Genomic DNA, 56,827 nt, shown 5'->3' on the forward strand with positions numbered 1-56,827 from the left:
CCGCAGTGAAAGCCCACTCGGCTCGTTTCCGCAGACGCGCTGCTGCCCGGTCCCCGGCCCTGCGGAATCTGGCCGGTGAGGACATGGTGTGTTCGTCGGTCACAGCGTCTGCGGCTTCCCGTCTCCACGAGCTGCGTCCGCGTCGACGGGGGTTCGGGTTGCCATCGTCAACATCGCAGCTCCTGGGGTCCTCGCCTTCCGGCGCAGTGCATCTGTCGGCGTCAGAGAACCACACCTGCCCGGATTCGACCTACGGGGTCACAAACCCCCTCTCCCGGCACTTCACGCGTCCGTGAGGCCCGCCCGGCGCGGTGTTGCGGCACGATGATGTGCACGATCTCTCGGCGATTCGGAGGAAGCAATGAGCAAGGATTTTTACACTGCGTCAGAGCTAGCGGATCTGGGCTACGCGTCCGAGCGTCTGACGTCGGTGTTCGGCGAACCCGATTCCATCGACGGGGAGTTCAGTTGGGAGGCCGACACCGTTGTTGCCGTCGAGCGGGACGTACTCGCTCCCGCTGCTCGGATCATGTTCGATGCCTTCGCTCCGGAGTGGAACACACGGGTCCAGATGAACGGATCGAACCTCGCTCTCGGATGGCCGCAGATGGAGCAGATGCTCGCCCGGGTGACGATGCGGGAATCCTGACCTCTCGTCGAGCGCGAAGGCCCAGAACGTCAATCAGTGGACCGGTTCGAGCAAGCTCGGGTCGTTGTTCCTCGGACTATTGACCGCAGTCGAGACTTCGTAGGGTTCGAGATGCGGCTCCGGAACGGAATTGATCATGGCCTGGACCTCGCCTTTGTCGGTGAGGTTCGGATCGAGCCAGTGTTCCCAGAACGATTCGGGCAGGATCAGCGGGGATCTGTCGTGTATGTGTCCCGTGGAATCCGTAGCTGGCCGAGTCAAGACTGTACAGGTCCATACCCACTTGTTCGGATCGTCTTCGGGCAGTTCAGGATCGGGCCACAACTCGTAGAGTCCAGCCATCGCGATCACGTCGCCGTCTCCGTGAAGAAAGTACGGAACCTTCTTTCCCTCTTCGCTTTTCATCCATTCGTAGTATCCGTTCGCGGGAACGATGGCGCGCCGTTTGGATGCACTACTTCTGAATGATGGCTTCTCCGTGACGGTTTCACTGCGGGCGTTGATCAACTTGGACGCCATCTTCCGGTCTTTCGCCCAGGCAGGGAGCAAACCCCAATTGACCGTCCGGAGCTGGCGCTGGGGCTCGGAGTCGGGTTCCTCGCGTGGGGTTCGTTCGAGGATCACCCGGACAGGCTGTGTGGGGGCGACGTTGTAGGACGGGGGCAGCTCGTCGCCGACTGTTTGCATGGTGTCGAAAAACGACTGCAATTCCTTACCTGAGCTTCGATTGGCATAGCGCCCACACACCGGCTGACCTCCTCATATTCGACTACTGCCTCTATTGAACTACGTAGGGCCGACATCCGTGCTGGTCTTCCGATGGTGACCGGTGCTAGCGATTTCGGAGGCGTATTCCGCTATCCGATGAGCCGTCACCTTCCTTTCGCATCGCGACAGCTGCGAGGGCGGACAGCTCCGCCATCGGTTCCTCGAGTGCATCAATCCACTCTTGGCCACCGGTAATCACCGTCTGTACCGATTCCCAATGCCGCCTGTCGGCAAGAATCTGCAACACCTCAGCTCTTCCGTGCGGCGACAAATCCTCAACGTCGAGCATTCCGACGTTGCCCTCGTTGAGGGCAACGACAACCTCGTGAGTCTCGAGGTCCGAGATCATCGGAATCAGCGCCTCCAGAGCGAGATCAAAAACCGACGAACTGGCAGTCCAGCGCGCTCCCGACGAGAAGAAAATCGTCCCAGCCATCACGGCCTCTTTCCGATAGTGGACGCGGCAATTGATCGGTACGTCACTTTCCCAATTGAACAGCGTGGGTCCGACTTCCGCTTCAAACGGCGTGTGATGATCTCGGTGAGTACGTCAGCAGCATGGAGAGGGGTTCTGCGATCACCAGTCCTCGGCCGGCATCTGCTGATGTTGCATTAGCGATCGCAGCGGCCACAGTCCTCGGCACCACCGTCGGGGTCCTCCTCGCCGACGTGATGGCCGGCGTCGCAGTCGGAGCCGGTACGGCGGTCATCTTTCGCTTCGTGCTGCGGACGATCATCACCAGAAAATGAGCTGCTGCGCTGGTCAGCTGCGCGGAATAACTCTGCGACGGTCTTCGTTGTAGAGGCTGTCGGTGTTCGGTTCTTTGCCCCGGGTACCACCCCAGAAATGCCGCTTCGAGCGGCCACTTGCCGAGAGGCGCAAGACGGGCACCGGCCCTGTGAAGCCGCTGGACACCTTCAGGTTCCGGCGGCTTCGTCATATCTACCAGGGCTTCAGTAACACTGTGTGCCCCCGAACTCGCACGGAGTCACCTCGGAGAGAGCTATCCGCCATTCCCACGGCAGTGGAAGCCACCAGGTCCAACCACCTGCGATCATCTGAAAGCCTCCTCGAACACGTTCTTGATCCAGATCAGTGACGACCGCACTGGCTTTCCCGTGGCGGGACTCATCTGTCCACTGTGCGCGGGTTTGTCCTGCTTCGCGGCTGTTTCCGGGAGGTTGAGACACTGTCGATATGACTCGAACGCCTGCCCCGGACGAGGGCTGGAGTCCGCCGCCTGACGAGGGTCAGGCCGGAATGGTTCTTTTGCCGAATGGTTGGTGGGGGTTTCGGTACAAGGCTGGGGTGAGGCCACTCATCGTGGAGAAACCGGAAGAGCGCGACGCACCGCCGGACACGTCCGCCGGGTTCGGCCATCGGGATCACTGATCCTAGAAGTCTATAAATAGCCTTTCACCTGGTAAGACGACACGTCCCCTCACTCCTCGAAGGATCGGCCGGCCGGGCGCCTCCTCGCCCTCAGAATCAGGGGACACCCCGTTGAGTTCAACGCCCGATTTCGGACACGATGCGCAGGTCATCGAGCCGCTCGGTGACTAACCCGGCCGTGGCGCTCGTTCGTTCGTGAGCGATGCACTGCGCTCGGACTTCGACGAAAGCTGAGGAATGCGCCCCATCGCCCCGCGATCACACGTCCGAACTATCGCTGCTCTTCTGGCCGCTTGTGCGGCCGGCACCGCTGCGGTCGTTGCCCTCGCCCCGGCAGCGAGTGCGTCGCCGATCATCTACCCGGCCGCGTTGACCGACAGCTTCTACGCCTCGCCCGGCGATCTGGCCGATCACCGACCTGGTGATGTGCTCGCTGCACGGCCTGTGTCGGCGCCGGCAGGCTTTCTCAACACCGATGCGGTGCAGCTGAAGTTCCGGTCGACGAATTCCGAGGGTCACCCGATTGCTGCGGTGACCACGGTGCTTTCACCTCGCGGCGCCGCGCCGGGTCGGCCGTTGTTGTCGTATCAGCACATCATCAATGCTCTGGGGCTCGGCTGTGCGCCGTCGACCGCGATGTACACCGACGATCCGAAGCTGGCGATCCGCGAAGCCCCTGGCCTGAACCTCGCCATCGCGAAGGGATGGTCGGTAGCCGTCCCCGACCATCTCGGCCCGTCCAGCGCCTACGGGGCGGCCAAGCTCGGCGGACAGATCACCCTCGACGGCATCCGCGCCGCGCAACGATTCGACGTGCTCGGTCTCGGCGCGAGCCCCGTTGGGATGGCCGGCTACTCCGGCGGCGGAATGGCGACGGCGATGGCCGCGGCGATCGCCCCGGTCTACGCTCCGGAACTCGAGCTCGCGGGCAGCGCCTACGGCGGTGCTCCGATGAGCATCGACAAGATGGCCAAGGCTCTGGGCCAGCAAAAACACCCGGCATTCGGGCTGGCTATGGCCGCGGCGCTCGGTCTCGAACGTGAATACCCGGACCGTATGCCGATCACGAGTCAGCTCAACGCTGCCGGGCAGCAGCTGCGTGATCAGATCGCGAATGCCTGCACCAACGAGATCATGTTGTACGGCACCGGCCGATCCCTTGCCGATGTCGCGGATCCTGATGTCGGCATGGCGCTGCTCGACAGCACGAGCATTCAGGCCGTGTTCGCCGACAACAGCGTCGAAGACGTTTCTTCGGTGCCCAATGCCCCTGTGTACGAGTGGCATTCCGGAACCGACGTCCTGATCCCGGTCGAGGCGATCGACTCGACAATGGCGCGGTACTGCGAAGCCGGGGTGGCGGTCACCTCCGATGTTGTCTCCGCACCCGACCACCTCTCGGCGGCGGTGATCGGCCTACCCGGCGCACTCGAGTTCCTCGACGACCGCTTCGCCGGCATCGCTCCCACCACGAACTGCTGACACCCCACACGCCATCTCCGATACCCCACCACAGAGAGCAGAGCGCATCATGAGCATCGCAACACGATCCTCACCCTCGACGATCACGGCATGTGCCCTCACTGCCGGGCACCGCGTTCAGTTCGTTCAACCGGCAGACCTGTGGTGGACCGTCCGTGCGGTATCCGACGACCACCAATTCGTCATCCTCACCAGGCCGAACCCCGAAGGCGAGGGCGTCGTCTACACAGTCATCGACAACAACCGCGGTGTTCGAGGACCAGCCAGCATCTGGGGGAACGGCTACGAAACCGACGATCAGATTGCCCGATCGCTCAGCGACCTCGTCGATGGAAGATCGGAAGTCAGCCGCCGTCCATCGCGATGGGAACAGACGCGCATCGCCGCGGTACTGCTGCCCGTGAGTCCGTCGAGCGTCGATGGCGAGCAGCGATGACGATGACGTCGCCATATCTGAGCTGCAATGGATGTGGAATCACCACCGAGGAGAACGGAAACGGTTGCGCTGACATCGAATCCGTTCTCGAACGAGGTTGGACGTATGCCAGGGACGAAAGCTACTGCCCGATCTGCGCTGATGTGCGGTCACAGACCTGGCCGGGCACCGATGGAAGCGCCGAACCCATGATTCCGAAGGCAACTCGGCGAGTGCGCGAAACAACGATCAGGGCAGGAGTGGCCGGCATCGCGGGCGGGTTCGCACTCGCGACCATCTTTCTCGCCTTCACCCCTTACCTTGCTGGTGTCGCCTGCGGTGTGTGTCTGGCCGTGGTGTCCGCTGTCGCGTTGGCCATCCTCTGCGCGCCGGAGATCCGGCGCGAGGCCAAGACCCGGCGTATGCGCGATTGACCGATTCCGTGGCGTTAACTTGCTGACGAGTCGTCAGTTGAACACCTCCTGATGCCCCGGCGACGTCGCCGGGGCATCGCCGTATCCGGACTCTCGTATCTTTGTTCAAAACCGGAACACGTGCAGGTCAGCGGACCGCAGAGCGCCGCACGCACGCCCCGGACTCGTGCGCGTCGCTCCCGCTGCCTGACCGGGAGTTCGTGGCACAGTGGCATCGACGGCCATTTCACAAGGGGGAGCACTACATGTCAGATGTCTACTACCACCAGGTGATGCACCCGCTGGTCAGCGGCTACTTCGAGACGCTGACGGAAGTCCGCGAGGTGCTCGAAGAGAACAGACTCGAACTGAAGGACGTCTCACCAGAACACCGAGAGTGGAGGCTCGTCGAGAGCTACCTCGATGAGGGCGGCCTCGCCGCCAGGTTCCACAGGCTTCGTTACGTCCACGAGGACGAAGACGGTCCGGCCGAGCGATGGGCCTTTAGTTTGGCGACCAAGGATGCGCTCTTCAATGGTGTTCTCATCCGAGACCTGGAAACCGGTGATTGGGACGAGAATTCGCCGCTAGTGATGACCAATCGGAACACGCCCACGTACGGGGCAAGCCCGGATCTGATTCAACTCGCCGAGCGAGTCGTGGAAAACACGCGTGGCAGTGTCAACGATCACTCCGAGAGGATGAAACAAAATCGCGCCGAAGCACGTGCCCGCATCGCTGCCCAAGAGGCGGCGGAACAAGCCGAGGCGGACGCCATCGCTCGTGCGAATGCACCGCGCAGCCTGTGGCAGCGCCTGACCGCACCCCTGTTCGGGAACCGCTGACCCTCTGATCGACAGCACACTCTCTGCCCGCACGGTGCGCCGTGCGGGCAGTTTCTATTGTGCGGCGCTTACCGCATCGGAGGTAACCCATAACCACAGGTCCAATCCTGTTTTACCGTCGCCCGTAGTGGCGTGAATCTTCACACAACAGAGCCACTGTCCGTCGCTGAGGCGTGCCCACGCATAGAGGTCACCGGGCATGGTGCCCTCCAACCGGAGTCCGCCCGCGAGCACTCGTAGTGGCAGCCGGTCGGGTCGCTGCGCGTTCTTGGCCAGCGGCAGCGCACGGTTCATCTCCACCACGACCGACTTGGGCTCGGCGAGCTGGTGCAGCGTGGGGGTCAGTGGCCAGGGTTCACGCCAGCCGGTGAAATCGGGAGCGGTCATAGTGCGTGTGGAAGCGGTAGCGGTGCGGACTGTTCGGGCGCGTGAGGGTTCCATCCCACGACGCCATCTGTGGCGCTCAGATCAAATCTGGCGGACCTTGGGCGCACTCCCCTGCCACTTACTTCGACATCGACGGAAATGCCTGTGATGCGGCCGTAGCCCTGCCCGATTCCGGTATAGCCGGCCACATGCGAGTCGATGCGGATGTCTGCTCCATCCCACCGCCCTTCGGTGACTACAAGGCACGCGCCCTTGCTGCGCGCACGAGCAACCACAGCGCGTGCTCGGGTCGGCGGAACGACCGCGCCGGCAAGGCCGAGGACAACGAGATCCATCCCGTCCAGCAAGATTGCCGCCACGTCGATCGCGGCTGCACCCGGGGAGGGAATCAAGGCACATCGGGCCAGGTCCGACCCCATTTCCGTTGCAGCAAGCAAACCCAGTTTCGGTAGGCCGATGATCGCAGCATGCTTGCCGCTGCCAGTCACCGAGGCGAGCAGACTCAGCAGGACCGATGACACTCCGTCGACGGCCACGACCGACCCGCGTGCGAGTCCGCGTCTGGGGAGAAGTGTGGCGATCGCCGACGGGACTTCGAGGACACTGGTCGCCGATTCGGTGATCGTTTCTGGGCGCGTCTCGAATCGCGCCTCGGCCCGTTCCGTGGGTACGGCGGGGGCGGCGGAGCCGTCGGTTCGGGCGGGAATCGAGGCCATGCGTCGACGTAGTGCCTCGATGCGGCCAGCGGGAGACAGTTCCGCGAGCGTGTCCGGGTCGGTGGTCACAGGTGCTGACCTCCTCCGTCATAGCCTTATCGCACCACCATAGTCGAACATACTTTCGAAATCGAGTGGGGTGAGCTGCACAAAGACCGATGCTGAGGTGTTACAGAAAGTGGTTGCCGCATCATTTCGGCGAGGCATATCGTATGAGTGCGGAGGGGCGAGTATCGAAGGGGTATCTCTGCCCGCAACGCATAATGGCCCGCCAACCGGCTGTGTACTCGCCGGGGGTGGGCCACTTGCGCTTCAAGGGCTGGAACGCCCTCATACGTTCCAAGTTCGTTGCCTCGCTAACCTTTTCCCTCAGTTCACTCGACTAGATTCAGATGCGCTGTGACTAGGTCGTCGACTCTGGTCGGAAGGTCCAGGTCTTCTCGCAGGACTGCGACAGCGTTGGCCGCTCCCGAGAAGCCTGCGCAGAGATTCCAGGCGAGACGGTGGCCATGCGAGGTGTCTTTGATCGCGCCGGAGGTGATCGCCACTTCGACGAGGTCGCTGGTGTTGTCGATCCAGCGTCGGTACGACGTGTTCGCGCCTTCGACGGACGGGTCGAGGGTGAGCTTCATTCCGGCGCGGACCGTCCGGTCTTCGTCGACCTGACGGGCGAGGGTCGCGAAGATGGATCGCAGTTGTGTCACGACCGGTTCGCCAGTTTCCGCCGCGGAGGAAAAGGCTTGTGCGACTACGGTGTCCCAGTCCTCGATGAGTTGGTGGGCGATGGATCCTTTGGACGCGAAGTGGAAATAGAGTGCGCCTTTGGTGATGCGAGAGTTGGCAATGATCGTGTTGATACTGGCTGCGGCGTAGCCCTCGGTGTCGAATGTCGCGGCCGACGCGTCCAAGATCGCGCGCCGGGTGGCGATGGCGCGCGGCTGTCGCTGGCGTTGCAGGCTGCCGGCGGGTCGGCCGATGTGTGGGCGAATAGCATTGTTCATGGTCGCGGGTCCTGTCTGTGACTGTCGGCCCTGGCGGTGTTTGCCCACCGTCAGGGCATCTTCGGGTTGCAGGTTCCGGTGCGCTCGGTCACCACATTTCGCAGCTCACGAAGCGATTTCGGGGAGCGCGTACCTGCCACGGTAGGGGTCGTTGTTGAGTTCGTCAGCGACCGCGGCGTAGTCGGTGGCGTATTCGCCGATCTCGACGAGCACCTCCCAGGGGGCGAGGAGCAGCATCGAGCGGTCGATTTCTCGCGCGGGAAGGACCTTGACGACGTCACCGACGAGCACCAGATGGGCATCGCCACTGTCGTTTCCGAGCCCGAACGCGGTTTCCACAATCTCGGCGGTGATGACGGTCATTTTCGGAGCCTCTCGGTTGACGTTGACCTAACAATACAATGCCTCATTGCATTGTGCAATTCAGGTCAGCGTCATTGGTGGCGATCAGGAGTCGACTCTTTGCGCCGAATAGCGCGACGGGTGAATAGTTTCCACGAAGGTCGGCCGGTCCAGCTGAAACCGAGCCGACGATTTGTGGAATGAATTCAGTGCCCGGCGAGTTCGAGAAGAATCCTCCGGGCAGCTTCTGCGTCGCCGCGCGCTCGATGGGCTGCGCCGAGGCGGGTGTAGCGGTTGACGCCTTCCGCTTCGGCTCGGCGCTTCATGATGCAATCCCAACGGCTGGCATCGGCCAAGTGCTCGGCGGGTACGTCGTGGCGGCGACTGTCGTCGAGGATGCGTGCGCGATCGAAGTCTGCGTTGTACGCAAGCACCATTCGCCCAGCGGTGACCGCGATCAAGGCGTCGAGAACCATCGGCCAACGGGGTGCGTCGACGAGGTCGTCGAGGGTGAGCCCGTGGACGGAGTAGGCATCGGGATGGATCTCGATTCCGCCGGGGTCGACGAGAGTGTCCAGCAGAACGGCGCCGGTCAAGGCGTCGATGACGCTGACCTCGATTACTGCGGAATCGAGGTCAGCGGTTTCGGTGTCGAGAATGCAGGCCGCGCCGGGAGCAAGCATGTGTCGGGCCCACTCGCGGACGTCGACCTCGGCCCATCTCATCGTCGTCTCCGTTCGGTCCAACTCCTCACACGAACGCGCTGAACGTGCCGTCGAGGTACACCACTACTGCCATGCCGAGCAGGACCAGCCCGAACAGCGGCGCGAGCAGTCTCTGAGCAAGGCTGGCGGTTCGTCCGTCGTACAGAGTCGCAGCGACGGCCGATGCAATAACCAGGACCAATCCGAAACTTGCCACTGCCCAGGTGAGATTCCGGGTACTGGCGGCGAGGGCGATTGCGCCCACCAGCGCCAAGGCCACGATCAGGGCGCCGCATACCCTCCAGGATGTTCGGCGGACTCGGCTGACGTGGTCGGGGTCGTCGAGGTTGGCAATCGTGTGGAGGCTTTCGCTCATTGTTCTCTCCTTGCATGGGCGACATCGCGTGGATGCCGCCGAGATTGTGTTGATAATGCCGGGACACTCCGACATCTCGATAGGCGTCGTGGCCAGACCAGAAACTTGCCGGAGGGGTCTGGCCGGCGAACCGTTGACCACCAGGAAGCGGGGACGTGCCATCTCCGCACGTCAAACGCTGTTTCCCCGCATTGCGCAGCAAGCCAATCAGAGGGTGGTGATCCAATGTTCGACCGCGGTCTGGGCTGCCACGTCGATGTCGGAAAGATTAACGGCGACAGCCGCTTCGACACCGTCGAAGTGCTTCCATTCGCCACCTTCGACATCGGGGCGAATGTTCGTGATGGAGCAGATTTCGACGGTGACCTCGTCTCCTTCGCGGGCAGTAAGACGCAGGTAGGGGCAATATCCGGGAAAATTGTTGGAAAGGTAGATGCGTTCTCGCGCGGCGTCGACGGACAGGTCGAGGTCGTCGGGGAAGTCGTTTGCAGCATTTGCAGCAGCGATGAATGCGCGCTCGAACTGTTCGGGGATCGTAAGTATCGCCATTGGAACACCTTTCGTGGAGGCCAAGTCCGTTCAGGCTTGTCACTATACAAGGCTTCTTTGCATAGTTACAAGCCGGTCCGAACTGGACTCTCACTCAATGGTCTGTGCGCCTGCGCTTTTCAGCACAAATTCCGTCGCGGATCCTGACACGTCGCCGCAGTTCTGCTGACACTCCAAAGAGTCAGGATCGCGAAGATTTCGCCGAAAGGAATCCGTACAGCAGTAAGCCGCCAACCACGATCAGCAAAGTCGCCACCGTAGTCGGAACCCACGCCGCCGCTCGATTGAGTCCGTCGCCGATCAGTACACCACCCGCGACGACCCCGGCGATCGCTGCGGGTACCGCGACAACCTCACCTGGCACCGACGCCCCCAGTCCGCGGAGCTGGGTGTTCGCGGCGCGAAAACCGTAGTGCGCCGCTATCGCGACGGCCGCGATGATCACAAGCGCCAGAAGGATCACGATTCTGAACATTTCAGTGTGACGAGCCGATTGCCACAGCGAAATGGCCAACACCGGGGTGGCGAGGACACCGCACCCGATGCAAACCATCAGCGCCGCGGGATCATCGTCGTGACGCTCCCGCGCCCATGCCGATGCCCCGATGAACACCAGGCCGATCGAGAGCGCGAGCGCAAGGACCACGAACGTCCACGGAACCCACGACCACCCGGGGTAGTAGGACACGGCAACTTCGGAAGATGTTGTCGGAAACATATTTTGCGTACCTCTCGTAGGTGAATGGTGTGTGCTCGCTGGAGCTGACGTTAGCGAATATCTCGCCGAATTACTTCGCCATATGCACGGCCGTTTTTCGCTATGATGCGCGGCTCTCGTTGGCCGACAGGGCAGGTGGGAGCCCGCGATTGCACGGCAGCGATCTCCGGCGTTCCTTAGTTCAGGTGGCCGGCGGACACGATGCCGGCCAAACGCTGCTGCTGTTCGCCGATCCCTTTGGTTCCCGCCAGCGGAGTCCGAGCGTGGGGCCAGACCTGGCGGGCCAGTTCGACATAGGCACGCCCACCGAAAAGTACGACGTCAGGGTGATCGAGGAGGCCCTGCTCGCCTGCCTGCTGTCGCAGCGTCGTGGCGGTGACTGCGCCGGGCTGCCCCAAACGCAGGTCATAGGGCGCGATTTCGCGGTGAAGAGGCAGAAGTCCGTGACGTGCGGACAAGATTCGGATTGAATCAGGGCCGGTCAGAGCGGCGGCGGCACGCAGGCCCAGCCGGTGATAGGTACTGAGGTAGAGCTGTCCGGCAGGTGAGGGGACAGCGGCCTTAGTGGAGCCACACGGGACCACAACGAGAGACTTCGTATTGGATGTTTCTGTGCCCGAGGCGATTCCAGCGTCATTTGCTGCCCCTACCGTGAGGTCGTGGGCGAGGTGTTCGGCGACGGTCCAACGCAACCAGTGCCATCCTGGCAGCTCCGCAAGCGGACCGTAGCAACCGGCGGCGAACGCAGCGGTCTCGAACGGTGCCGTCCACGGCTTGATGTCGGCATTGGGGAGAGTCATCTCGATGCCGTCATAGGGGCGGTGAATTCGAGTGTGCTTCGGCCCGATTGCGACCACGGTTCCGATGTACCGGCCACCTCCTTTCGGTCCGATTCCCGGAAGGGACTCGACCAGGTCGATTTCTTCGATCAATGCACGTCCGGGCGCTGGGACGGTCAGGGTGTGGTCGTCGTAGTGATAGGTCGAGGTGTAGAGCGGAGGCATCTCGGCGGTCCCCCTTTCATCGCTGGTGTTGCTGGGTTCGAGATTTCCAACTTTACAAGACATATTTGCATTGTTGCAACTGACTTTCTTTGAACCTAAGCCGTATTCGCGTATCCGGCCCCACACAGGTGCGCCCATGTTCCCGCGTCGCTTTCGCCTCGCCCGTGCTCCACGCCACGCCGGAGAAGTGCGCTCGACAGCACGGGACATCGAAGGGGACGTGTCATCTATGCAGGTAGAACCTATTTTTGAGAGTCGAAGGGGGCGAGCCGCAGCCATCGGTGTGCTCTCCGTCTGGCACCGGGGCCGATGCAGAATTTCCGAATGACCGCCTCTTCCGAGACATGCGCGTAGGGGACGATGAGCATCAGGTGGCCGGATTGCACGACCCACCGGTCGTGCGCGGTTCGGGACAGCAACTCACTTCTCCTCGTTGTATCTGCGGTGTGCGGGCTGCACATGCCTGTAGACAGCCCCGATGGCGGGTTTCGCGAAATCGGGTCCGCGCCACTAGCTCGCCGGTTCAACTTCCTCTAGTTGCTGATCGCGCAGCTCGGCGCGCACACGCCACCACCGCCAGAGCCCGGCCCAGGCGGAGATCGGCAGCAACGCAAAAGCGCTGGCAGCGATGATATTTGCGAGATTTTGTGCGATGCGGTCGACATCGTCAGCGGTCAGACCGTCGAGGAAAGCACCGATGATCGACCCGGCCGCGAGACCGCCACCGAAGACCAGGACCGCTCCGAATCCAAGGGTCCATCCGAAGATCGCCCAGGGAGTCCAGAAGTACCTCGGTGGCGTTCGGCCGTCGTCGAGGAATTCACGCTGAAGCTCACGGAACTCCGCACGCCGGGCGCGAATACCTGCGCCCACGAACCACACGGTGGCGGAGAGGCCGGCAACCAGTACCAGCGCGTACGCGACATCACGCAGCTTGGCCGACAGGTGGGCGCCGTCGACGATTGCTGCGGCGATCGGGAGTGCACCGAACCAGATGATCACCGAGGACCATGCGTAGCGAAAGATCGTGTCGGGGCGCCCGCGGCGCACCTCCGTGCGGCGTGACCAGATGATCGCGAGCACTCCCCCGATGACCATCGTGGCCCCGATTGCTCCCATGACTGCGGGTTGCATCTTCTCCCCTTTCCGATGTGGCATGTGCTGCGCTGAGGCAGGTCCTCTGTCTCGCGGAGGGCGAGCAAGAGGGGACGTGTCATCTTCGCTGTTCAAGCCAATTTTTCGGTAGGGGGTGTCTCCGGATTTACTGGCTCGCCCGCCGGCATGTCTCAGCTCGGGGCCTCAGCTGTTGGCATGGTCGGCGCTGAATTCAATCGCCTGATGGTGAGCCCGCGGTACGCGGGCGTCACCAGCAATCAGCAATGAGCGGGCAGAACCAGCCTCCTCTATTTAGGCGTCCACTTCCAGGCAAACACGCCATCGCCCAGCTCTGGGATCCAGCCGTCAGCGAAGGGCTGACCCGTTTCCAGGGATTCGGCGAGATCTGCGAGCATCGCACTGATCGAAGTCCACTGCGGCCCGGCGTCGTCCGCGTTCTCGCGGGCGTACTCGGTCACGCAGCCCGCTAGCGTTCCTTGCCTTGTGTCGCAGAATAATTCGTATCCGTCGCGTTCTGCGAAGGTGATGTAGTCCGGGAGAAACTTTCCGCTCGGGGTCCCAGCCGGCTGAGCGCGATCCGACAACGTCGGAACACTTTCGGGGACATCGGGCAGCTCGTACACTGCCGGGGCTTCGCGGTGATGAGCCAACAGGGCATCCAGATTGAGCATGTCGTGTTGGGGGAGGAACTGCATCCAGGCGCCGGGGGCGAAACCGTTCTGGACCGAGTAGAAGTCCTTCAATTCGGTGGGCCATACGATTCCGGTCTGTGCCTCGACCCTGTCGATTTCCGATTGCTCGGCGCCTGGCGCGAAGACATCCAATGCTTGCGGAAATCCGTTTTCGGAGAACCAGTCGGCGATCCGTTCCCATTGTCGGCGCACAGTTGTCGGGTCGGTCGCACTACGAGCACGGATACCCGCCGCCACATTGTGCTGCACGCTTCCTGGTCGTGCAGGGATCGGGAGGTATCCGTCGTCGCTGTAGACGTCGCGTACTTCGACCCTGTCACCTGACTTGTAGAGACGAGTCGGCTCGACTTCCGTCACGGGCCAGATCTGGATGAACGCTTCGGGATCGGTGCGATCGGTATCCCTCCCGCGCACCGCGGCGCGGATGCGGTAGAGGCCAAGCGGTAAGCCCTCGAGGAATCCGAACTCGTGAATCCTTTCGCCTGTCAATCGAAGTGGCGGTAGACCAGCGACAACACTCTCGATCGTGCCTTCTTCGATGGTCTCCCAATCGTCGATGGTGGGAAATTCAGGGTCCGCGTCCGCCGAGTCGACGGTGATCCGGACCGGGCCGGCGGTCGAACTCAACACCAAGCGGACAACGGCGGGGCTCAATCCCATGATCTTGCCGTAAGTGTGGGCATACGGTTCACGAGGTCGCGGCCCGAGAACCAGAACCGGAGCTTCGAAATCGACCAGTGCGGAATGGAACATACAGTCATCCTCCGTGAAGTAGGGCTGTTCAGCTATGCAGCCGAGCCGACGGGTGGTGGGACAATTCGTCAATGACCCCGCCCCGCCGCGCAACAGGTGATCGGTTACTTCCAATTTTGACGACGTACGGAGCCTTCGCCGGCATGTTCGCGGCGGCGTGCTGGGTTTATGTCCGAGGACCACGCGACACCGTCATCCCGGGGGCGGTACCAGGCGTGTGGACGAGTTTCGGAAACGTGGAATCTTCGCCGTCTCTCTTTCCTCCGATCCTTGTTGGCCTGCTACTGGGCACTCTTGCGTTGCATCTTCTCGCGCGTGCGTTGCGCTATCAGGGATTCCGTATCGTGCGTGAGTCAAACAGCCCGGCGATTAACCTGGTATTCCTCTTCGGATTTCTGGGGCTACTGACTGGTGTGGCGACGTACGGAAATCTCGCACTCAATCCACCGTATCGAGAGTGGATTTACGAACGAGATCAGCCGCTGATAATCAGTGCCGACCCGATCTGGATCAGCATTCCAGGCTCTTTCCTCATTGGATCGCTCTTGATAGGAGCTATATTGTCAGTTCGGTGGCGGTTAAGTCGACAAATTGATCAATGAAACTGATTCGGTCTTGCTATACGTTTCCTGCGTAGACAAAGAACGGATCGAAGTCTCTCACTCGATTCTTTGCATAGAACCAGCCCAGCTCAGAGCCGGCAGATCGGTTCTGCCCGGAGGGAATCAGGCATACGCTGAAGCCTCCAACATTCGACATGTCTCCCGGGGTCATTTGAACGATCCCGTTGTGCTGCGGGACCCCACAGTTTGCGAACGTCCGCCCCTGACCACCATTTCTGCCGCCTTGGTCGGTTGACGCGAACGGATACTCGTCGCAATCGTTGTTCGCCGGTCGAGGCCCGGTGACATGACCACAGGACCCTCTGCGGTTTTGGGCGATAATCGTTTCGTCGATACGCCGAGTCAGCGGGTTTCCTCCATCCACCTTGCCTGGAAGGTTAGTCTGCTGAGCACGCCGAACATGCGATGCGAAGTCCGCGTTTTTACGCACTGTCCACACTGGCGTTGTATCGCGGAATACGCATCCTGAACTATTTCGTAGTCCAGGAGAGCTGTCGCATCGAATCTTCGGGGACCATTGCAGCATCACACCGGTACCCTTCGATGACTTGACATTCACCAGCCAGGTGATGTCTGTCCACCTGGTTAGCCCTCCAGTTACATTCAGCTTGTATACGGCGGCAGCGGTGACGGTTGCTCCGGGTGCGTAGGTTAGTGCAAAGCTATTGCTTCCACTTACCTTGCTGCAATAGACAATATTGGTGCACGACCCCGTTCCGGTGAATAGTGCGGTGACTCCGTCGCCTGTGGCGGAATGAAGCGTGAGGGTGTATTCGCTCGTGAATGTTGTCTTGTTCCACGCCAGAGGGATCTTTCGGTCCACAGTCGCTTGTACTGTGCCGACCACCTTTCCATCGGAATCGACGAGCGCCAGGTTGACCGGTTCGGAGTTGCAGCTGTAGCCCGCTCCTCCATGCCATATATCTGGCAGGGGATACATGTCGTTGACGCACCAGGACTGGAGGTCCGAGTTGACGCGAGCTTGGGCCGGAGCGCCCTCGGGTTCAATAGCGTCAGTCGACGTCTCAGACGGTGCCGTTGGATTCGCGGTCACATCCGGATCGGTAGTGGTTGACTGCGCGGTAGTCGACTCCGCGACCGACGGTGTAGTGGTCGACTCGGTGGTGGTCGACTCGGTGGTGGTCGACTCGGTAGTGGTCGACTCGGTAGTGGTCGACTCGGTAGTCGATTCGGCGGTGGTCGACTCCGTGGTTGATTCGGCGGTGGCCGACTCCGTGGTTGATTCGGCGGTCGCCGACTCGGTAGTGGTCGACTCGGTAGTGGTCGACCGGGCGGTAGCCGACTTTGTAGTGGACTCAGCAATCGGCTGAGTCTGCTCGGCAGACGACTGAGTGGTGGTTGTTGTCGACGCCGTAGTCGTCGGTTCAACGGTTGTCGGCTCAGGAACCGTCTGTTCGGTGGTCGTCGTCGGCTCGGTGGTCGTCGTCGGCGCTGATGTCGATTCGGACGGCTCTACGTAGGGTTCGGTCAACATGCACCACACCGGTTCGGATATGTCCTCGACGCGGATTTCGTCGCACTTGGGCGCGATCATCGGCGTTTGGACTTCGATTCCTTCCGCTTCGGGGGGCGTTGCTCCGCGTGCGAAACCTGGTAGGGGAGCTGGTACTTGTCGCAACGGCGTCAGCTGATCGTCTGTCAGCCGTCCGTCGTCACCGCAGGTTCCGCACTCGAATTCGGAGAGATCCGGCGGAAATTGTTCGTTGTTGAATCCGTCAGGTTGCCATTCGATGGCGCCGTTCTGGAACTGCTGACGGAAACCGTTGCCGACGGGGAATTCGTCACCGGTTGGGAAACCCCAAGTGCTGGTTTGGAACCCTGATTTCGACCAGGTGTCATAGATTTCCCCCTGAATGATGTGTGCACCGTACTGCGGGGTCCAGTAGATGCTTCCGCGTTCGAAGTGGTTGAGTGCTCCGCCGGTAACGGCGATTTCACGGGAGGTCGGGTAGCCGAGGGGTCCCCACTCGTAGTTTTGCTGGCCCCATTTGGTGCGGATATCGCCACCGATTTGGTTTGCCTTGTTGGTGCTCACATTCTGATGCCAGTAGATCGAGCTCGACCCGAACTCTTGCCATCGGCCGCCGTCCTTCGCGTCCGATTCCGGGCCCGTGGGGTTGCCCCATTTACTCGGGCCACCGATGGCGATGTACTCCTCGAGGATCTTGCCGCCGACACAGAAGTTTCCGAATTTCGGGTCGTCGTTCTGACAGTCGATATGTGCAGCGGCTGGAGGCGCCAGTGCTACGCCGAGACTGGCGAACAGAGTCATCGCGACCGCGGATGTGGTGGCTTTCGCCCAGATGCTGCGGTGTGTTCGTTTCCGCTGTGCTCTGGCCCCTGGCGGAGAAATTGCCGGCAATGACATGCGTGCTCCCGGTTCCTGTGAATTGACTGAGCGAACGCTGTGACTTTAAGACAAGACAGGTCGGTATGTAGTTAATGTCACTAAAGTGCCATTGGTCCCAAAAGTCCGATTGACCTAAACCCGCTGGCAGTGGGCTTCGATCACCCCTCCTGTCGAACCTTTCGGGTCGCGTCTAGCCCCTCGGCCCGCAGCGTAGGCTCCCTTGTTCGATGTGTTGGGCGATCGCGTTTGTTCGTGCTCGAGCGGCACTTTTCTTCGCGGTGCTCGTGGCTACGGTCGTGCAGGATGTCGATGTCTCATTTCACAGCCCTCTTCGCAGCGGGGCGCGCGCAGACTGACGATGGCCCGGAGTCAGCCGTTCTCATGCTCATCCCAAACGGCTTGGCGAGGCCGTCGTAGTGGGCGTTGTCCAGTTCCTGCGCGTATCGGGGCTCGAACGTCGGGTTGAGGCCGTTTCTGCTCCAGTAGTCAGGCTCGCTGTGCGCGGCTCCGATGAGTGCGCCGGCCATGCAGGCGATCGAGTCGGAGTCTCCGTTGCTGGTCGACGCCCAGGCGAGGGCCTGCGGGCCAGTCAGCGGCGCGAGGACGTTGTCGGGCCTTGTGGCCATGTCAGCGACGAGCAGGGCCAGGGCTGTGGCACTGGCGGATTCCCACCCTTCTCCGATGCCGGCGCAGGGGTCGCCGAACTCGGACGGCGGGATCTGGTCGAGCCGGTCTCGGGTCTCAGCTGCTGCGATGAGGATGTCCACAAAGTCGTCATTTAGTCCGTCTACCAGTACAGACGACACGTCCCCTCGGTACGGGGCGAGGACGTCTGCAAGGTACGGATCGCTCAGCCATTCGCTGACGCCTTCGTAGATTCGGCCTGCCTCGGCCAGAGCGAATTCGAGGAACCGGCCGTGCCGCTCGGGTGCGTGACGGACGGCATCGGCCAGGAGCAGCGCGGGAACGATCGCACGCGGGTGTTTGTGGGTGATCACCGCTTGAAGGGCGGTCAGGCCCCGCCAATGGGGATCAGGCGCGAATGCGGCGGGCACCAATCGCATGACGGCACCGCAGCCGGCGGACTTACGTGCTCCGCCTGCGTCGTACCAGTTGGCGCCGCCACGCAGATTCGCCAATGAGCCCATGCAGGTCATGCCTGGGGCACGGAAGTTCTCGGGATCGAGTTCCCACTTGATGAAGTGTCGGACGATCGAGTCGGTGACTGCGGGGATGTCGCCGAAGTCCGTGACCTCGACGAGCGCGTCGTGCAGCGCGAGTGTCATCTGGGTGTCGTCGCTGATCATCCATTCGCCGGCAGGCGCCGGCACCGGGTAGGCCGGCATGTCGGCGTACTTGCGGAACTCGACCTGGAAACCCCAGGCGTCGCCAGCTGCGAGACCGATGAGGGAGTTGTCGTAGCGGGCGATCTGGGCGGCGGAATCGCTGGCGACAGGTGCGCTCACGGCTTCTCCTCTTGCTCGATCTCGTTGGCGGCTGTGCGGATCCGTTGGACCTCGATGAGGTCTAGGTCGGCGATGCGGGCGTAGTAGTCCGCGATGGCGCGGGGGGTCATCCCTTCCTTGAGGTGTGCGCGGATGTCGTCGAGTTGTTCTTGGGTCAGCTTGTCGCTCATGGTTGGCTTCTTTCTCATTGAGGGGACGTGTCGTTTAACCAGCTAGATCGCTATTTTCTATGCAACAGCCTTCAGTGGCGAGGGGGTGCCCTCCGCTTCGGCGACGAGGTCTTCGGCTACGAGCCACACGGTCGGCATGCCGCCGATGCCGTTGGGGTCGACCTTCACGCACCTCAGGTTCGTTCCGGTGGGAACGATGACTTCGTCTTCCGAGCTGAAGTTCGAGATGGATTTGACCGGCAATCCGTTCCGCGTCCGGATGACCATCATGTAGGGCCCGTTGGAATAACCCGCGAACGACGTCGCTGTCTGCTGTCTGGTTGTGCAACTGGTGACTTTGCCGATCTGGACCTTCGATCCAACCGTGAACGCGGCGTCGATGTACTCGGCACTGCTGCCTTTCCACCCGCTCGGTGTTCGTGTACCTCGCATCACGGTCATCGGCGTGTTGTTCGGGTTGTGTTCGTCGAACTTGTCGAACGCCGAGTCGATTCCCGAGACAACGGTTTTGATGTGTGAGGAAGGTTTCGGGTCGCGGCCGGTCACAGCAGCGTTGATGCTTTGGTAACTGCCACCTGTGTAGGTGGTCAGCGCACTTCGCTCGCTACTGGTGAGAACGTTCTTCACGAATGTCGAGTTCGTGTCGGTGAGCGCGCTGATGTTCGCGGTCTGGACGTTGTTGCCGCTGACCGCAAAGCCCCATGCGTGCAGGTTGCCGGCGCGTTGGTGGATGATCCCGTAGTCGTCGGCGGTTTCCTTGCCGAACGCGCGAATACCACTGCGGTACAGGGAAGCGTGCTTTTCGGCTCCCAAGCTGTCCGGCGGAATCTTGTGCTCGAAATGCGGGATCACACCGCCGCCCTTGGTCGGGGTGCCGAGTGTGCGCCGGTGAGCTCGAGCGTATGCATCGTCAGCCTGTGCCGGTGTCTTGCCTGCTGCGAGTGCCGCGGCGTGGGCCTTCTCCCCCGCTTCTGCTGCGGCCATCTCGCGCACGCGCTTCTGGTGCCGTTTGACGCCGTCGTAGATGTCGGCCCGGGCGGGCCCGGCGCCGGCTGAATCGGCGATCTTCTCGCGGGTACTGGCGAACTCGTCGTTGATGATCTTCGTTTGCGCGGCCGCCGTCGATGCCTTTCCCGCAGCTGCCTCGCTGGCGACTTCGAGCAGCACGTCGCCCTTTACGGAGTGCGCTTGCTTCTGCATCTCGGTGGCGTTCTCCGGCAGTGGTCCGGGATCGACCATGATCGGGATGCGGTTCGCCTTCGTGAGCGCATCGCTCTTGCCGTGGGCAATTGCGACGGGGTGGTACGAGTCGCCCTTGCGTTGGAGGACGACGAAGTCGCCAGACCCTCTGCGGACAATCGCGGTGCCTCCGTCGAGGTATCGCCCTTCGACCTCCTCGATTCCGGAGCCGGTTTCCATCGGGATGGTTCCGGATTTGTAGACGGCGGTGTCACGGTCGATGCCGGCGGGACCGATGACAGGCCCTTCCGCCAGAGCCGTTGCGGCTTCCTCCGCGTACTTGCGGTTCAGTGACCGGCTGATCGTGGCGACGTCGTCGTCGGAGAGGGAAGCGTAGTAGGCATCTCGCTCCTCGTCGCTGGCCATGTCGGCGCGCATTCCGAACTTGGCTGCTGCGAGGTCGTCTCGGGCGTCGCTCTGCCGGCGTTGAGCATCGACGTACTCGGTTTTGGCATCGTCGAGCGCTTTCTGCTGCTCGGCTACGGCTTCGGCGGTGCCGGTACCTTCTTCAAGCGCTTTCGTGGCCTTACGCAGGCGAGACCGGTACCGGTTGACAGCCTTTCGCGCCTCGTTGGCCTCGTCGTCGACCGACGCCACTTTCGCCTGAGCGGCTTCGAGTGCATCTTGTGCCGGAGTGGTCTTCGGCCCGGCCAGCTTCTCCCGCTCCGCTTTCGCTTGCGCGATCAGCAGTTTGGCGCTCGGCGGATTCGCGTGAGCACTGGGCATCGGGGTCTTCCCCAGGACCTCCGAGTCGATTCCCAGACCTGCCATGAACTCCTGGAGCACACTCGGTGGCGCCGCCTGGATCGCAGCAGCTGCCTCGACGAGCCCTTGCTCCTTGAGGTGGTCGACGACCTTCTTTCGAGCCTCGCGGCCGAGCCGACGGTTCCCGTTGGCCTTTGCCGCGGCCTTGTAGCTTCCGCATCCCGGGCAGCGACGGCCGGCAGTTCCGTGACCTTTTGAGCGACACATAGGGGGATCGTACTGGGAAGACGACACGTCCCCTCGGTTGATCCCCCAGCTCTCGCGGATGCACTTCACGCCCGCCGACAGAACGAAAAGGCTCGGTGTGCCGGCAACTCGGGACATGTCGATCATTCCGATCACCCCGCCCGCCCGATGTTGGGCCGATTCGATTCTTCAGTCGCGGCAGATGGTCGCGCCACCAGCCATTTCACTACTAAACATTACAATATCAATTTGCATTGTTGCAAGTGGGAATGTTTGGTGCACGCCCGGAAAGCACTCCGCCTCCACTCTCAGCGCTGCGTGGAACGCTGAGAGTGGAGGCGGGTGAGAGCGTGAAGGCGGCTGTGCTTCTACGCAGTTTCTTCGAGGGTGCGGAGTTTCGCGTCGGCACGTCGCCCTTGGCCGATCGCCAGGGATGTCGCGAACCCTGTGAGGGGTGACTTCCCGAACTCGATACGCATCAGGACGCCCAGAACCAGCCCGGACACCGCCACCGCAGCGAGGGAGAAGATCGCCGACTGACCCGCCAGTACCTCCGTCAACACGAACAGGACAGAAACCGTTGCGAAAGCAGCGATTACGACTCGGCGTAGACGATCAACGTCGGTCCAGGCGAGATGACGACGGATCGCGCGGAGCGTTCGAGCATTGTCGGCGCTGTCATCGCGGTTGTGCTGATCGAGGTAACGGTCATACAGGCCGGAAGTCGTGACGGCGCCTGTACGGACAGCTTCATTGAAGCGCAGCGAACGCAGCATCGAACTTGATCCCGCATCCTTCCGGATTTGCGGCGTTTCACCGTTCACCGAGGAGTCGATCGCGTCGTTGCGAATTGCGTCGACGTCAGCGCCACTTGCTGATTCGATATTCGCCAACAGCCGGTCGGCGACCTGCGCATTGTTCATTGCCCACCCTTCAGTGCAGATGCGCAACGCGTTGGGAACAAAGCATGCCACCAGCACGACCGCGGCAACCATTCCGCCATAGGTCCCAGCCGTAACCGGATCTTCATCGGCAAACCTGCGCGCCACTATCGCTGCGACCAGGGCGACGAAAGCAACGATCATTGCGACAACGCGGGTGCGCTGATACGGGAGCGACGATTTCGTGATCTTGCGGTGAATCTTCTTCAGTACAACGGTCTGCTCTGACGCGTGTGAGGAGGTAAGCACATTTTGATACCTCTTGAGCAACGTGTCATGACTGACGCTGCCGTTGCGGAATCGGAGGACGAAACGAGTCGAGTCGATATTCCGGTCGAGCAGTGAATCGGTGACAGAACTATGCATGTCGATTCCTTCGGTGTGAGTGATCGTGGCGTTCGGTCAGGAGCACGAGTTGCGGGCGACGAGCACATCGCCTGAGGTGACGGCGAGCTGGTATTTCGCAGCGACGGTGAGGTAACGGGTGGCGTAGTCGCAGTGGAATGCGGCGTTGGGCGGGAGCCAGGTGTCGGGGCCTTTGTCTGACTTCGACTGGTTCGCTTTGCCTTGGGAGGCAATCAGGTTGATGTCGGTGTCGTTGGCGAAGTTCACCCGCTGCTCCAGCGTCCACGTCGCCGCTCCTGCGTCCCATGCCCGCGAGAGCGGGAAGACGTGGTCGATCTGGATCGCGGACGGGTTTGAAGTGGAGAACGCGATGTCGGTGCCGGTGTAGGGGTCGTGGAGAGTGCCGGCCACTACTTTGCAGTCGCGGGTTCCGGGTTTGAATTCGACGTCGACGAGCTGTCTTCCTAAGACGTCATTGCGTGTGTCGCAGCCGTTTCGGGCAAGAGCACCGTCGTAATTGTCCGTCCACGAGGTGCCGAAGACACAGGATTTTCCCTTGGTGCATTCTCGTTCGTAGCCGGTCACGTTCGGCAGTTTGTCGACGACGGTCAGTGTTCCGATCAGATTGTCGAGACCGGGGATCGCGCCGTCTGGTTGCGTGGCCAGGGAAGACGACGACGCGGCGGTGGGAGCAGGGCTGGAGGGGGCAAGCCCTCTGGTTGCAGTGAATCCGGAAATGGCGGTGATGAGCAGCCCGGCTGCGGCGATGGATGTAGCGATCTTTCGTTTCATCGTTTCTCCTCTGGTTCGCGCCGGGACAGGTGGGCGGCGGAGGTCGTACGTGCGCTCACCATTGCCCCTCCCCCATTGCTGCGACGGATTGCCGGGCTTGCACTCGCAATCGGCGGCGGTCGATGTTGCCGTGGCTCAACGCGTTCGGGCGGTGTCCGACATGGAACATGCCTTCGGTGTGTGGGCACGCGAAGACGGACATTCCTTTGTCTCCGTGGTGTTGTTTGCGGACAGTCTTCGCATCTCCCCGGGTGTGATAGCCGCGGTGGCCGCACTTCTCGCATGAGGTCCAGCGTGCAGAAGGGTTGTGGGCTCGATGGCTCATGCGGCACGTCCGATCTGAAGGTTGAGCCAGTCCGAGAGCCACTGAATGGCGTTGCGGCCGGCGTTGTCGACGACGAGGGCGTTGTAATTGGTGTGGGCTCCGGAGGTGAAGAAGTTCGCGGCACTGAGACCTTCACCGACCAGCGAGACGAGGTCTTCTGCACCCTGCGACTGCGACAGCTTGACCAGGGAATTCGACAGTTGTGGCAGGTCCAGGTTCTCGGCTTGGGTGGTGATGTTCGTCGAGACCGTATTGGTCTGTTTGCCCAGCAGAGCCGGTGCTGTCTTGGTGGCTTTGCCGGAGAACATGTTCATGGCCACTGATGCCAGATCCAGGCCGACCGGAACGAGGCCGGTCATCGCTGCGGCTGCACCGAGCGGGTCGGGCATCTGTCCGGGCGGTGGGAGGAGCTTTTCGACAGCGGCCCAAGCAATTTCCTGGATCTGTCCGACGATGTTCGCCAGCTTGATGACATCGACATTGGCGAGGATCGACGCGACCAGGGCTGCGATCTGGGTACTGCCCGAGGGATCGGGGATGACCGAGAGCACCTGCGAAACCCATTTCAGATCAACAGCGGCGGCCATCTTGACCAGTGGAGAGAATTGATTGTTGAGCTGGCCTGCGATGTCGTGGGCGCCTCGCGCGTCGAGTGCGGCGACTTTTTGGGGCAGCAAAGTCAGGTTGTTCAGGATGCCTGGCATGTCGAGCGAGGTGACGCCGGTGGCCACGTTAAGGACCTGATTGACCACCACGGTCGGCTTGAGCACTGACAGCACACTGGTTGCCGAGCTGAGTGCGTCGGTCGGCGTCGACGCGACGGGGGCCACCTGGACGCCGAGGGTGTCCGCGGCCTTGGACAAGGTCTGCACCTCTGCCGAGCTCGACGGCAGACTCAGAGAATCTCCACCGGTGAGCTTGTTTGCGGTGTTGGCGAGCTTCGTTGCCGTGTCGAGGGCAGTCGTGAGGTCTGACTGTCCGGCTTTGGTGAGGACTTCCGACGCGTTGTGCTCGGCGGTACCGGCCGGCGCTGCCGCGAGCTGTCCGTTCGCCGACGGGTTCGCAGCTCCCGAATCGAGCAGGTCAGTGAGTGGGGCGAGCGTTTTCGCGATGGACGTAGCGGTCGAGGCCACTTTCTTGATGTCCACGGTCGGCTCGGAGAGCTGCTGGCCGAGCGCGGAGACGTTCGTTCCCAACGCAGGCAAGTCCGCACCGGAGAAGTCCGACGTCAACGCGGAAGCGAGCTGACTGTTCCCGCCGGCCGTTCCGCTGCTGTCGACACCGCTCGGACTTTTGCTCAGGATCGAGCCGAGCGATCCGAGCAACGGACTGGAGCCCTTCTCGATCGAGCAGTACAAGTCTCCTGGATCGCAGATCGAGGCGACCCTGCCCGACAGAGCACCCATGCCTTGTGGTCTCGGATCAGCGATGCCTTGGCCCGAGGTGCGGGGGCCGACAACCGCAGAACCCTTGGTGCCCGCGCCAGGATCGGCGAGTAGACCGACGGCAAGGACTTGGCTCGCGTCGACAGGGCCTTTGCCGTTTCCGATCTCGGACGCGAGGTCACCGGCTGCGTCCGCGCCCTGCGAGTAACCGATGATGGTGAATTTCGTGTTCGGGCAGGAGTTCTTGATCTCCGAGAGGACTTGCTTCGACTTCGCGATCGCGTCAGCTTTGCTGTCTGCGTAGGTATGGCCGTTGTCGAAGGCTCGGGCCATGTACGGCAACGTGTAAATCTCCGCTTGCTTACCGTGTTCGCTCTTGAGTGCGTCGGCAACAGGTTTGAGCATGCCCACGGGCTGATCGGGATCGGCGGTATCGCTGGTCTCCCAGGTCCCCGGGATGAACAGGTTGAACGTCGCCGCGCAGTTCGCCGGCGCTGCGTTGGCAATCGCAGGGACAGTGAGCGCGATTGTTCCGCCGGCGACGGTCGCAGTGACGATCAGTGCGACGGTACGGCGGGATCTCGAACGTCTTGCGGGCATTGGCACCTCGATTGCCGAAACGGACACAGGTGCCTACGTTCACCTATTTCGGCGTTTCATCTCAACGGGGTGTCACGGCGTTTCCGCTACCTCAAATAGGCACTGACCAGCGGTGTCAGTGCCGCGAATGGTGTTTGACATTCATTGGGAACTGAATGGGTTCTCTGCGTTGTGAACCCAGAAAACGGGTGCACTGTGGATTCCTCGCCGTCGATCGAGTCGACGGCGAGGTTAGTGCCAGTCGATGTGGACGGACTCGATCGAGTCGAAGTGGAACCCGAATTCATCGCTGTACTGGTCGAATCCCTTGTTCTCGGGGTAGTCCAACGTCGCGTGACGCTCCAGCAGTGCGACGACGCGTGCGTGATCGTCGTTGGCGAGGGCCGCGGCGAGTTCGCGTGACTCTTCCGCGGTGAACGGGACATCGGAGTTCGCGAAGTCCAGTGTGCGGACTCGGTAGTCGTAGCCCTCTTCCGACCCGTTGCGCACCGAGACTCCACCTTTGACGCGGATCGTCGCCTTCTTCGGGGTGCCGTCGGGGCGCAATACGCCGGCGCGCTTCATGACGTCGTCGGCTTTGACCTTCTTGAGTTTCTTCTTCGCATCGGCGCGCAGATCGTTCGTCTCCCCTGACCGGTACCGGGAGACGGCAGATGGTGAGCGGCCGATCTTCTTGGCCACCTCCCCGATCCCGCCGAGACGCTCGATCGCCGCGCGCCGTTGCGCACGCTCGGCAACGTCCGCGTGCGGGACGCGGCCCTGTTGCGCCCACCGACGCAACGTGCGATCCGAAGGCGGTTTACGGCCGGCGTCGATTGCTGCCTGGCGTAGGCCGTCGTTGCCGATCTCTTTGCGCACCTGAGCGACCGAGACTTTGCTTGTCAGTCCTGCCAGTCCCCCGGTCTTGACGGTTTTGGACTTCTCGACTCCGCTGGTCGCGGCGTTGGAGACGGACACCTTCAGCCCGTCGAGCCCGACCGCCTGTTGCACGGGCTTCTTCGATCGAGGTTTCGGGAGATGCAACGCCATCGCTACTCCCCTTCCTCGCCTGCTGCGAATGCGCCCTTGATGGCGAGATTCATCTCGTGTGTGTCATCAGCGCTGGTAAACGCCTCGATCAGTGCTTCGGTGAGGACAGTACGTTTCTCCACGGACATTTTGCCGAGCGCGTCACTGTCATCTGCGACGTCTTCACCGTCCGCGAGCAGGTACACCCAGGAGTCCGTCACCGTGCGCACCGGCCACCGACCGGTTTCACGCGCAATGCGCATTGCAACCCTGCGACCACGCCAGCGGCAATGCGCAATGATCGACGCCCGCCAGAGCGGCTGGTGGTGATGTTGCATCTGTTTCGCAGTCCACATGTCCGGGTTCACCATTCGCCCGATGTAGCCCTTGTAGCAGGCACCAAGGAACCGCTTCATCGCAACGTCGCCGGTCTCGACGGCGACCTTGCGTCCCTCGCGCAGGATCTTGGCCCACTTGTCGAGAGCGCGGCCCTGCTCGGGGTAGACCCAGGCTTCGACGATGTCGAGATCGTCGAGTTCGGCGCCGATGCCGCCGTCCGCGACAGAGGCTTGCAACGCGTCCAGGCTCACTGAGGTGACCCAGGTCTGCACAGGCTGATCAGCGAGCATGTGCGGGTGCGGGAGTGGAAGTTTCGCGGGCAGGGAGAGCATGTTCCCCGCAGGCAGGGTGATGCGCCAGAGCCCGAACGGTGCGCCTTTCGCGCCCGATGCTGCTGCACTGACTGCACTTTCACCGGTCAGGTGGCGCGGTTTCCCGTAGCCGAATTCGAGCATGCCGGCGGATGCGAGGTAGGCAGCTCGCTGGTCAATCGACACCAGCTGCGTTGCGCCGGTGAGATCCTCGGAATCGCAGACGCGTGTCCATCCGACCTCGGGCTCGAGGTCACCGCGCGGCTCGCCGTTGAGCGGCGGGATGGGTCCACCGGTGGTGACCGCGATTCCCTTGCCACTGCGGGTGCGTTCGCGCTTGATCTTGTCGAGGACCGCAGCGCCGGTGCGTGCGGGGGTGGGACCGGGCAGGACACCGAGGTAGCGGGCGCACCACGACAGTCGGCGTCCGAGTTCGCGGGCTGCCGGCAGATCGTCGTCGGGGAGATACGTTCCGGCTGTGGGAGATCCGAGGATTCCCATGTCGCCGACGCGGTTGTTCCAGCCGAAGTCCTTGTTCCAGTAGGTCCACACGTACGGCTCGATGAAGATGTCGACCATCGAGGTGAAGGTGCCGGTCGTGCGCGAGAGGTGCACGACGTGGCCGGGATCGCCGCGCAGCTCCCACCCCGCGGTGAGCATCGGCGTCAAGGTGGCCTGGAGTACCGCGGTGAGTTCTTCGGCAGCGCGGGTGCGAAGAACTTCCATGTCGTCGACGTCGTCTTCGTCGCCCGGGTCGATAATCCAGCCGAACGTCTCGCACGCGTCGATTCCGACGACCCACACCTGCGCGGGAGCACCCAGAGGGGTGAGTGTGGCCCACCGAATCAGCTTGTCGAGCTTTTCCACCGAATCCACCGGCCCGGTCAGCTTCTCACCGGAAGGCGTGTAGGAGCCGGCAGCGGTCACGATGATTGCGTGCCCGTCCGCATCGCCACTCGCGGGCGGCAACACCGCAGACGCCGGTGTTGCCGGGTTCGTCGCTTCGGATTCTTCCGGCGAGGGTGTTGCTGCAACAGGGTCCACAGTCGTTGCGGTGCCTTCGTTCTCAGATGCCGTTGTTGCCTCCGCGTCTGCAATGACGTCCGCTGTCGATTCGGCACCTGCAACGTCCGCACCTGCGATCCCGGGCGTTGCTTCTGCCGAGGCGGTGAGGTCGAAGAGTGCGATCTGGTCCGCAACGTCGGGTTTCGGATTCTCTTTGCGGCTCATCAGCTATGCACCAACTGGGCTTCGAGCTCGATCCTCTGGTCGCCTTCGTTGCGTCCGTCGTCGTTGCGCTCACTTTCCAACGCCTCACGGGCGACATCGTCGAGGGTCGGCAGCGGCGGGATGGTGAACCCGGCCGCAATTGCTGCCTCTTCTGCTCGGTTGTATCGGCGCATTGCGGTGCTTGCAGCTCGAACATTGGTTCTCTCGGCCAGTTCGGCGAAGGTCAGATCCGGGTTGGTGATCTTGAGCGTCGCTGTCTCTTTCACCATCGGATCGAGGTCGGAGCGGTCGATGAATGCGAGCAGCTGTGCGACCGTCTGAGGCTCAGCCTGCACAGGGTCGCTGACGAAGTCCGCCGAGTCCGACTCCGCCTCGATCGGCGTTGCGTCGGTTGGCGCAACAGCAGCAACGACCGGTGCAACAGCAGGAGCCGTGGTGATGTCGACGGAATCGGATGCAACACCACCCACAGGCTCAACATCGACGGCGGTCTCGATCGGCGCAACCTCGGCGGCGGCATTCACGTACACCGCAGTATCGACATCCTCGTTCAGAGCAAGCGTGTAGTCATCCGATCGAACGAGTTCGGAGTATTGCGCGTGTGCCGCCCCGATCGCCTTGATCAGAATCCCGACGCCATGAGTGAAGGCGAGGACCAGCACGGGCGGGATGATCGCAATGGCTGCTGCAACGGCCGGAGCCAGCGGAACGAACCCGAGCACTCCCCCGCTGTCGACTGTTGCTTGCGCCGCAACGGCGGCGTGAAACGCGTGATAGGCGTTGCCGAGGATGCTGATTGACACGACACCGACAGCAAGCGCGATGTAGAACCGCTTGTCCCACCGGCTCACCTTGAGCTTGCTCAGGATAACGATCGCGATCGTTGCGCCGAAGATTGCACTGTCCACGATCGCGGGGAAGATCCATGTCAGATGCTCAGGTATCAACGCCTGCCGTGCGAGGTCGCGTTGCACGGCGAAGGACAGCACGAACGCGCCTGTGGTGATGCCCAGCGCAATGAGAATCGCAACGACAAGTGCAACGAGCAACGCACCAAGCTGGATACGTGCGGCGCGGAGATTAAAGTCGGTCATGATCGGGTCTTCCTTCCACGGGTTCCCGGTCGCAGAGGCCCTGCCGGATTCCAGCCGGCGGGGCCTCGTTGCATCTGGCGGACTGCTGATTCAATCGCGCAACAGCGCTGGTGGCGGCGTTGCAGACGCATCGAGAGCCCATATCTTCTCTTATAGCCCATATGGGTTATAAGTTGATTCCCTGCGCGGGCGGAGGGAACGCCTGACCATCGTTGAACTCAGTTTCAAGGCGAGTGCACAGCTGGTCGATCGCGGTACGAATGAACTGCTGCTGACTGGTGATGCCAGTACGCGGACGTGTGTACTCGAGCGTGGCAACCATCCGGTCTTTCAGGTCCTCGGTGAGAGACAGCAGGATGTCCGTCGTGGCGGCTTTCCGCTTCTTCGATGCTGGGGTCGTTTGTTGCGCAACAGGCTTCTGCGTTGCGTCGGACTGCGATGCAGGCGTCGCAGCCTCACTCTTCAACGATTGCGCGGCCTGCTCGAACGTATTGCGGGAACGGCGGGGCGCGGGCCGTGCAGGCTCAGGGATGCCACTCATCAAGTAGTCACCTTCTCCAGAATGTCGATGAATGTTGTGTGGAGGTTGCGTGCCCAGGCCGGCGCCTTGGGATGCTGATCGAACCCCATGCCGACGGTTGTGAGCTTGGAAATGTCTGCGAGCTGAGGGATCGGGTCGCCGAGCAATTCGATCCCGTCTTCAGCTGCGTACCCCTTGAGGTAGTCGAGGGTCTTCGCATGGTCACCACGGCGACCGTCAACCCTGTTGACGACGATCCCCGCTATCGGAAGCACCTTGTCCATGTACTTGGCGATGTCTTCGAGGGCATCGCGAATTGCATCGAGTCCGTCGAGTGCGTCCTGCTCAGGCTGAACGACGATCAGAACATTGTCGGCAGCGTAGAGAGCGCTCCGTGAAACGAGGTCGATCGCTGGGCGGCAGTCGATCAGGATGTTGTCGTAGTCGCCGGAGACCTGCTTGAGAGCCCGAGCGAAAGCCATCTCCCCACCAGGTTTGGTGCCGAGCTGATCACTGACTGCTTGCAGCTCACCGAACCCACTGGGCAATACGTCGATCTCTTCACGGCGCGCAGCGATGATCGCGTCACGGGTCGGCAGGTCGATATTGCGGTCCAGGACGTCCGCCAACGAATGTGGCGCCGGCGATGATGCCGAGTATCCGGTCAGATGCTTCGTCGAGTTGCCCTGCATATCGGCATCGACCAGCAGGCATGATTTGCCGGTCGCTGCTGCGGCATGCGCCATACCGTTGGCGACGGTCGTCTTTCCGACCCCACCTTTGAGGTTGGCGATCGCGGTAATCGTCATAACCCCTCCTTCCATTCCCATATGGGTACTTATATTAGCTTATATTTTGTACTTGCACCATATAACTGCAAATATCTACTGTCGTCAGCCTACGTCAGCTGATATTCAGTTCCGGAATATTTGGTTATGTGTCGTGACGGTATAGCAGATAAGTAGGGTTGACCTGCGGTTTTATTGCCTCAGGGGTGTCAATGTCATATGAATCAGGGCCCTAGCCACTGCGGCAACGCCGCCAAGAGACGCGGCGGGGGAGTGGAGCAGATCGCTCGCACCTTCAGCTCATTCGAGTTGAGCCACGATCCCACAGCAGGATCCACGACCTGGCGTAGTGTGCACCGGCACCGAACCAGCCGATTATGAGCCCTCGGCGCTCAGGCAGCTTGGTAATGCGCCCTGAGTTTGGGCAAGTAATGGTCGTGCAAGCCGAGGGCGAGTGCATACCCAACGACGAAGTCCTCGCTCAGCCCTTCTGATTTCAAAACCCTCAGGTGCGATTGGACTCGCTCGCGATTGCGCCCACGCTGCGCACCTTCACCGAACAGAGGCAAGCCCGTGAACAGCGTCTACGGTCACATGTTGGCGGCGAGCACGTTAGGTGGCACCATCCAGCGTTCAGCTGGGCGAGTCTTCCTTGAATCTCCACGACGGTGGATCACAGGACCTGATCGCACTGAAAACATCCGGCCGTGTGCTGTCATGAAAGGCCGGCACCCGCAAAAGGTGTCTAGGGCGAAAGCGGACGGTAGGGGAGTGCGCGGCGGGGATCCCCCGGGAACTCAGCGAGAGTCAGGGCAGCAGGCCGCCGAGTCTCCGCCGGAAAGTCGAGACGGACTCTTCGCCACGACGGTCTATCACTGTCAGGGATAGGTCGGGGAACTGAGCCGCATCCTCTGAGTCGAAGAGTGCGCGGGCATTCGTCGCACACGTCGATAGGGGATGTCCGTCACCATAACTCAATTCGATCACCGCCGGCGGGACGAAGCGTCCACCCAAGGCGCCCTCCTTGGTTCGATCGGCGACGCGTGCACCCCACCAACGAGAGAGAGCCTGTTCGACCGCGACGTCGAAGGGAACCTCGACATCGATGATGTGAACATTCACGTACCCGGCGCTGGAGAGCTGCTCGACAATCCGGACTCCTTCATCTGCCCAGGTCAGGGTCCCTTCGATGACAAGGTTCTCACGGCGGCTTATACAGCGACCGCGAATCTCGGAGACCATGGCGGTTGATTCCCGATGCACCAATGTGGCGAGTTCGCGCAATGAAATCGGATGTCCATCCGCGAGCTGTCGTCCTAGGAGGTCGTCATAGATGCCGTCCTTGAGCGCCTGTTCAAGTAGATAGTCCTTGATGTCGTCGGAATCAATTCGTCGGTATCCCTCGATCTCGTCGACGTGTTCGCTCAAGGATGTGGACTTGCCCGCCCCAGGGGCACCTGCGGTCAGCACCGCTGATCGCGCTTCCCTCGCGGGTGTCGCATCAGCGAGATAGCGATCGATGATGTCAGTACGGAACCTTCTCCGCTCGCGGCTTCCTTTGTACAAGCGCTTGGTTGTTCGGGGACTGTCCCCGGCGAGCGCTTCGCCAGGCACGGTAAGCGCGCAGAGTTCTGCTGCGCACTTACCACGCAGGGTGTTGACGTCGATCAAGCTTCGTCCGCAGCTTCGATCTCCGCCGCATGGCGTTCGAAGATCCGGCGAAACTCGCTCTCGCTGATCAGCTTGCGGTGATACGCGCTCTCGACTTCATCCCACGTCCCTGGGTCGTAGGCATCCAGTTCATACCCGTTGACGACCGGGACCTTCCCGTAGGTGTACTCCCAGTTGAGCAGTTCATCCATCATCTGCTTTGAGGTTATTTTCTCTGCCAGACGTTCGTTGATGACCTCGCTGGGCGAGCGGTCGACCAACGAGGGGCGCTCACGGAGGCGGCTCAGGATACGGACGACCTCGGTCTGGGAGACTTCCGCCAGATCGGCGATCTGGCGCTGTGGCGTCTGCTGATTCGCCGCAGCTTGGACCAAGCGGTACATCTCAGTTTTGTCCAGTCGCCGACGCGCTGCGTTCGCCTTGATCGCCCGTGTCGTGTCGGTGGGACGTTGCTCGGTTATCGGCATCAACTCCACCTCCTTTGAACCATAATGTATCAAATTAAGGGATAGTTGAACCGTTTGAGAGGCAGAAATATTAGTGTTTCCGCTTACTTCGCTGTCGACTAACTGGCGGATTCGATAGCTGGAGGAATGGGATCGAGACTATGCGCTGGTGCAGGCTGACGGCGGATGTCGCCGTGCTGGTGTCGCCAGATGTTCAATTCGGTCGCTCTGTCACGCTTTCGCAAGGTGCTCGGCGAAGGCAGCTCGGGCTGCTGCACGGCTTGAAGCCGAGGCGATCATCACTTCCTGACGTGCGCGTTGTGCCTGACGTTCTGCGATTTCTCTGCGACGGGTTGCATCGGCTTCGGCCCGCTTCTCGCTGGGCGACGGGCCGGTCCAGTCGAGTTGTGAGAGTTTGAACCGCAGGAATGCTGCTGGAGACTTGATTTCGCTGGTTGTGGGCCACATCTGGCCGTTGTCGGCGGTGTGCCGTGAGAGTGCTTGGGCGATGTCTCGGCCGGTCCAGCGGGTGGGGTCGATGCCGGCTGCACGTATTCCGTCTGCGATCACTCCGATGTGGCTCGAAGTGTTGAAAACGGGTGCATGGGCTGCGAGCGCTGCGGCAGCTCGCTGCAATTCGATTGGTCGTTGTGTGTTGGTGGAGATGGTTTTCCTCGCGCGTGCGCGTTGGTGAGAACTTCCTTCGGAAGAAAAAGAACAAACAAGAGCACTTGAAGATAGGGGGTCACGGTGGGTTCGGTTGGAGCTTCCGCTGGCAGTGGCCTTGGTGTGCTCGCGCGGGGCGGTGTTGTTCGGGCGTGCCACTGTGCGGACAACAGTGCGAGTGCGACGGCTGCGGCGAGGGCGTTCGATCGGGGGAGTGGACATCACGACGGATTTGGGGGAGGAGAGCGACCAGGTCGACGCTGCCTTGTGCTGACGGCCACCGTGGTGCGCTTCCGCGGCCATGTACTCCGACGTCGACAGAGTGCGTCCTCTGGCGTGTTCGACGCCCATTGCGAGGGCTTTGAGTACGCGGCGTGAACGCATGATGGTGCTGTTGGATGCCCCTGCATGCTCGGCGATCACGGCTTTCGATGCGGTAACTCCGCGGCCGGTGCGGGTCTCGGCGAAGCGGGCGTGTGCGTTGGCGCATGCCATGAGGGTGTCGACAGCGATGCGGTTCGCGGCGAGTGCAGCGCGGCCGTGTTCGGTTTCGGTGACCTGGTGGCGGAGCTGGCGCAGCCATTCGGTGCGGCCGGACCAGATGGGAACGCGGGACTGTTCGGAAGGCTCGACGGGCAAGGCCCACGAGGTGCCTCGCTGGCCGCTCTCGGCGTTGGACTTTTCGAGCTGTTCGACGCGTTCTTTTGCGATGCGGACCGTCTCGGCCCATTCGGCGTCGACGTCGTTTATCGCCGAATGAGCAGCGCTTTCGACGGCGCTGTCGGTGTGCGACGCGCCGAACGAATCACTTTTGATAACTGTTGTACCTGGTTCAGGGTGTGAGCTACCCTGAGACAAGACCTGCACGGTTTTGTCCCTTCGGGGAAATGCAGTACCGAAGTTGAAGCTCCACACTTCTTCTTCACCAGTTACGACCGGAGCCCGGCCAGGCTCTCGCTTAACTCGACGAACTTGGTTCACAAACCCCCGCAAGGGGGTTTCGTCGTTTCTGGGGTTGTACTGCGTCTATGGAGTTAGGTATCGAGGTCTTTCACGGTGTGCACTCGCTGCTGTGTGGTGCCTTCCTGAAGATGGGTATAGCCACCCCACATCACAGCACGTGCAAGCTCTGTCATCGGTGAGCCACGCGGGAGCGAATTTCGCCATCGGGGCAGCTCAGGCCCCTGTCCGCGGATGGTGTATATGCGGCTGTTCACTGGGCACCTCGCAGCGAGAGAGTCATTCCTGCCAGCCCGACCAGGCCCATGACCGTCGTCAGAATCAGAGACGTCATCGAGCACCTACAGGTGTATTCGCGTGGCGATCGAGGATCCCGCGCAGAACCGACGCGACGACGCGGATCTGCTCGACCGATGCAGTTTCCGGATCGGAGGCGACGAGATCGGCGGTGTCGAGGACGGGCTGGAATCCGTGCTCCGCGTGAGCAGGGGAGAGGATCAACGGACCGTACGTGTTGACCAGCTCGTCGAGTTCCATCACGGCGAGGGGCGCGCTTCCGGTGAGTAGTCGGGCTTTCAGGCCGTCACCGACACTGAGGATTGCCCAGGTGCGGCCTTCGAGGTCCGATGCAATCTGGTGGCTCATGCTGCCTTCCGATCACGTGAGTCGAGCTGGCGTGCCCATGCGGTGCCGGCCTGGTGGACGTAGGTCGCTGCATCCTCTTCGGGATGGCATTCGAGGATCGCTTCGAGGGCGGCGAGGACGACCTCGAGCCCTCCGAACTCCCGTCCCGCGAGGTGGTCGCGGGCATCGACACAGGTGTCGGCGAGTGCGGTCCACACCAACTCCAGGGCTCGCGAGTGTGCCGAGGCGAGCCCGGCAGCGGAGAGGGTTTCGATGGCGGACCACTGCTCGGCCGTTGCTGTCTGCGTGGCCATTGCGCGGCAGGCGCTCGCTGCCTGATCTGCTGCGATAGGTGGGAAGTCGGGTATCGCGGTCGCCAGGCCCCATGCCGGGTCGGCGTAGAGGTCGGCGAACCACGACCACCGGTCTGCCGCGGCGTGAGCATCGCTGGCCGGAGGCTCGAGGATGCCCTGCGCGTAAGCCTCCAACAGCGCGGAGGGGGAGTAGTTCGTCATGCTGCCTCGAACAACGCGAGCTGCACGGCAGGTCGAGCCGGTGCGGGCACAGGGGCGGGGGCAGCAGTCAAGATCGCTGCCTTCGGCTTCGTGCACGCTCGGCGCGTACTGCTGGGCTTCTTGGATCGTTTCGTGCGGCCTCGCGCAACAGCGAACTCCTCGACCTTTTCAGGCAGAACCTCGCGCCCATCGACGGTGAAGAGTCGGGCAGCCTGAATCTGCTCGCGGACCGTTTCGCCGGCAGACAGCCTGTTCTCGAGGTCAGCGGTGCACTGGGCGAGTAGCGGGCAGACCGAGCATGCAGCCATTGCTCGTTTCCACGGGGCGGACTGGTTGCCGTTGACTGTCCAGCCCGTCCCTTTTCCTGCGCACAATCCTTGATCTGTCCGCGGCTGAGTCATCGGCGCACTGCCACGGCTTTCCAGCTCTGTGGCGATGTTGCGCAATGTCGGGCAACGACGCATCTGAGCTGAATAGACGAAACCGCACCGTGCGCAACGACCTTCACCGGTGTGGGTGTTGGCCATCGCCCGCAGCTTCGCAGTCGAGTAGCGGGCGAGAGGCGACGTCTTGGTATGCGGCCGGGTATCGCCGATGGACAGCTCGCGGAGAGCTTCGGCGACGGACGGGCAGAGAGGAAGTGTCGGGGTGTACGTGAAGTCGCAGGCCGTGCACGAGGTGTGGTCGGCGTTCGGGCGATGTGTGGCAAGAATCTCGCGGGGATGGCCGCCGGCAGCGCGGCCGGAGCCGTCGATTTCTGCTCGTGGGGCATGGAATTGGGCATCAGCTAGGCGAACGGCCCTAGCGCCATCTAACGTGTTCATTGCAGGTCCTCACATATCTGCATGGGATTGTCGGGGGGCTAACCCTTCAGTCCCGCTGGCTGATCCGACTGTGGCTAAACAGTTGGCGGCTGGACGGTCCCCTGACTGCGGCTAACAGTCAGGGGGCCGATCACATCAGTTCATTCCCTTTCCCCCCAGTTGCACATTTCGGCTTGGTTGCCGTGAGATCATCACGTCTAAACCTAGACGACATTGTTAAGTTATGTGCGAATGCTAATCCCGGGAGTGCATGGTGTCTAGTGAATCTGTAGGCGGTGCGATGAAAAGGGTGAGCGTGAGTCGACGTGTGCTGCGTGGCTTCCAGCCCTCGCGCCTGGTCAAACTCCGCGAGACTCGGGGCCTGACGCGCCCCGAACTCGCCCGCCTCGCCGATGTGTCCTTGCAGACCATCCACAAATGGGAATCCGGTAGTCAGTCCCCTCAGATCGACGTCTTGATGCGTGTCGTCGGTGTTCTGGGTACGACGGTTTCCGACCTCGTCGACATCAGGCCGGAGGATCGCTACCCCGGTGATTGGCGCGTGATTCGGGGTCTGACGCAGCCTGAATTGGGTGCGCGAGCAGGTATCAGCACGTCTATGGTCGGTGCGATCGAGCGTGGCGATTCCCGCCTTACCGATCATTTCGCAGAGAAGCTCGCCGAGGCTTTGGAGATCCCGGAAACCGAGCTTCGAGCGAGCTTCGAGCGGGTTCGGAGCCGTCCGCCGGGAACCCCGGCGTAAGTGCGTCGTTCCCTCCGTTAGCCGTCCCACCGCACGCCTCTCTCGCTGAAATCCCCCGCCCTGACGTTGGCAAGCGTAAGTCCGGCAGCTTTCAATCGCAAGTTGCTAACGTTTTATGCGATTGCGAGGATAGATGGGTGTGGGGATGGCTTAATGGTTTCGTCAAGTCGGCGAGGCACCGAGACTGAAAGGTTGGGCGGCGTAATGAGCAGCACTTTTGCTGACCGGCTCCGTTACCTGTTCGAGAATGTTCACCCGAGAAGTCGCGGACCGTACTCGCAGACAGAGATCGTCGACATGCTCCGTTTCGGCGGCAGCAAGATGACCACCGGCTACATGTCGCAACTGCTCAGCGGCAAGCGAACCTCGCCTGGGCTGGACGTCGTTCGAGACATCTGTGGCGTGTTTCGCGTGCCGATGGACTATTTCGGTGACGAAGAGACTTACGAAGCGGTCAAGGACCAGATTTCGTTTATTCAAGGTCTGCGTGATTCGACTGACGGATACGTCGCTGCCCGCACGTACGACCCGTTCCGCAGGCTGGCCAGTCGAGACAGTGAAGACGACGACTAAACGATCGCGATGTACGTAAGTCCTGCTGCGATTGCCCCTGCGATAGCTCCTGCAACGACCTGACTCTTTGTATGGTCCCCAAGGTGAATCCGAGACCATCCGATCACCGGTGTGAGCGCCAACGCCAAGTACCACCACGGCGAGACCGACAGAGCAAGGACCACTGCAATCGCAGCTGAGGCTCCGGCATGGCCACTGACTTTCCAATGAAAAACGCTCGTGATGACGGCTGCGACGGCCAACGCTGCCAGGCCCGAGGCGAGGAACGCAATCATCTCGATCGGTGCACCAGCGACGATCTGGACGACCAGCGCACCTCCTGTGACTACCAGCAGCGATGCAATCAACATGTGACGTTCGTTGATTCTGGTGACGTGATGATCGCTGATCTTGGCCCGGCGCATCCCTACGAGGATGAACACCATCGGAACGACACCGCCGAAGATCGCCACGAACACTCCCCAGCCGGGCGCTCCGACAGCTACGCCGATGATCAGCGAGGCGACAATGTTGAGAACCCACGGCGCCCCGACCTCGGTAATTGCGCGCGCGGCTTTATCGGCCGTGGTGCGAGGTTCTTGGGTGGAGATGTCTGTCATTGTCCTGCGCCCGTCTTTCGTTCGTCGTCAATCGCAATTTGATATGCGCGGCCTAGTGTCGCTGCCCAGTCAGTATCAGTTGTCTCGGCATCGGGAAAGAAACTGTTGTACCCGAGTCCGTCGGCGACACGTCCGTTGACGAGCCAGTCCGCGATTGCCGATGCTGCGACCTCCGGAGGGAGGTGAGTGCCGGCCGGTAGTGCGCTGTGTTCGACCTCCAGACTGAGTGCATCGAGGACTTCGGCAGCTTTATCGTCGGTTCGCTCGCCAGCGCTGCTGCCTGCGGGTGATCCGCGTTCCGCGCCGGGCCACCGCCGCAGCATCTCCGTGCGCAAAGGCGTGAACTGTTCGAGTGGGCGCTTGGCTCCGAGCCAGTTCAAGATCAGAGCGCCAGCCATTCCGGTGCCGAGGAACAAGACACCGGACACGGCGAGCAGCCGAGCGATGGCGAATGGTGTGGGTGTCGGCTCGATGAATCCGTATCGCGCGGCGACGAGGTATCCGATCCGCACCGCGGCGTAGGCGGTGAGAATCGCCGCTCCGGGAGTGACCAGGAGCAATGCTCGACCGGTGACAGTTCTCCGATCGGCCTGACTGATGGCAACGACCGTGATCATCAATGCGACGAGGAACGGGTAGGCCATCCCGAAGATCAATCCTTCGGCGAAGCCCGGGAGGTAGGCGTACTCGTTGTCGAAGGTGAGAGCGTCGACGCCCGCCGGCCACGGCCGGCTGAAGAAGAAGATATACGCCAGAACTGTGGTGACCACCGAGACCGTGACGTGCCAGCGAACGAGCGATTTACGTTGTCCGGCTTTGCTTGTCACATCAGTGAAGCCGATCGCACTACCGACGCAGATCCCGCAGACCATCAGCATCTTGATGGCAGCGGGAGCGCTGTCGCCGAACGTGTCGGCGACGAAGAGTTCCACGGGTCGGGTGTTGAGAAGCATGTGGATCGACATGCACATAAGGCCGATGAAGGCGCCTATCAGGGTCAGTGACCGCCGAAACCACCATCGGTGGAGCCGTGTTGCCGCGACGATGGCCAAGAGCAGAGCGGCGAGTGCAGTGATCAACCGAACGCCTCGTCGAGACGCGACCGGATTCCTGGGCTCCGGTTGATGTGCCGGCCACCTCTCAGGCGGCGCAGAAGAAGATTTCCGAAGGCTTCGGCGTCGGCTTCCTCCTGAGACCTCGTGTCATCGCAGTCGCGCTGGAGCATCAGCAGGGCAAGGTCATGGCTTTCTGGGGGGAGTGCTTCGATCGCGAGGTCGATCGCGGGCCTTCCGATGTGGCCGAGAGCGATGTGACCCAGCTCGTGGGCGATCGTCCGCTCTCGTGCGTGGACCCAGCTGGCGAATTTCACTTCGTCGTGATCGGCGTGCCTGCACCATTGGCCGAAGACACGGGCGGGTAGATCCGGGCCTTCGCTGATGATCAGAGGGCGACCGCGGTCGCGTGCGAGTGCTTCGGCCAGGCCGGTCAACGACCGTAGTTCGTCGCCTTCTGCGATGCGGAACAGTCGGTCGACCGCGCGAGCCACCGTTGAGTTATCTGTCACTTCACGTGCCTCCTGACAGTCAGGCAATCTGTCGCCGACTACGTAACGGTAGTGGTCGGTTTGTGAATTTCGTAGTTGGGGTGAACCTCTCGGAGGCTCGGCTGCCGGCAGCGGAAGACGCCGTACCGCGTAGTTGGTTTGACGCACTAGGGTCTACGCAATGTCGATTAGCTTGCGTCCATCCCGCCGAGGTACAGCGTGTGCAGCCATAGCGGCAGGTGCTTTCTTGTTGACGGCCAGTGCCCTCACGCCGACTTACGTCGCGAACCAGCTCGTGAAGATCCCGCTGAGTATCGAGGCAGCGACCGTCTCGACCGGAACCGCCGAGTTGCTCGACGCCGGCGCCCTCGCCAAGGGGAAACTGGTCATCGACCCGGCTGTGCCGATCACCGTCAACCAGCTCGTCACCGTTCAAGAGCCCTCGAACGCCGACGTCGTGACATTGCAATCCGCGGTGCAGATGACGCGCGACGACCGCTCAGGTCAGGCCGCGATCGTCAACGCGAGCGTCGACCTGGTCACCGTCGATCGTCGCACCGCAACCGCCGTCGACGAGCCCGTCGGCTCCATCCAGGGTTCGGCGGACAAGCCCGCAGACCCGGTCGAACACGAGGGCTACCAGTTCAAGTTCCCCTTCGACACCCAGAAACAGTCCTATCCCTACTTCGACACCACACTGCGCGAAACCCGCGATATGGATTTCGTCGAAGAGGCCGAGCTCGAAGGTCTGCCCGTCTACCGATTCCATCAGGAGATCGAACCGACCTTGATCAGTGGAACGGTTTCCCTACCTGCCTCTGACCTGGGACGGGAAGGTACCGCGCCGGTGACGTTGAAGCGCTTCTACGGCATCACCCGCGACCTGTGGGTCGAACCGGTCACCGGAGGTGTGGTCCAGGTCGAGCAGCACTACCGCCAGTACCTGGGCACCGACGTCAACGATCCGCAGGCGATCACCATCATCGACGTAGTCCCGAACTTCGACCCCCAAACCCTCACTGAGCAGGTCGCATTCACAACCAAGTACAAGCGCCTCATCCAATGGGGAACTGTGTACGGCCCGATCCTCGGTGGCGTGACGGGTGCACTTCTCCTCGCGGGCGGAATCTACCTCGGGGCGACATCGGGAAGGCGCCGGGAAACCCCGACGAACGAACCCCGGCAGACCTCGCAGGAGTTGGCCGACGCCACGTTGTCCTGACTCGCCACGTTCACCAACGCCCGCCCCGAGCACTCGGGGCGGGCGTTTTGTGTTCAGCTCTCAATGACGTCGAAAAAAGTGCATCTACCTGGTAAGACGACACGTCCCCCCAGATGGATCTCCTATTGGGTGTCTCGCAGCTCTGCATACGCGGCTTGAGCCTTGGGAAGGGCCGCGGCGTATTCGGAAGCCGACGTCTCCCCGTTCTTGTAGAAGTGCTCTTTCTCGTTGTAGCCCCGCTGATCTGCATGCTGAACGGCCAACGCGTACGCGACCGAATCACTGGCGGGGATCGAGATGGCCGCAGTGTTATCCATGAAGGTGTTCGTAGCAGCGCGGACGGCATCGGCGGAGTCAGCTCCAGTGTTGTACCGGAAGCGCCACCCGAAGATGTCTCGAATGTCCGTGGCCGGCGCCGCCATCGACAACCCCGAGGTCCAACCGGTTTCTGCTGCACCCGCGAGAAGGGCGGCGCGGGCCTGATCGGGTGATCCGCCGCGGCCCTCCACCGTCGCAACGATGACTTCCGCGTTGTCACGTTCGATCTTGGCGCCGAGATCGCTGATTGCCTCGGCACCGAACGGTGAGACCGTGGTGGTCGGCGCGCTGGTCGAGGTGGTCGACGGTGTGGCAGTGGGCGACTCGTCACTACCGCACGCCGTCAGTCCGACGGCGAGGCCAGCAGTGATCAGCGCTGCGATGACGCTCTTTCGGTACAAGGGTCCTCCAGTGAATCAGTAGCGGATGTCGTCGATGAGCCAGCGGTCGCCTTCTCTGACGAGGGTGACCCAGACCGTGGTGTCAGGTTCGACCGTAGTGGTGTTGGTTCCCACGATCGCGGTCTGTTTGACGGTGGCCACTCGCTGGACGCTGGTGTCGGTGTCCTCAGGGCAACCGGAGCATTCGACACTGACGTCGGCAATGATCTTCGCTTCCTGCCGGCCCCACTCCGCCCACTGCACGCTCGGACCGCGTTCGGTGTGGGCGTCGATGATCATGCGATCGGCGAGCTTGTCCGTCAGCCAGGACCGTGCGCGTCCGTAGGCGTCGTTCTGCGTCGCATCAATGGACGGGTACCAGGTGAAGGCCACAGTCAGACCCTGGCGGGCGACTTCTTCCGCCACATGAGCCGCAGCCGGCCGTTCGACGGTCTCGACATCGGTAGGCACCGCGGCGCCCGACGACGTCGTCGACGGTGTCGGCGTTGTCGGTATGGCTTCACCGTCACTGGTCCGGGAAAGGAACGAATAGACCACGAGACCGACGACGGCGACCACCAGCACCGCCACGACGAGCTTTCGGACTGTCATCTTCCTCTTCTTCCTCATGAAGTATGCCGTTTAGCAGGGTAAATGACACGTCCCCTCAATCACGAAGGGGTGTCCGGCTTGAAGAGCGCTCCACCCGGCAGCGCCGAAGCTGAGCGCTCAGGCGGACGCACTCAGTGGTGACGGTCTGCCGGCGGTATCGAAATCCTCTCGATGTAGACCAAAAACATTGTCTGAACAGGGAAGACGACACGTCCCCTTACATCACGCGACGTGCCTTCATTCCGGACTGGAGGGGAGCTTCCTTCACGACATCACCGGTCGTCGGAGCGTGAACCATCTGACCGTTACCGGCGTAGATTCCCACGTGACCGGGACCGCTCGCCTCCCACCCCCCGAAGACCAAGTCCCCGGGCTGAGCTTGGTCGATCGGGATCTCGACGCCGACCGTCCACTGCTGTTCAGAGGTCCGGGGGAGTGAGACCTTGCCCGCGCTGGCGGCATAGACCGCGTAGGACGTCAGGCCGGAGCAGTCGAACCCACCACCCGTCGGTCCTCCAGTGCCACCGCCGCCCCACACATACGGCGTACCGAGATACTCCCGCGCCGCACTGACTACCTGCGCATTTCCGCCCGTCGTCGTGGGGACGAACCGGCCGCGGGAATTCGGATTGGTAAAAGTCGCACGAGCTGCGGTGATCTTGGCGACGTAGTTCTGGGTCTCGGCGTACGGCGGGATTCCGTTGAACTGCTGAACGGCTCCGGGGCCGGCGTTGTACGCGGCGAGCGTCAACTCGATCGGGTCGCCCGGGATCCCGGACACGTCCTGGTGAAGTGCGCACATGAACTCTGCCTGCGACATGACCGCATCGCCGATCGAGTTGGGGTCGATCTTCCCGTCTCCGTCGTGATCCTTGCCCCACGTCGCCCACGTACCGGGCATGAACTGAGCGGGCCCCATCGCCCCGCTGGGCGATACAGGGGCGCTCGCTCCGTGGCGGAATCCGTTCTCCTGCTGGAGCTGTGCAGCCAACAGAGGAGAGTCGATCTCCGCGCACACACTCCCAGCCTTGCGAAGCCAGGGCTCGAACTCGGCCGGCACGATGTTGAACGCCAATTCGCCGCCGCCGGCCACACCGAAGCCAGCGCAATCGGCCGAGGATCGCGCCGAAATGATCTGCACATTGCTGCTGCTGGCGACATCGGCGACCGGGGCACCGCCGTCGCTGCTCTGTCGGGCGATGTCCGGAAGGACACTGACGGGGTCAAGGGCGGTCCCGCCCTGCATCTTTCCGCCTTCCCAATACTCGAAGTGCAGATGAGGCCCTGTCGACGAGCCCGCGTTTCCGATGTTGGCGATGTGATCGCCGGCCTTGACGTGCTGGCCCGTTTTGACGAGGACACCGTCGGCGAACATGTGGCCATAGACCGTGCTCACAGGCTTGCCGCCGACATTCGAGTCGATGACCACCCAGTTCTCGAACCCGACGCCCGGCCCCTCCCCGGACGATCCCGCTGCAACGACATTGCCATCGAGGGCAGCGAGGATCGGCGTGCCGACGGGGCCGGCCAAGTCCACCCCGCGGTGCTGCGCGTTCCAGCGCTCACCGAAACCCGAGGTGAAAGTAGCGGTGCCGGGCTTGACCGGCATCTGAATCGGCCCGGCCACCGCCAACTCTGCACCGCCAACGGCCGGCGCAGAGTCGCCATTGCTCGATCGGGAACCGCTGTCACTGCTCGTCGAGGTGGCGCTGCGGCAGGCATCGCGCGGAATGACCGGCGCTCCCGCAGAACATGCAGAGGTACCGACGACGACGGACGCAGCGCCGACCAACAGAATCGCCCGCTGAAGGCTGCTCGTCTTCACAGTCCACCCGGAATCGGGGTATCGAGGTCCGGGATCGGAATCGGACCGGGCACCGGGGTCGGCGCATCGGCAGTGGTGGGCGCCGGCTCGTCGAGATCGCGAGTCGGTGTCGGCGTGGACGTGGAAGGAACCGACGACGAGGACGGTTGCGGCGCTGTCGTTTCGGTCTGTCGTGTCGTCGACGGCGATGTGCTCGGCGTGGCCGTGGACGTCGCCGGGGTGATTCTCTCGACCTTGGACAAGTCCAGCGTCGGAAGAGGGGATCCGACCACCCACCGCTTGCCTCCGCTGGTCTCGTCGACAGCGAGTGAGATCCGCATATCTCCGGCTTGCGTCGGCACGGTCACCTCAGCGGTACGCGCACCGTCCGGACCGTCCGAGAGAGTGCTGACCGTCGGGCCGGTGATGACAACGGGTGTTCGTGGCCGCGCAGCCACGACGTACTCACCAGGCTTGGTGGATGTGTAGCGCCCGATCGCGCTGGTCCACTTCGCATCCGAGGCGGTGATGTTGACGAACTCTCGTGCGTACGCCATCGCGGTTGCCGGCGCGTTGGCTGCCACCCAGGTTGCGCTTTTGGCGGCCACTAGAGATTCGCTCACCTCGATGAGGTCGTAGCTGATCGAATCCGCCTGCGCGACAGGTTCAGTGGAGGTCTTTGATTCCTGCGCTGCCGTGGCAGGTTGTGGGTTCTCTCCGAACACCGCGCCCAAGGCGAACAGAAACGCCATAGCGGCGATCACGGCGATTGCCAGATTGGTGCGGGAGTAGAGCACCCACCGGCGGATCGGCGCGAGGACAGGATTGGTTCCCGACTGAGACATCAGATGTACCGGTCTCTCGTAGGTGTCTCTCGTGTGGTCGTGCCGGGCGCAGCAGCGTTCCAGACCCGCGCGCTCGGTGCCGAACTCGTCGACCGATTGCGGGGGGCTGAGGGGGCGGTCTGGCTCGTCGAATGCTTGTCGCGGGCGGGCGGTGTGTAGACCTTCATCGGTGCGATGGCTGAGCGGTCACCACCGTCCCAGCGTTGTCCGACGCTGGCGGTCAGAAGATCCTTGCGCGCCTTGCGTTCTTGGAGCTGGCTGTTGACCTCGTCCTGGTCGAGGATTCGCCACGCACTCGCGCCGGCCCTGACTGCGCGGTCGGCGTCTTTGCTGTCCACGCCTCCCTTGGCGCCGTTGCCTCGCGCCAGGTCGCGGCTGGCGACAGCCGCAATCCCGGCGATTCGTGCATCGCGTTCTGTTGCGGTGTTGGCCGCCTGACCCAGACGACCTGCCCGGCCCAGGCCCTGCGCCTTCCGGGCGTCTGCACGGGACTGCGTCAGTGCCTGTTGTCGACGGTTGTTGAGCGCGCGGCCTTCCGGTCGAGCCACTGAAGTCGACGTTGCATCTCCCGAGTCATCCTCGGCGCCACGTCCTCCGCGGCGGGCGAAGCGTTCGGCGGCTTTCTCTGCGATGGCCTGTGTCGGCCCTCCGACCGCGAAACTCGCGGCGTTGAATGCCTTGTGTTTGAGGGACTTCTTCGCGTTGCGGGCCTTGCGGTTGACCATGCTCGCGCTGTTCTGAGAGAACGTCTGACTCATGCGTTTGAACGGACGCATGATTGCCCAGCAGACGACGGTGAGTATCACCATGAACCACAACCGCCAGGACCCGTCGACCGAGCCGTTGGCGTTGACGTACAGCTGGACCAGAGCCATCAAGTACAGGGCGACGATGACGGACCCGGCGACGCCCCACATGTAGGCCGTGCCGAGCATGCGCAGGATGCGGGCAAGCCATCCGGCGGCAGCGATCGCAAAGGGAATCCACACGGGGGAGAACAACACTGCAAACCGGATCGACAGCAGCGCTACCAGTTTCAGGAGAGATGCACCGATCCACAGCAGCGCAGGCATGCTCATCTTGATCATGGCCATGAAGCCGGTGGACGTGCGGCCGGAATCCTTACCTTGGAACTGGCGATAGGAAAGCTGATAGTCCGAGTCCAGTTTCTCGACGATGTTCTCGAACTTGTCGGCTTTCTCCTCGGCGAGTTTTTCCTGTGCCTTCGGATCGTCCTTCACTTCTTGCTGCTGCTCGTAGGTGAACGCCAGAGCGTCTCGTAGATCGGGCCCGAGCTTGGCCGTGTCCTCCGGGTCGTAGTTCGTGCCGAACCAGCCCTTGCGCCAGTCCGGGAGGAAAATCTTGTCGATCAGTACGTTTCGCGGATCGGTGCTACCTCCGGCCAGCGTGCCGCCATCCGACGAGTCACCGAACTGCACCGAGAAAATCTGATCCTGGGTCTCAGTGATCAAGGAACCGAAGGTGTCGTCTGCCACCTCGAGTGCCTTCTGGGGAGCGCCGACCATCAGAGCGCCGAGAGCCAACCCCGCAGCCGCGATACCCACAGTTTTGGTGACGCCGGCAGCATCGGCGCGCAGTGCCTTCCACAGGATCATGGCGGTGACCAGAATCAGAGCGATTCCCAGCCACTCCCCGTAAATGCCCCGCATGCCTTCGGTGATCGCGAAAACGATCTGATCGAACTTGCCTAATGCCGATTCGACGCCGGCGTCCTCAGCGGCCTGCCCGGTCTTGGTCTGGTCGTCGAGCCAGAACGCGGCGGCTGCCATCGACTTGCCGATCGTCAGGAAGGTGTTGCCCAACGTGGTGTCGCCGACAGCGCCGGGAGCGCGGACCAGGTCTTCACCGCAACCGAGGTCGTAGGTGTGCCACTTGAGCCCGGCCCACCCGTACGTTTCGTAACCCGTCCCACCAGAGGACGAACGTTCAGCGCTGGTCGAATCGAACGTGGTCTCGAGGACCTCGTTCGGAAACTCCGGTGACGGAACGTCCTTGCAGTCGAAACCGCCGGCGGACGCGATGCCACCACCGAATCCGATCAGGGAGACGGACGCGAATATCAACACCACCAGAACGCGCCCCACAAGCCCTGTACGCCACCCGGAACGGCGCGATGCCGTAGACCTCCCGGACTGCACGCTCCGGCGCTTCAGCGGGCTCATACCGCCGTCCCCATCGCTGTGCGAGTGGCGCGAGAATCGAGGGCCTCGAAGACGTGCGACATATGCACGAAATGCGTCCAGTCCGAGCGGATCAATTCGATGTCGTCGGCCATCTTCACGATGAAGCGGCGTGCCTGGTCCAAGTGCTCGGTGTTGGTGTCCTCGTCGAGGGTGTCCTCGCCGCCGCCGCCGAGATCAGCCAAGAGCGCCTCGTAGCCCTCTCCGGCCGGAAGGTTCAGCAGTTTCAGCGCGCCCTCGATGGCGTGTGCGTTGCCCCCGAGGTCGCCGATGATGACCTCGTAGGTCAACGCCGATTTGTCGTCGCTGCCATCGACTCCGAGGTAGTCGTCGGGGAGCTGTGAGCACACCAGTGCACGAACCTTGTACTTTCGGCTGTCACGCGCGATGCGCAGGTTCAGGGTCCGGCCGGCGCCGGTCTGCTCGAGATATTTGTTCTCGTCGAGGAAGAGCACCTTGCGCTCGTAACGCGGCAGTTCGTAGACGAGACGGTTCGCAAGCCACGCGGCCATGTGCATCAACGGCCCAGCCATGCGCTGCTGTGGAGTCCACTGCGACGGGTCTGTGCCCTCCGGTGGCAGTTGCAGACCAGGCATCGTCAGGACCGTGAGGCGTATGCGGTCGTTGATGATGTCGTCGACGTCGCCAGTGGTGCCGCGCTCTGGGAAGAGCACTCGGGCTTCTGCCAGATCGGACATCATCGCCAGGTCCTGGTGCACGCTCTTCGCGCACGACCGCAGATCGACGTTGTCGTCTTCTTTTGCGATCCGTTCGATGGCGTCGAGAACCTCGCGGAGGTTGTGGTGCCGCTCGCCGCCGACCATGTTCGCTGCCGTCTGGAGCACCGTTTCGGTCCACTCGTGTTCGAGTCTGGCGGGGGTGAGCATCATCTTCAGGACCGACACCGCCACCGAAATTCGCTCGGCAGCCGCGGCCCGCACATCGGCGTCGTACTGCCCGTGTGCTGCGGCCACCGGATCAGGGTCGTCTTGGTAGTCGACGCTGTGAGGGTCGTACTCCGGATCATCGCGCCGCGGATCGAGGATCACCCGGTACGGGTTGAGCGAGCCAGGACGCGAGGTGCGGCCGGTGAGGGCCTGGACCTCCGCGATGCCTCGAAACTCGGGCAACTGGGCGAGCTTTTTGAGCGGGCCCGAAGGGTCGAGCACGACGCCGTAAGCACCGGCGCGCACCGCTTGGTACACGAGTACACCTGCGAGGAACGTCTTGCCCGATCCGGGCACTGCGACGATCGGGGTCAGGCCCGACTTGTGCTTCTTCTCGTGCGCGGCGAACAGATCCCACACCGCCGGCCGCGGTGCGATCGACGCAGTCTGACCGACCACGACACCAGTACGGTCGCCGATGCGGTCACCGACTGCGGCCATTCCGGCTGAGAGAGCTTCGACGCTCATCCGCCGGCAGTGGGCGATGTTGGCCAGCGGCTCACCCGGAATGAACTCGCGTAGGAGCTGGTACTGGCCGTGCTCTTGTTCGAGGCGGATACGCGGCGCGTACATCTCCTGCAACATCGAGACCTTTTCTTTGGCCTCTTGCGGTGTCGAACCGACCACGAGAACCCGGTACCAACCCTCGGTGCGCACCGACAAGCCCGAGTGGTCTTCCTCGATGTCGGAGATGACCTGCTGCGCGCGTGCGTGCTGCTCGGCCAGTTCCTGCGGCGGGACCTGATCGTGCTCGATTGTGTAGTGGTCGAACTGTGCTTCGATCTTCGACGTCAACCGCCGAAGTCCGCGCACCGTTTGGCTCTTGGTCTTGAGCTTGATCCGCTCCGACCACTCCAGCGGTTCACCCGACGGGTCGCCGAGCACCTGCCACGGCAGCATCTTTTCCGGGATAGGGAGCGGTGCCATACGCCCGACGGTGAGAACGATCGCGTATCCGGTGTAGTCCCGACCACCGACCTGACCGCGCACCGTCGTGTAACCGTCGCCGGGAGTGAGAGCGAGGTTGGTGAGGTCTTCGAGCGTCGCTACGTCGGATTCTTCCCAGTTGCCCGCACCGGCGATGATTCCGTCCGCGTCCAGCGGCAGGCCGAGCGATGCCGAGCGCAACAACAGGTAGTCCATCTCAGCCGGTGTCGCGGGCTTGGCGTTGACGCCTTGGCCCGACAGATGCCGTTCGATGGTCGCGAGGTGATCGGCGATCGCTTTCTGCTCGTTGAGGAACGCATCACGCGCCCACTTACCTACGAGCTGAGCGATCTTCCCCAGGAGGGGCACGTCGATCACCGGAACAAGCCAGTGGCCGAGCCAATCGAGCCCTTGCGCCATCGCAGAACGCGGAGGCAACTCGATGCCCCAGTAGCGGCCCTTCTGCGTGGGGTTTCCCCACAGCATCGCGTGCTGCTGCCCACGCAAGTAGTCCGCCCACGACAGCGCGCCGGGGACGTCCGGAATCGGTTCGGCCCACGCATCATGCTTCTGCGCCCACTGGCGCACCGGCCAGGGCGTGCGCACGAGGCGTCGATGCATCCCCGTCACGCCGGACTCGGCGAGGTTGGCCAACACCATGCCCTCGTTCTGGATGTAGCGCTTCTGCCTACCGACCGGACGCATGTTCCACGGGCCGGGCGGCTGGACGAACCATGCCGTCGATTGACGGCGCGTCCGGGAGACGTTGCCTTCCACCCCAACCAGCTCCAGGCGCACCGTTTTGCGGTCCTTGTCGGCGCGCTTCTTCGCCGCAGCGGTTTGCCGGTTGAATTCCCCGTCGGTCGCGGTGTTCTTGGTGCGTTTCTTCCCGCGTCGTTTGCCCTTTCCAGCGGGTGCCGGCTCTGCTGGGGGTGTAGGAGAAAAGACGGGCGCGGGCGCTGTGATTCCGATGTCGGGAGCTTGCGACCACGCCAACTCCCGAGGCGGTGCAATGGCCGAGGTGTCGGCGTTCGCGGCAGTCGCGTTGGGTGTGCGATTCGCCGCCATTGCTGCCGCCCACGAGGGAGGCAAAGCGCCCGGCGGGACGATGGCCGGTTCGGGCTCGTCGAAGTTCGGATCGAACAGTGCGGCGATTTCGTTGTCGGGCTGCAAAGTCATCGGGAGGACTCACCTTCGATTGGTGTAGCGGCGTGCTTGCGTCCGGAGGCGCTGGAGATGGTGGGGAGGCGAAGCGTGACGGTTTGGCCGGCCTTCGGTGGGCGCGGTGCGTTCAGGTCGTTCCACGCCGCTCGAACCACGGATCGGACCGGGCGATCCGCGTTGACGACCTTGGTCACTTTCGCGGTCAGCACGACGACGATTCCGATCACCACCACGAGGGATTTGAAGCCGAGCGGAATGTGCACGATGCCGCGCGCGATGACGAAGACGATCACCATGAGGGCAGCTCCGAGTCCGAGCGCTGCATAGCGAATTCGGAACGGCAGGGTGAGCCCGGTCGGCCCGAGGTAGTGCTGATCTACGCGGTGAAGCAAATCGTCGTTGTCGATCACGGTCGGCGTTCCTTCGCTCGTTGGGTGGGTGGATCAGACGTGGATGCCGAACAGGCCGAGGATCCAGTTGCCGATGCCGGTCGCGGCGTTCTCGCTTTGGGCGATACCGAGAAATGCCAGGCCCACGAGGGAGAGGCCACCGACGGTGAAAACCTTCGAGAGGTTGCCTCGCAGACCGCCCATCAGGACGACGCAGGCGATCAACGCGAGGATCGTGAAGACGATGTTGTCGCCGATCCACGAACGCACACCTGTTGTGTTGACATCGGTTTGTTGCGCGAGCACTTCGACGGTTCCGGGCGAATTGGTCGCCAGTTCGAGAACGGTGAACGTGAGGGACATGAGCACACTCCATTGTTGAGTTCGTTCTGTGCATCTGAATGTGGATGCGCGCGACCGTAAGTCGATTGCGGTTTTGATCTCAACGGGGTGTCTGCCACTGGAGGGGCGATTCGACGACGTTCTCCGGCGCTGCGGCGGTCAGAAACGGTCCTCTGTGGGGGTTGCACGCGTAGCGGTTGACCGGGGACTGTGCAGCATCTCACCAGGGATTCAGCAACCGCGCTGTGCGCGAAAGAGATTCAGGTCGGTGTTCAGGCACGCGAAAAAGCCCCGCACAGTCGTGCGGGGCTTGCGTTTGTTATCCGATGTTGGGAGACGTCGCACACAGGTCCGATGGAATCCGAAGCGAAGCGGTCGATATGACGCGCTTACAGCGCGCTCCGTGATCGCGTTGTCGGGGCAGTGGCCGAAGGCGGTGAGAAGAAGGTGGTCGACATCTGGGGGAGAGGGGTACGCCGGGAACGCGCTCAGATGCGCGGTGAAAACAGCGTCGGATTCGGAACCGATATTCGGCGGCAATTTCGAGCGCTCGGAAAAGCGCTCCTCGGACCCATCCCCTCCGGGGCCACTCCCCCCCGGCGTTCCTTGGGGGGGAGTGTACTTCAGAATTACGCTCAGCGCCAACGCATTTCGCAACGCCCATGTCGAACGCTATATGCACCGCTCGACCTCGCGTACCGAGGACCGTTCACCGTTCATCGGTCGATACGGGTTCGGTGACGCTCACCGTACCGCTGGGAGCGCCGAACATTTCAGGCGTTCGCGACGCTCATTGGAGCGCTGAAATGAGCGGTCGAAAGAGCGTGGGAAAACACCGCTCAACAAAGCGTTCGAGACGCTACGAGGTGAACGCTCTTCCGAGCGCTCGCGAACACGGCCCACCGCTCTCCGATGGAGCGCCGCGCGACCACCGTGATCAACCGCCGACGACAGCGCAGCACGTGCGCTCTGCCGAGCGCTCACCGTGGCGTGCCATCGAACGCGTTGGTAGCGGCGGGAACTGAGCGTGATCGGAAAGCGCGAAGGAAAGGGGGGACACCCCGTTGAGAAAAGTTGGGGGTTTCTGTCACTGTGCACGCAGACGCCACCCGGACGGCGTTGCGAGAACGTCGACACGAGCGAAAGGCGCAGGCGGTGAACGGAAATCAGGACCCACTCAAGGACTGGCTGGTATCGACATACCGTGACGTCTTTGGTGATCCGAACAACGGCAATCAAGTAGGTGAAGACGGCAAGCTGACGCGCATCGGCCGCTTCACTCCGTTCTCACCGTTCGTCGCCGTTGTCGCGGGCGTAGCTCTCTACGCCCCGCGCATCATGTCGGCAGTCGGCAACGAGACGGTCGTCGACGTGCTGGGCAAGGTTCACGGCTACCGTGTTCTGCTCGTCGTCGTCGCCGCTGTACTCATCGTCTGCGATGTTCTGAGATACCGCACACACAAGTGGACTCAGATGCTCGAATCGGTCGTGCGGCAGGGCACCGGCAACCTCCCGAAGAAGACCACCGTCAGCTTCCCTCCGGGGACACGAGTGATCCGCCGCGCAACGATCAAAATGCATCGCGGCACCGTGATTCGGCCGAAGCAATTCGAGGAGCTGTCCCGCGCGATCGAAGCGGCGTTCCCCGGCAGTGCGAAGTGGGAGGTCAAGGTTCGTCACGAGGCGCACCAGGACCGCATCGTCGTCCGGCGGGAAACGATCACTCCGGACACACGCTCGGACCGCCAGAAGGTTCTCCAGTCGGCGCTCGAAAGCGCCTCGATCTTCAAGGACCCGAAGGTGACTGTTTCGGCACGCGATCAGGAAGGCGTAGAGACCGGATACCGCATCTCCTACGAGAAGTCGATGAACGCTGGCGCCAAGGGCTTTCAGATCAAGGTCGAGGAAGCTCTCGCCTCTCTCGCGGGTCAGCACGAGTCGGGCCGCAACTGGACCACCGATTGGTACCCGGACAAGGGCTACCTGACCATGCGGCTCGTTGCACCGATGCCCTCACGCGTCGATCACCCGCTCGATCTGGTCGACGAGAACCTGCGGCACCTGCCCTACGCGACCGGCATCGCCGACCGGACCATGTACTGGGACGTATCCACCAGCTCCAACAAGCCGCACTGCTTGATCGTCGGCCCGACCGGTGGCGGTAAGACGTCGGTGATCCGCACCCTGCTCACCGAAGCGGCGCGGCGCGGCATCCCCTTCGTCGGTGTCGATCCGAAGATGATCGAACTCGACGGACTCGAGGGTTACCCGGGCTGCGGCGCGATCATCTACGACGCGCTGCGCGCAGCGATGTTCGTACGTGCCTTGCACACCGAGATGATGGCCCGCAACGCCTACATCCACCAGATGAAGATCGAGGGCTCACAACTGCCGCTGATGATCGCGGTCCTGGACGAGTTCTTCATCCTCTCCGGCAAGTGGCAGCGGCTGATGAAGACCGGCGACGACGAGACCAAAGAACAGCTCAAGACCCTCGACCCTCTCGGCGCATGGGCAGACCTCGCCGTCCTCGCCCGCTCCGCCGGTATCCGCCTACTGCTCGGCGTGCAGCGCCCCGACGCGTCATTGTTCGGCGGCGCGTCCGGTAACGCCCGCGACAACTTCGGCACCCGCATCAGCCTGGGCAACCTCTCCCAAGACGGTGCACTGATGATGTGGGGAGACTCCACAGTCGGACGCGAAGTGGACACCTCCGTCAAGGGCCGCGGCATCGCACTCGGCGACGACGGCAACCCCGTCGATGCCCAGATGTGGTGGACCCCGAACGTGGACCGTCACCCCAACAAATGGAACCAGCTCGCCGCGAGCGAGAAGGACATCATCGAGGGCCTCGCTCCCGCCGAAGCTCCACAGTTCACCTGTTACTCGTCGGAGTTGGCTGCGTTCATCGAATCCGAACGCGCGCTGGCCAAGCGCGCCCGCAAACACGGCAACGCACCCGAACCGATCGTGATCGGTACCGGCGACGACGAGAACAGCGCTGCGCCAGTTCCGGATTCGGCCGCAGAGTTCGTCGCAGCCGCCAAACCCGAACAGCCGATGGACGACGACTTCGCGGACGTCATTCCCGCATCTGCTGTCGAAGCCGGAATGACCGTGCTGATCGACGACGAAAACGGCGAACTCGTGCCCGTCACTGTCGATTCGGTCGATGTCTCCCGCAACCCGAAGGGCGACCTCACCACGACGGTCCTGACCGTCGGTAGCGGACGCGTGAAGACCCGCATCACCTTCGACCCGACAGGAGTCGTCGTCCTCCCCGAACCCGACGCCGCAACAGCGCCGGTATGACCCCCTAGTTGTCCGCTTCACCACCACCGAAAGGAACACCAATGACCCGCCGAATCTCCCAGTCGATCACCCCGACCTCCGAGGACGTCGCCGCATTGCGCGGACCGTTCGTCGCCAAGGGCGCAAACGACCCGATCATCAAGATGCTGAGGGACTACTTCAAGGATTCGGCCCCGGCATGGCTTCCCAAGCTCACCGAAGAGCAGGAGCTGACCAGCGAACGACTCGCAGAGATCCGCGAAGCCTCGACCAAGAAGCGCATCGTCATCGAAGCTCTGCCCGAAGGCAGCGCCCGCGACAAAGCGCTCGCCGAGCTGGACGCGACAGACGCCGTCGTTACGGACATGGACAACGCATTGGCCGGCGCCAGTGCCTTCGGAGTCAGCTAACGATGACGACGCTGACCGTAAATGTCGAGATCACCTCCAAGTCCACCGCCCGCGCAACTCTTCCGGACGTCAATGTCGACCCGATGGTGCTGGAAGCGACCGAGGCCAAGACGCTCTCTGCGGTGGTGCACGAGTTTCTGTCCAACATCGCGAAGGAACAGAACTCGGCCGTCGAGGTCGTCTACCAAACCGGTAAGGACACCAGGTTCCTGACGGTAGGCCCGGACGGCAAAGCGGTAGAGCGTGCGCCGAGCGCACCCTTGCCGATCGTTGAGAGCCCGATTGAACCGGCGGTGGAGACCCACTCTGCACCGCCGGTCGGTCCGGTCGTCGTAGCCGCTGAGCAGATCGCATACGAGACGGCCCCTCATCCCGTCTCAGCGCCCGCTCAGCCGAAACCGCGACCGATCCCTGCCCCTGCGCCTACGCGTTCGGCAGAACCGACTACAGGACCGCTGACCGGTCCTTTGCCGACGCTGTCGCAACTGTCCGCGCCGCGCACCAACGCGGCGGAAAGTGAACCCGCACGGCTCGGTGTCCGGGGTCGGCTCAATGCCGTTCTCGGGCTCAAGCTCGTACCGAAGTCGGACTCGCCCGAGATGCGGTTGCGCGGTGCCCAGTCGACGATCGCTCGCGCACTTCCCGAGGGCGCGATGATCACCTTCGCCAACCTCAAGGGAGGCGTCGGAAAGACCCCGATGTCGATCAGTTTGGCGGAGGCGTTGGCCGAGCACCGCGGGCCCGCAACTGTCACCTGCCTGGACCTGGGTGAGGTCGGTGGCAGCTTCGCTGATCGCGTGGCTGTCCCGCCGTCCGTGGACCAGGACGTGGTCAGCCTGCTGGGCGCTGTCGATGCCGCAGCATCCGATGTCCCGCCGTCCCGTGTGAAGCGGTTTCTGACTCGCCAGCCAGGTGGGTCGGACATCATCGCCGGGAGGGCGGGGGTCGACGCAGCGTTGACCTACGAGGAATCGGAAGCGCTCGGCTCGATTCTCGGTCGGCACCGCGATGTGCTCGTCGCCGACACCGGCAATTCCAGCCTCTCGGCGAGCTGGCAGTGGGCGATCCGGGCATCGCATGTGGTCGTCGTTCCCGTCCCGCTTCGGCGCGATGCGGCGGTGGCTGCGCAGCGCACGCTCTCGGCGATCGCGGCGGTTCGTCCGGACGTTCTTTCCCGCACGGTCGTCGTCATCACCGACGGTCCGGGCGACGCACCGATGGTCGAAACGGAAGCCGTCGACGCGTTCTCCGCGCTCGGTGTCGCGGTGTGCCGGATGCCGTTCGAGCCGTTGTTCGCATCCGGCGAGCGCATCGCGCTGAGTCAGTTGCGACGCGAGACGCGGGACGCGTTGACCGTGCTCGCGGCCAAGGCCGTCGACCTGATGGCGGGTGCCGTGGGCTGATGCGCTGGCACCGCCCACACCGGGCGTGCCCGTCCTACTTCGATCCGTTCGACGAAGATCCCCGGCCCTCTGAGGCCGAACCCAGATGAAAGGCGATGCTCGATGAGCAACGACATCACTACCGGTAACCGAGCTGCCCGCCGGAATTCGGGTGGTCGACACCGCAAAGTTCAGCGCCAGGCGACGAGCGCGTTGGTTGTCGCCGCAGCCCTGTCAGCCGGGATTGTGTTCGCACCGATGGCGAATGCAGCTCCGACGCAGGGCGGCACGACAGGCGGCGGCACTCAGGGCGGAACGTCGACCCAGGCTCCGCCTCCGGCCCCCGTTCAGACGGTCCCCGAGGCCCCGGCAGAACCGATCTACTGGACGGCCCCGCCGGTCCAGCAGCCCACGTACGTACCCAAGCCGGGTTACGACTACGGCAACGGTCAGTCCGTCCCGCAGCAGAACTACGTGCCCCCGATTGATCCTTCGACCTTGCACGCACCGGTGTGGGTCGAGCCGGCCCCGATGTACATCGCGCCTCCCAAGACCCTGATGATCGGTGACTTCCACTTCAACCAGCCGAACTGGCTCACCGACGAGGAC

General features: G+C 62.5%; 59 protein-coding genes (1 of these 59 cut by a window edge). 18 read left to right on the forward strand and 41 right to left on the reverse strand.

Going from position 1 to position 56,827, the window contains the following annotated elements; all coding sequences use genetic code 11:
- Positions 1–361 precede the first annotated feature (361 nt).
- Positions 362–649, forward strand: coding sequence for a hypothetical protein (locus P3G66_RS29815; protein ID WP_276117588.1), 288 nt, complete (start codon positions 362–364; stop codon positions 647–649).
- A gap of 33 nt (positions 650–682) precedes the next feature.
- On the opposite strand, the gene P3G66_RS29820 is transcribed toward P3G66_RS29815, so the two are convergent.
- Both P3G66_RS29820 and P3G66_RS29825 read right to left on the reverse strand, forming a co-directional pair.
- Positions 683–1,396, reverse strand: a complete 714-nt coding sequence (locus P3G66_RS29820; protein WP_276117589.1) for an SOS response-associated peptidase — start codon at positions 1,394–1,396, stop codon at positions 683–685.
- 85 nt (positions 1,397–1,481) lie between these two features.
- Positions 1,482–1,853 carry a hypothetical protein gene (locus P3G66_RS29825; protein WP_276117590.1) on the reverse strand — a complete coding sequence of 124 codons (372 nt, stop codon included), beginning with the start codon at positions 1,851–1,853 and terminating at the stop codon, positions 1,482–1,484.
- A gap of 122 nt (positions 1,854–1,975) precedes the next feature.
- Between P3G66_RS29825 and P3G66_RS29830 the strand changes: the two genes are divergently transcribed.
- The 6 genes from P3G66_RS29830 (at position 1,976) to P3G66_RS29855 (ending at position 5,965) form a co-directional block, all read left to right on the forward strand.
- Positions 1,976–2,167 carry a hypothetical protein gene (locus tag P3G66_RS29830; protein WP_276117591.1) on the forward strand — a complete coding sequence of 64 codons (192 nt, stop codon included), beginning with the start codon at positions 1,976–1,978 and terminating at the stop codon, positions 2,165–2,167.
- 448 nt (positions 2,168–2,615) lie between these two features.
- Complete coding sequence (locus P3G66_RS29835; protein WP_276117592.1) at positions 2,616–2,810, forward strand: hypothetical protein; 195 nt, start codon at positions 2,616–2,618, stop codon at positions 2,808–2,810.
- Positions 2,811–3,047: 237 nt separating this feature from the next.
- Complete coding sequence (locus tag P3G66_RS29840; protein WP_276117593.1) at positions 3,048–4,292, forward strand: lipase family protein; 1,245 nt, start codon at positions 3,048–3,050, stop codon at positions 4,290–4,292.
- A 49-nt stretch (positions 4,293–4,341) separates the two neighbouring features.
- The gene (locus P3G66_RS29845) at positions 4,342–4,728 is read left to right on the forward strand and encodes a hypothetical protein (protein WP_136471780.1); all 387 of its coding nucleotides are present in this window, start codon (positions 4,342–4,344) and stop codon (positions 4,726–4,728) included.
- A 2-nt stretch (positions 4,729–4,730) separates the two neighbouring features.
- A complete protein-coding gene (locus tag P3G66_RS29850) occupies positions 4,731–5,141 on the forward strand; it encodes a hypothetical protein (RefSeq protein WP_276117594.1) in 411 nt (136 codons plus the stop codon).
- A gap of 245 nt (positions 5,142–5,386) precedes the next feature.
- Complete coding sequence (locus P3G66_RS29855; protein ID WP_276117595.1) at positions 5,387–5,965, forward strand: hypothetical protein; 579 nt, start codon at positions 5,387–5,389, stop codon at positions 5,963–5,965.
- A 54-nt stretch (positions 5,966–6,019) separates the two neighbouring features.
- Here P3G66_RS29855 and P3G66_RS29860 read toward each other — a convergent pair whose 3' ends face one another.
- The 11 genes from P3G66_RS29860 to P3G66_RS29910 form a co-directional block, all read right to left on the reverse strand.
- On the reverse strand, positions 6,020–6,352 hold the full coding sequence (locus P3G66_RS29860) for a hypothetical protein (RefSeq protein WP_136471774.1): 333 nt from the start codon (positions 6,350–6,352) through the stop codon (positions 6,020–6,022).
- Positions 6,349–7,137, reverse strand: a complete 789-nt coding sequence (locus P3G66_RS29865) for a hypothetical protein (RefSeq protein WP_276117596.1) — start codon at positions 7,135–7,137, stop codon at positions 6,349–6,351. The genes P3G66_RS29860 and P3G66_RS29865 overlap by 4 nt, the downstream gene beginning before the upstream one ends.
- A 305-nt stretch (positions 7,138–7,442) precedes the next feature.
- Complete coding sequence (locus P3G66_RS29870; RefSeq protein ID WP_276117597.1) at positions 7,443–8,069, reverse strand: TetR/AcrR family transcriptional regulator; 627 nt, start codon at positions 8,067–8,069, stop codon at positions 7,443–7,445.
- Positions 8,070–8,174: 105 nt separating this feature from the next.
- Positions 8,175–8,432 carry a hypothetical protein gene (locus P3G66_RS29875; RefSeq protein WP_136471768.1) on the reverse strand — a complete coding sequence of 86 codons (258 nt, stop codon included), beginning with the start codon at positions 8,430–8,432 and terminating at the stop codon, positions 8,175–8,177.
- Between the two features lie 185 nt (positions 8,433–8,617).
- Positions 8,618–9,136, reverse strand: coding sequence for a 3'-5' exonuclease (locus P3G66_RS29880; RefSeq protein ID WP_276117598.1), 519 nt, complete (start codon positions 9,134–9,136; stop codon positions 8,618–8,620).
- 25 nt (positions 9,137–9,161) lie between these two features.
- On the reverse strand, positions 9,162–9,491 hold the full coding sequence (locus P3G66_RS29885; RefSeq protein ID WP_276117599.1) for a hypothetical protein: 330 nt from the start codon (positions 9,489–9,491) through the stop codon (positions 9,162–9,164).
- A 207-nt stretch (positions 9,492–9,698) separates the two neighbouring features.
- Positions 9,699–10,040 (reverse strand): hypothetical protein, encoded by a 342-nt coding sequence (locus P3G66_RS29890; protein WP_141488966.1) that lies wholly within the window; start codon positions 10,038–10,040, stop codon positions 9,699–9,701.
- A 181-nt stretch (positions 10,041–10,221) separates the two neighbouring features.
- Entirely contained in the window at positions 10,222–10,758 is a 537-nt protein-coding gene (locus P3G66_RS29895; RefSeq protein ID WP_276117600.1) for a hypothetical protein, read from the reverse strand.
- A 176-nt stretch (positions 10,759–10,934) separates the two neighbouring features.
- Positions 10,935–11,762, reverse strand: coding sequence for a DUF6884 domain-containing protein (locus P3G66_RS29900; RefSeq protein ID WP_276117601.1), 828 nt, complete (start codon positions 11,760–11,762; stop codon positions 10,935–10,937).
- A 510-nt stretch (positions 11,763–12,272) separates the two neighbouring features.
- Positions 12,273–12,896, reverse strand: coding sequence for a hypothetical protein (locus tag P3G66_RS29905; RefSeq protein WP_276117602.1), 624 nt, complete (start codon positions 12,894–12,896; stop codon positions 12,273–12,275).
- Between the two features lie 269 nt (positions 12,897–13,165).
- On the reverse strand, positions 13,166–14,323 hold the full coding sequence (locus P3G66_RS29910; RefSeq protein WP_276117603.1) for an SMI1/KNR4 family protein: 1,158 nt from the start codon (positions 14,321–14,323) through the stop codon (positions 13,166–13,168).
- A 1,561-nt stretch (positions 14,324–15,884) separates the two neighbouring features.
- On the opposite strand from P3G66_RS29910, the gene P3G66_RS29915 reads away from it, so the two are divergent.
- From P3G66_RS29915 to P3G66_RS29925, 3 genes are all read left to right on the forward strand, one after another.
- Positions 15,885–16,277 (forward strand): hypothetical protein, encoded by a 393-nt coding sequence (locus P3G66_RS29915; protein ID WP_276117604.1) that lies wholly within the window; start codon positions 15,885–15,887, stop codon positions 16,275–16,277.
- Positions 16,278–16,301: 24 nt separating this feature from the next.
- The gene (locus P3G66_RS29920; RefSeq protein WP_276117605.1) at positions 16,302–16,427 is read left to right on the forward strand and encodes a hypothetical protein; all 126 of its coding nucleotides are present in this window, start codon (positions 16,302–16,304) and stop codon (positions 16,425–16,427) included.
- A gap of 149 nt (positions 16,428–16,576) precedes the next feature.
- Positions 16,577–16,789 (forward strand): hypothetical protein, encoded by a 213-nt coding sequence (locus tag P3G66_RS29925; RefSeq protein ID WP_276117606.1) that lies wholly within the window; start codon positions 16,577–16,579, stop codon positions 16,787–16,789.
- 842 nt (positions 16,790–17,631) lie between these two features.
- Here the strand turns inward: P3G66_RS29925 and P3G66_RS29930 are convergent.
- From P3G66_RS29930 to P3G66_RS29950, 5 genes are all read right to left on the reverse strand, one after another.
- On the reverse strand, positions 17,632–18,783 hold the full coding sequence (locus tag P3G66_RS29930) for an ADP-ribosylglycohydrolase family protein (protein ID WP_276117607.1): 1,152 nt from the start codon (positions 18,781–18,783) through the stop codon (positions 17,632–17,634).
- Positions 18,780–18,953, reverse strand: coding sequence for a hypothetical protein (locus P3G66_RS29935; RefSeq protein WP_168798851.1), 174 nt, complete (start codon positions 18,951–18,953; stop codon positions 18,780–18,782). The genes P3G66_RS29930 and P3G66_RS29935 overlap by 4 nt, the downstream gene beginning before the upstream one ends.
- 57 nt (positions 18,954–19,010) lie before the next feature.
- A complete protein-coding gene (locus tag P3G66_RS29940; protein WP_276117608.1) occupies positions 19,011–21,164 on the reverse strand; it encodes an ADP-ribosyltransferase in 2,154 nt (717 codons plus the stop codon).
- A 347-nt stretch (positions 21,165–21,511) separates the two neighbouring features.
- On the reverse strand, positions 21,512–22,450 hold the full coding sequence (locus tag P3G66_RS29945) for a hypothetical protein (protein WP_276117609.1): 939 nt from the start codon (positions 22,448–22,450) through the stop codon (positions 21,512–21,514).
- A 36-nt stretch (positions 22,451–22,486) separates the two neighbouring features.
- Positions 22,487–23,221: an HNH endonuclease family protein gene (locus P3G66_RS29950; RefSeq protein ID WP_276117610.1), complete on the reverse strand. Its 735-nt coding sequence runs from the start codon at positions 23,219–23,221 to the stop codon at positions 22,487–22,489.
- A 49-nt stretch (positions 23,222–23,270) separates the two neighbouring features.
- On the opposite strand from P3G66_RS29950, the gene P3G66_RS29955 reads away from it, so the two are divergent.
- Positions 23,271–23,507 carry a hypothetical protein gene (locus tag P3G66_RS29955; protein WP_179090825.1) on the forward strand — a complete coding sequence of 79 codons (237 nt, stop codon included), beginning with the start codon at positions 23,271–23,273 and terminating at the stop codon, positions 23,505–23,507.
- A gap of 35 nt (positions 23,508–23,542) precedes the next feature.
- Here the strand turns inward: P3G66_RS29955 and P3G66_RS29960 are convergent, their stop codons facing one another.
- The 12 genes from P3G66_RS29960 to P3G66_RS30015 all read right to left on the reverse strand — a co-directional run bounded on the left by P3G66_RS29960 (position 23,543) and on the right by P3G66_RS30015 (position 36,527).
- A complete protein-coding gene (locus P3G66_RS29960; RefSeq protein WP_276117611.1) occupies positions 23,543–25,531 on the reverse strand; it encodes a cutinase family protein in 1,989 nt (662 codons plus the stop codon).
- Between the two features lie 231 nt (positions 25,532–25,762).
- Positions 25,763–26,560 (reverse strand): hypothetical protein, encoded by a 798-nt coding sequence (locus P3G66_RS29965; RefSeq protein WP_058037138.1) that lies wholly within the window; start codon positions 26,558–26,560, stop codon positions 25,763–25,765.
- A gap of 2 nt (positions 26,561–26,562) precedes the next feature.
- Positions 26,563–28,419, reverse strand: a complete 1,857-nt coding sequence (locus P3G66_RS29970; RefSeq protein WP_276117613.1) for a hypothetical protein — start codon at positions 28,417–28,419, stop codon at positions 26,563–26,565.
- Positions 28,419–29,513: a DUF2637 domain-containing protein gene (locus P3G66_RS29975; RefSeq protein ID WP_276117614.1), complete on the reverse strand. Its 1,095-nt coding sequence runs from the start codon at positions 29,511–29,513 to the stop codon at positions 28,419–28,421. The genes P3G66_RS29970 and P3G66_RS29975 overlap by 1 nt, the downstream gene beginning before the upstream one ends.
- Before the next feature lie 166 nt (positions 29,514–29,679).
- Complete coding sequence (locus P3G66_RS29980; RefSeq protein ID WP_276117615.1) at positions 29,680–30,054, reverse strand: hypothetical protein; 375 nt, start codon at positions 30,052–30,054, stop codon at positions 29,680–29,682.
- Positions 30,054–30,842 carry an AAA family ATPase gene (locus tag P3G66_RS29985; protein WP_076949205.1) on the reverse strand — a complete coding sequence of 263 codons (789 nt, stop codon included), beginning with the start codon at positions 30,840–30,842 and terminating at the stop codon, positions 30,054–30,056. The genes P3G66_RS29980 and P3G66_RS29985 overlap by 1 nt, the downstream gene beginning before the upstream one ends.
- Before the next feature lie 786 nt (positions 30,843–31,628).
- Positions 31,629–32,492 (reverse strand): zeta toxin family protein, encoded by an 864-nt coding sequence (locus tag P3G66_RS29990; protein ID WP_276117616.1) that lies wholly within the window; start codon positions 32,490–32,492, stop codon positions 31,629–31,631.
- A complete protein-coding gene (locus P3G66_RS29995; RefSeq protein WP_276117617.1) occupies positions 32,489–32,959 on the reverse strand; it encodes a winged helix-turn-helix domain-containing protein in 471 nt (156 codons plus the stop codon). The genes P3G66_RS29990 and P3G66_RS29995 overlap by 4 nt, the downstream gene beginning before the upstream one ends.
- Before the next feature lie 210 nt (positions 32,960–33,169).
- Positions 33,170–34,471 (reverse strand): Rep protein, encoded by a 1,302-nt coding sequence (locus P3G66_RS30000; RefSeq protein WP_276117618.1) that lies wholly within the window; start codon positions 34,469–34,471, stop codon positions 33,170–33,172.
- A gap of 423 nt (positions 34,472–34,894) precedes the next feature.
- On the reverse strand, positions 34,895–35,209 hold the full coding sequence (locus P3G66_RS30005; RefSeq protein ID WP_276117619.1) for a hypothetical protein: 315 nt from the start codon (positions 35,207–35,209) through the stop codon (positions 34,895–34,897).
- On the reverse strand, positions 35,206–35,703 hold the full coding sequence (locus P3G66_RS30010; RefSeq protein ID WP_276117620.1) for a hypothetical protein: 498 nt from the start codon (positions 35,701–35,703) through the stop codon (positions 35,206–35,208). Before P3G66_RS30010 ends, P3G66_RS30005 begins: the two co-directional genes overlap by 4 nt.
- A complete protein-coding gene (locus P3G66_RS30015; RefSeq protein ID WP_276117621.1) occupies positions 35,700–36,527 on the reverse strand; it encodes a hypothetical protein in 828 nt (275 codons plus the stop codon). Before P3G66_RS30015 ends, P3G66_RS30010 begins: the two co-directional genes overlap by 4 nt.
- 295 nt (positions 36,528–36,822) lie before the next feature.
- Here P3G66_RS30015 and P3G66_RS30020 point away from each other — a divergent pair, with 295 nt between their 5' ends.
- Positions 36,823–37,269 (forward strand): helix-turn-helix transcriptional regulator, encoded by a 447-nt coding sequence (locus P3G66_RS30020; RefSeq protein ID WP_276117622.1) that lies wholly within the window; start codon positions 36,823–36,825, stop codon positions 37,267–37,269.
- Between the two features lie 204 nt (positions 37,270–37,473).
- A complete protein-coding gene (locus P3G66_RS30025; RefSeq protein WP_076949212.1) occupies positions 37,474–37,842 on the forward strand; it encodes a helix-turn-helix domain-containing protein in 369 nt (122 codons plus the stop codon).
- Here P3G66_RS30025 and P3G66_RS30030 read toward each other — a convergent pair.
- Genes P3G66_RS30030 through P3G66_RS30040 form a run of 3 tightly spaced genes read right to left on the reverse strand, consistent with a single transcriptional unit; the run spans position 37,839 to position 40,005 of the window.
- Complete coding sequence (locus P3G66_RS30030; RefSeq protein ID WP_058037148.1) at positions 37,839–38,441, reverse strand: phosphatase PAP2 family protein; 603 nt, start codon at positions 38,439–38,441, stop codon at positions 37,839–37,841. The two genes, P3G66_RS30025 and P3G66_RS30030, sit on opposite strands and share 4 nt — an antisense overlap.
- The gene (locus tag P3G66_RS30035; RefSeq protein ID WP_276117623.1) at positions 38,438–39,520 is read right to left on the reverse strand and encodes a hypothetical protein; all 1,083 of its coding nucleotides are present in this window, start codon (positions 39,518–39,520) and stop codon (positions 38,438–38,440) included. The genes P3G66_RS30030 and P3G66_RS30035 overlap by 4 nt, the downstream gene beginning before the upstream one ends.
- Positions 39,517–40,005: a hypothetical protein gene (locus P3G66_RS30040; RefSeq protein WP_276117624.1), complete on the reverse strand. Its 489-nt coding sequence runs from the start codon at positions 40,003–40,005 to the stop codon at positions 39,517–39,519. Before P3G66_RS30040 ends, P3G66_RS30035 begins: the two co-directional genes overlap by 4 nt.
- Positions 40,006–40,165: 160 nt before the next feature.
- Between P3G66_RS30040 and P3G66_RS30045 the strand changes: the two genes are divergently transcribed.
- Positions 40,166–41,206, forward strand: coding sequence for a DUF3068 domain-containing protein (locus P3G66_RS30045; RefSeq protein WP_276117625.1), 1,041 nt, complete (start codon positions 40,166–40,168; stop codon positions 41,204–41,206).
- Positions 41,207–41,328: 122 nt separating this feature from the next.
- Here the strand turns inward: P3G66_RS30045 and P3G66_RS30050 are convergent, their stop codons facing one another.
- The 8 genes from P3G66_RS30050 to P3G66_RS30085 all read right to left on the reverse strand — a co-directional run bounded on the left by P3G66_RS30050 (position 41,329) and on the right by P3G66_RS30085 (position 51,156).
- Positions 41,329–41,925 carry a hypothetical protein gene (locus tag P3G66_RS30050; protein ID WP_276117626.1) on the reverse strand — a complete coding sequence of 199 codons (597 nt, stop codon included), beginning with the start codon at positions 41,923–41,925 and terminating at the stop codon, positions 41,329–41,331.
- Positions 41,926–41,940: 15 nt separating this feature from the next.
- Positions 41,941–42,516, reverse strand: coding sequence for a hypothetical protein (locus P3G66_RS30055; RefSeq protein ID WP_276117627.1), 576 nt, complete (start codon positions 42,514–42,516; stop codon positions 41,941–41,943).
- 217 nt (positions 42,517–42,733) lie between these two features.
- A complete protein-coding gene (locus P3G66_RS30060; protein ID WP_276117628.1) occupies positions 42,734–44,341 on the reverse strand; it encodes a peptidoglycan DD-metalloendopeptidase family protein in 1,608 nt (535 codons plus the stop codon).
- Positions 44,338–45,165: a hypothetical protein gene (locus tag P3G66_RS30065; protein WP_276117629.1), complete on the reverse strand. Its 828-nt coding sequence runs from the start codon at positions 45,163–45,165 to the stop codon at positions 44,338–44,340. Before P3G66_RS30065 ends, P3G66_RS30060 begins: the two co-directional genes overlap by 4 nt.
- A complete protein-coding gene (locus P3G66_RS30070; RefSeq protein ID WP_276117630.1) occupies positions 45,165–47,348 on the reverse strand; it encodes a hypothetical protein in 2,184 nt (727 codons plus the stop codon). The genes P3G66_RS30065 and P3G66_RS30070 overlap by 1 nt, the downstream gene beginning before the upstream one ends.
- Positions 47,345–50,419, reverse strand: coding sequence for an ATP-binding protein (locus P3G66_RS30075; protein WP_276117631.1), 3,075 nt, complete (start codon positions 50,417–50,419; stop codon positions 47,345–47,347). The genes P3G66_RS30070 and P3G66_RS30075 overlap by 4 nt, the downstream gene beginning before the upstream one ends.
- Complete coding sequence (locus P3G66_RS30080) at positions 50,416–50,814, reverse strand: hypothetical protein (protein ID WP_076949222.1); 399 nt, start codon at positions 50,812–50,814, stop codon at positions 50,416–50,418. Before P3G66_RS30080 ends, P3G66_RS30075 begins: the two co-directional genes overlap by 4 nt.
- Positions 50,815–50,847: 33 nt before the next feature.
- Entirely contained in the window at positions 50,848–51,156 is a 309-nt protein-coding gene (locus P3G66_RS30085) for a hypothetical protein (protein WP_276117632.1), read from the reverse strand.
- A gap of 1,134 nt (positions 51,157–52,290) precedes the next feature.
- On the opposite strand from P3G66_RS30085, the gene P3G66_RS30090 reads away from it, so the two are divergent.
- The 4 genes from P3G66_RS30090 to P3G66_RS30105 all read left to right on the forward strand — a co-directional run.
- A complete protein-coding gene (locus tag P3G66_RS30090; protein ID WP_276117633.1) occupies positions 52,291–54,447 on the forward strand; it encodes an FtsK/SpoIIIE domain-containing protein in 2,157 nt (718 codons plus the stop codon).
- Positions 54,448–54,488: 41 nt separating this feature from the next.
- Positions 54,489–54,836 (forward strand): hypothetical protein, encoded by a 348-nt coding sequence (locus tag P3G66_RS30095; RefSeq protein WP_058037160.1) that lies wholly within the window; start codon positions 54,489–54,491, stop codon positions 54,834–54,836.
- 2 nt (positions 54,837–54,838) lie between these two features.
- Positions 54,839–56,239: a ParA family protein gene (locus P3G66_RS30100; RefSeq protein WP_276117634.1), complete on the forward strand. Its 1,401-nt coding sequence runs from the start codon at positions 54,839–54,841 to the stop codon at positions 56,237–56,239.
- A gap of 102 nt (positions 56,240–56,341) precedes the next feature.
- Positions 56,342–56,827, forward strand: partial view of a hypothetical protein gene (locus P3G66_RS30105; RefSeq protein WP_058037162.1) — the 5' portion only. 699 nt of this gene lie beyond the right edge of the window; only the first 486 of its 1,185 coding nucleotides appear in the window; it begins with the start codon at positions 56,342–56,344; its stop codon lies beyond the right edge, outside the window.

This window comes from Rhodococcus sp. C3V, assembly GCF_029269915.1.
Taxonomy (GTDB): Bacteria; Actinomycetota; Actinomycetes; order Mycobacteriales; family Mycobacteriaceae; genus Rhodococcus_F; species Rhodococcus_F qingshengii.

Coding starts and splice junctions, on each gene's coding strand:
- P3G66_RS29815 (WP_276117588.1), top strand. CDS start 362: ATGAGCAAGGATTTTTACACTGCGTCAGAGCTAGCGGATCTGGGCTAC.
- P3G66_RS29825 (WP_276117590.1), bottom strand. CDS start 1,853: ATGGCTGGGACGATTTTCTTCTCGTCGGGAGCGCGCTGGACTGCCAGT.
- P3G66_RS29830 (WP_276117591.1), top strand. CDS start 1,976: ATGGAGAGGGGTTCTGCGATCACCAGTCCTCGGCCGGCATCTGCTGAT.
- P3G66_RS29835 (WP_276117592.1), top strand. CDS start 2,616: ATGACTCGAACGCCTGCCCCGGACGAGGGCTGGAGTCCGCCGCCTGAC.
- P3G66_RS29840 (WP_276117593.1), top strand. CDS start 3,048: ATGCGCCCCATCGCCCCGCGATCACACGTCCGAACTATCGCTGCTCTT.
- P3G66_RS29845 (WP_136471780.1), top strand. CDS start 4,342: ATGAGCATCGCAACACGATCCTCACCCTCGACGATCACGGCATGTGCC.
- P3G66_RS29850 (WP_276117594.1), top strand. CDS start 4,731: ATGACGTCGCCATATCTGAGCTGCAATGGATGTGGAATCACCACCGAG.
- P3G66_RS29855 (WP_276117595.1), top strand. CDS start 5,387: ATGTCAGATGTCTACTACCACCAGGTGATGCACCCGCTGGTCAGCGGC.
- P3G66_RS29860 (WP_136471774.1), bottom strand. CDS start 6,352: ATGACCGCTCCCGATTTCACCGGCTGGCGTGAACCCTGGCCACTGACC.
- P3G66_RS29870 (WP_276117597.1), bottom strand. CDS start 8,069: ATGAACAATGCTATTCGCCCACACATCGGCCGACCCGCCGGCAGCCTG.
- P3G66_RS29875 (WP_136471768.1), bottom strand. CDS start 8,432: ATGACCGTCATCACCGCCGAGATTGTGGAAACCGCGTTCGGGCTCGGA.
- P3G66_RS29880 (WP_276117598.1), bottom strand. CDS start 9,136: ATGAGATGGGCCGAGGTCGACGTCCGCGAGTGGGCCCGACACATGCTT.
- P3G66_RS29885 (WP_276117599.1), bottom strand. CDS start 9,491: ATGAGCGAAAGCCTCCACACGATTGCCAACCTCGACGACCCCGACCAC.
- P3G66_RS29890 (WP_141488966.1), bottom strand. CDS start 10,040: ATGGCGATACTTACGATCCCCGAACAGTTCGAGCGCGCATTCATCGCT.
- P3G66_RS29895 (WP_276117600.1), bottom strand. CDS start 10,758: ATGTTTCCGACAACATCTTCCGAAGTTGCCGTGTCCTACTACCCCGGG.
- P3G66_RS29900 (WP_276117601.1), bottom strand. CDS start 11,762: ATGCCTCCGCTCTACACCTCGACCTATCACTACGACGACCACACCCTG.
- P3G66_RS29905 (WP_276117602.1), bottom strand. CDS start 12,896: ATGCAACCCGCAGTCATGGGAGCAATCGGGGCCACGATGGTCATCGGG.
- P3G66_RS29910 (WP_276117603.1), bottom strand. CDS start 14,323: ATGTTCCATTCCGCACTGGTCGATTTCGAAGCTCCGGTTCTGGTTCTC.
- P3G66_RS29915 (WP_276117604.1), top strand. CDS start 15,885: ATGTCGTTGACGCACCAGGACTGGAGGTCCGAGTTGACGCGAGCTTGG.
- P3G66_RS29935 (WP_168798851.1), bottom strand. CDS start 18,953: ATGAGCGACAAGCTGACCCAAGAACAACTCGACGACATCCGCGCACAC.
- P3G66_RS29940 (WP_276117608.1), bottom strand. CDS start 21,164: ATGTGTCGCTCAAAAGGTCACGGAACTGCCGGCCGTCGCTGCCCGGGA.
- P3G66_RS29945 (WP_276117609.1), bottom strand. CDS start 22,450: ATGCATAGTTCTGTCACCGATTCACTGCTCGACCGGAATATCGACTCG.
- P3G66_RS29950 (WP_276117610.1), bottom strand. CDS start 23,221: ATGAAACGAAAGATCGCTACATCCATCGCCGCAGCCGGGCTGCTCATC.
- P3G66_RS29960 (WP_276117611.1), bottom strand. CDS start 25,531: ATGCCCGCAAGACGTTCGAGATCCCGCCGTACCGTCGCACTGATCGTC.
- P3G66_RS29965 (WP_058037138.1), bottom strand. CDS start 26,560: ATGGCGTTGCATCTCCCGAAACCTCGATCGAAGAAGCCCGTGCAACAG.
- P3G66_RS29970 (WP_276117613.1), bottom strand. CDS start 28,419: ATGAGCCGCAAAGAGAATCCGAAACCCGACGTTGCGGACCAGATCGCA.
- P3G66_RS29975 (WP_276117614.1), bottom strand. CDS start 29,513: ATGACCGACTTTAATCTCCGCGCCGCACGTATCCAGCTTGGTGCGTTG.
- P3G66_RS29980 (WP_276117615.1), bottom strand. CDS start 30,054: ATGAGTGGCATCCCTGAGCCTGCACGGCCCGCGCCCCGCCGTTCCCGC.
- P3G66_RS29985 (WP_076949205.1), bottom strand. CDS start 30,842: ATGACGATTACCGCGATCGCCAACCTCAAAGGTGGGGTCGGAAAGACG.
- P3G66_RS29995 (WP_276117617.1), bottom strand. CDS start 32,959: ATGCCGATAACCGAGCAACGTCCCACCGACACGACACGGGCGATCAAG.
- P3G66_RS30005 (WP_276117619.1), bottom strand. CDS start 35,209: ATGAGCCACCAGATTGCATCGGACCTCGAAGGCCGCACCTGGGCAATC.
- P3G66_RS30010 (WP_276117620.1), bottom strand. CDS start 35,703: ATGACGAACTACTCCCCCTCCGCGCTGTTGGAGGCTTACGCGCAGGGC.
- P3G66_RS30015 (WP_276117621.1), bottom strand. CDS start 36,527: ATGAACACGTTAGATGGCGCTAGGGCCGTTCGCCTAGCTGATGCCCAA.
- P3G66_RS30025 (WP_076949212.1), top strand. CDS start 37,474: ATGAGCAGCACTTTTGCTGACCGGCTCCGTTACCTGTTCGAGAATGTT.
- P3G66_RS30030 (WP_058037148.1), bottom strand. CDS start 38,441: ATGACAGACATCTCCACCCAAGAACCTCGCACCACGGCCGATAAAGCC.
- P3G66_RS30045 (WP_276117625.1), top strand. CDS start 40,166: ATGTCGATTAGCTTGCGTCCATCCCGCCGAGGTACAGCGTGTGCAGCC.
- P3G66_RS30055 (WP_276117627.1), bottom strand. CDS start 42,516: ATGACAGTCCGAAAGCTCGTCGTGGCGGTGCTGGTGGTCGCCGTCGTC.
- P3G66_RS30065 (WP_276117629.1), bottom strand. CDS start 45,165: ATGTCTCAGTCGGGAACCAATCCTGTCCTCGCGCCGATCCGCCGGTGG.
- P3G66_RS30070 (WP_276117630.1), bottom strand. CDS start 47,348: ATGAGCCCGCTGAAGCGCCGGAGCGTGCAGTCCGGGAGGTCTACGGCA.
- P3G66_RS30075 (WP_276117631.1), bottom strand. CDS start 50,419: ATGACTTTGCAGCCCGACAACGAAATCGCCGCACTGTTCGATCCGAAC.
- P3G66_RS30085 (WP_276117632.1), bottom strand. CDS start 51,156: ATGTCCCTCACGTTCACCGTTCTCGAACTGGCGACCAATTCGCCCGGA.
- P3G66_RS30095 (WP_058037160.1), top strand. CDS start 54,489: ATGACCCGCCGAATCTCCCAGTCGATCACCCCGACCTCCGAGGACGTC.
- P3G66_RS30100 (WP_276117634.1), top strand. CDS start 54,839: ATGACGACGCTGACCGTAAATGTCGAGATCACCTCCAAGTCCACCGCC.